Here is a 57,671-nt window from a genome sequence, read left to right as displayed (position 1 = left end):
AGTGATGCTTCCAGACCATCTGTCAGGGCACTGACAACGGCGTTGGTCAACTCATCAGGAATGGTCAGCCGTTCCATGACGGGGTGAGGAATGGAAAGGAGGCTGCTTTGTAGGCTGCGTTGCAGCCCTTCATGTTCTCCTTTGCAGCGCAGCAGAGCAGTTTCAGTCTGTTGCAGGTCCGCTTGTGTATCCTGCTCTTTTTTCAGAAGGGCGGTGTGCTGCTCTTCGATTTGAACAAGGCTTTCACTCCGTTTTTTTACCTGTTCTGTTAGATTTTCCAGATTGGTCTGGGCAGTCTGTAATTCCTCGTCTGTAAGGGCTTTGCTTCTGGCTTCTTCCAGGGCTGTTTGCGCTTTGGTGTGGCGGGCCTGCTGTTCTTTTATCTGATCTGCCAGCCGGACGAGTTCCTGTTGCAGAAAAAGACGACGTTGCTGCTGCTTTTCTTGTGCGGCTTTCTCTGTCAGCCATGTGTGTTCAGCATTTTCCCGTTTCTGGGTCAGCTGCTTCTCAGTTTGCGTTGCTTGCTCAGTCTGTTCCTGCATCTTTGTGCAAGTCTGCTGAAGCTGTTCCTTGGTTGCTTCATCAAGCAGCTCCTGACCGATCTGCTGAGCCTGTTCCTGAGCGGTTTTTAGGCGGGCCTGCTGTCTGATGATAGACTGGGATAGCTCTTTTTCACGTTGCTGAAGCTGCTGAAGCTGCTTTTGTGCGTCCTGTAGGTCACGCTGTGTCCGTTCACAGAGAAGACGCTGTTCCTGAAAGTGAGCAGTAGCCTCTTTGGCGTGGCGTTCGTAAGAAGCGGCCTGTTCCAGACTATCTGACACCTGCTGGTGCGTGCTGTCCGCTGGAGTGTTCTGTAGACAGTCTTGTTCAATAGTTTTTAATTCGGTCTGCAGGCGTTCAAGATTCTGTCGGTCATCAGATATCTGTCTGGACAGAGCTTGCTGATGGCTCTGTAACCGTTCATGCTGAAGTGTGCCATCCTGATATTTGGCAGAAAGAGTAGCATGTTCAGTCTGCTGGTCGGCTTCCTGCTTTTTCAGAGCTGTGAGTGTCTTGGCCAAGGTGGGGGCCTGCGCAGCAAGGACGTCCTGCTGGGCTGTGAGCTGTTCCAGGAATTGTTCTGTTGTGTGCTGCTGTTCGGTCAGTCGGGCCAGTTCTTCTTTCTGCCGAGCCAGATCATCTTCCAGCTGGGCACGCTGGCGGGCATTCTCTTCGGAGGCCTGTTTTCTGTGCTTGAGTGAGGCCTGTGCCACCTCAATGCGAATACGCCTCTGTTCCATTTGGGGGCGCAGGGCTGCCAGTTCTTCTTCCTGCTTCTGACGTTTCTTCATTTGCGCAGTGACGTGCTCTTGCGCTGTCTGAAGAGCCTGTTCGCTCTTGCTCAGGGCTTCTCTGGCTTTGCCCAGTGCGGCCTGACGGCTCTGAACCAGCTGTTCAGCTCTGGCGTGTTGAAGGACAAGAAGAGATTTTTCATGCTGGCGTATCTCTTCGGAGACCGTTCGATAACGCTGGGCCTGTTCAGACTGTGCGGAGAGTATATTGAGTTTCTGGTCCAGTAACTGGTGATGCTCTTCAGCCCGTTCCAGATTGCTTTCAGCCTGCCGGAGTTTCAGCTCGGCATCACGCCGTCGGACATAAAGGCCGGTGATCCCGGCAGCTTCTTCCAGGAGAAGGCGGCGTTCTTCCGGTTTGGAAGCAATCAGCTGGCTGACACGATTCTGGCTGATGATGGATGAACTGCGGGCACCTGATGAGAGGTCAGCAAAGATGGTCTGTACATCCCGTGCTCGCATGACACGATTGTTGATGCGGTAGGTGCTGCCAGAACCACGCTCTGCCTGACGGGATATCTCCAGTTCGTCTGCCTGCTGGAAGGGGACCGGGGCCAGTCCTGTGGCGGCCTTGAGGTGGAGTGTGACACGGGCCAGATTGCGGGCAGGCCGATTGCCTGTGCCCGCAAAAATTAGGTCATCACTTTCCCCACCACGAAGGGCACGGGCTGATGTTTCTCCCATCGTCCAGCGCAGGGCTTCCACAATATTTGACTTGCCGCAGCCATTGGGACCGACAATTCCTGTCAGGCCGGGAAGGATGTCCAGATGGACTTCATCAGCAAAGCTCTTGAAACCGACAATATCAAGGCGGGTCGTGGTCGCTTTGTGCTGTGTCATTGAATCCCGTGCAGGCTGTAACGATGAAGAGAAGAAGGGACAGGATCAGGCTTTGCTGACGAGTTCGGCAAATTTTTCCAGTGTTTCAGGGTCTTGTGCAAAGGGCGTCTTGTTGAAGCGGAAATAGGGCGTACCCTTGATGTCGTAGGTTTGCCCGTCCTGCTGGGTCAGTTGGTACAGTTCCTGCCCGAACGCCATGTCTTTGCTGATTTTATCGAATTCACTCGGGGCAATACCGGCCAGAGCGGCTTCCTGCTTGAGATGGGCGACGGGGTCACCGTTGGAGAAGGCCCACTGCATCTGACGGGAGAAGAGGGATTCAATAAAGGGCAGATAGCGGTCTTCCGGGAGAGAGCGGGCAACCATGGCGGCAATCAGGGCTACCTGATCCAGTGGGAAGTCATGGAACTGGTAGCGGATCTTGCCTGTGTCGATGAATTGTTCCTTCACCTTTGGGAATATCTCTGTCGCAAAATGGGCGCAATGGGTACAGGTGAGAGAGAACCATTCCTGAACAAGTACCGGGGCCTGCACATTTCCAACGATGCGTGAGGCCAGTCTTGGATCTTTTGGTGCGGGTGTCTGGGCATGGGCTGTTCCATGTGAGGCAAGGCTGCTTACGGTCAGTCCAGCGGCCAAGAGAGCGGGACCACCAGTTAGTAGGTGACGACGTGAGAGGAGGGGCTGAACTGTCATGATGATTCCTTGCTGGACTATGTAGTGGAACAGGTGTGGTTAACAGGTTTATTCAGCCATGAACGGCAAGAGAGACTTTACCGTCAAGAGGCTGTGTCAGATGAGGATGTCTGTTCTTCTGTAGAGGAAGGCTGGCGTCTGAGATGAGGAGGTACACGCATCCGCAGGGTCAGGATGTGGCGAGCATCGGAATCAATGACACGGAATTCAAGTCCACTAGGATGGACAAGAACTTCATCACGGGCTGGGACATGCTCGGCCAGGTGAAAGACGAGACCGCCGACAGTCTCGATCTCGGCCTCCCGTTCTTCCCGTGTCAGAACGGGGCCAAGCCGTTCTTCAAGCTCTTTCACAGGCAGACGGGCATCCAGATCAATCGTGCCATCCGGGCGATTGAACCAGGGGGTTGTAACAGGCTCGTCATGTTCATCTGAAATGTCCCCGACGATGGTTTCGATCAGATCTTCGATGGTCACGAGGCCATCAATGCTGCCATATTCATCGATGACGAGAGCCATGTGAGTGCGTCGTTGCCGCATCTGAAGCTGGAGGTCCAGCACGGGAATGCTGGGAGCGACCAGAATAGGTTGTCTCAGGAGTGAGCGGAGGGTGAAGGGCTCATCTGTTCCGATATGGGCAACCAGATCCTTGACATGGATCATCCCGATAATGTCGTCAAGCTCCTTGTGATAGACCGGCATGCGGGAATGGTTTTCCTCCCGCATCAGCCCCAAGGCTTCATCAAAGGAAAGATCATCCGGCATGGCAACGATGTCAGCTCGGGGAATCATGACATCATCAGCCGTAATGGTACGCAGGCGAAGGACATTCATGATGAGGGCACGCTCCTGCCTGTCTAATTCCTGAGAATCAGGATTTGTTTTCCCCTGACTGGCGGCTTCCCGGACGAAGTCAGCGATATGCTGCCTGATGGTCTTTGTGCGTGCCTTGCGGTGGAAAAGTTTCATTGGGAAAGAGAGGTTCCTGTTGATGGACAGTAGTAAGGGGGTGGCTGTTTCAGTTGGAGATGCAGGGGCGTGATTTCCATGGGTCAGCAAACCCCATCCTTCGTAGGATAAATGTTTCCAGTCCTTCCATTCGCTGGGCTTCTCCAGGATGGTGGTGATCGTGACCTGCAAGGTGTAGAAGGCCATGCACGATTAGATGAACCGTATGCGCCCGGAGGCTCTTGTGCACCTGTCTGGCTTCACGCTGCACGGTCTGATAGGCGAGGATGATGTCTCCCCCCAGCATGGGGGCTGGAGGTTCAAAAGTCAGAACATTGGTTGGCTTGTTCTTCCCTCTGAACTGGGAATTGAGCTTTTTGATGTGTCGGTTGTCGGTAAAAACGAAGGAAGGCCCCGGTGCATTATCTGAGAAAATATGCCCATGACGCTGGGTCATCCGGCATGCCTGTTGAACAAGTCGTTCCACATTTCCCAGCGTTGCCCGCCAGCGTGGATCGGAAATCAGAACCTCAGCGTGAGGGGTGGTAGGGCGTTTCATGATGGGTCCGGTAGGGGTGATGATGGTCAGGTGTTACGTCGACAGCCTGCTGATCGTAAGCCTCGACAATGCGGGCGACAAGGGGATGCCGGACAACATCAGCTGCGGTAAGGGAACAGACAGAAATTCCCTTGACGCCTTCCAGTGTGGCTACAGCGTCTTTCAGACCGGATGTTACTCCACGGGGAAGGTCAATCTGGCTTAAATCACCAGTGACGGCCATGCGTGTGCCCGCTCCCATGCGTGTGAGAAACATCTTCATCTGGGCAGGAGTGGTATTCTGAGCCTCGTCAAGAATGACGTAGGCATGTCCAAGCGTCCGGCCACGCATGAAGGCGAGAGGGGCGACTTCAATTTCTCCACTGGCCATACGACGGGATACCTGATCGCCGGGCATCATGTCATGAAGCGCATCATAAAGGGGGCGGAGATAGGGGTCGATTTTTTCCCTCATGTCTCCCGGCAGGAAGCCGAGGCGTTCCCCAGCCTCAACGGCGGGGCGGGACAGGATAATCCTGTCGACCTGTCCCGCCTGAAACATGGCAACGGCCTGCGCCACGGCCAGATAGGTCTTTCCTGTCCCCGCAGGGCCAATACCGAAGACAAGCTCCCTGTTAGCCAGGGACTTCATGTAGGTACTCTGTCCGGGAGAACGGGGCGCGATGGCTCCACGTTTTGTCTGGATGTGCGGAAGATTGTCCAGAGAGGAAGAATCCATGGGAGGAGCCATTTCTTCTGCGGAGAAAGATCGTGGAGTGCGGTGGTGAGATGGAAGGGCTGTCAGGCGAATGACACCGTCAACCTGGTCACCATCAACAGGCATCCCTTTACTGGCCTGCTGGTAAAGGGCCTGAAGTACGGCCTGTGCCCTGTTTACGGCCTCCGTTTCACCAGAGATGGCTACACGGTTCCCTCGACAGACCAGACGTGTTCCTGTTCCCTGCTCCAGGCGGATGAGATGACGGTCATGATCGCCGAGAACTTTCTGTAAACGGTGATTATCCTCAAAACGGAGGGTTGTTGTGCGATGTCCTTCCTGACCGGAAGAAAAGGGAGTTCGAGGAGAACGGCTCAAACGGCTGTGCCTTCCTGTTCATAGAGGTGACCACCGAGGGAATTGGTAAAGGGAGCCGTAATATGAACCCTGATGATCTGCCCGATCAGGGATGGATCTCCATCAAAGTGAACGGGCTGAAGATAAGGGGACCGTCCGTTCAGCTGTCCCGGCTTACGACCGATTCCTGTGACCAAAATATCCTGAACTGTTCCGACAAGAGAAGCATTGAATGCATCCTGCTGCTCCCGGAGGAGAGCCTGCAAGACGGCCAGTCGCTTCTCCTTGACATCCTCGGCTACCTGGAAAGGCTGCCCAGCGGCAGGCGTTCCCGGGCGTTGTGAATATTTGAAGCTGTAAGCACTGGCGAAACGGATGTCCCGCACCAGCTGCATGGTTGCTTCAAAATCTTCGTCAGTTTCACCAGGGTGCCCCACAATGAAGTCCGATGTCAGGGCAATATCGGAGCGAACTGCTCGCAGGCGGCGGATGATGTCCCGATATTCATCGGCCGTGTGCCCCCTGTTCATGGCTTTCAGAACTTTGTCTGATCCACTCTGGACCGGTAGGTGGAGATAAGGCATGAAAATGGGATTGTCTCTGTGGGCATCAATCAGGGCCTGTTCCATGTCCCGTGGGTGGGAGGTGATGTAGCGCAGTCTTTTTAGGTCTGGAATTGTCTCATGAAGGATGGCTGCAAGTTTTGGCAGGCTGGCTGTGCCGTCTTTCCAGTCGCCGTGATAGGCATTTACATTCTGTCCCAGTAGGGTGATTTCTTTGACACCGCTGGCAACAAGCCGCTCTGCTTCAGCAAGGATGGATTCTACCGGGCGGCTTGTTTCAGCTCCTCGTGTGTAAGGTACTACACAGAAGGAGCAGAATTTGTCACATCCCTCCTGAATGGTGAGAAAGGCTGTCAGGTTACCCTCATTCTGGGGAGCAGCTTCTTCCGGGAGGAGGTCGAACTTGGATTCAACAGGGAAATCCGTATCTATGACGTTGCCACCAGCCCGGGCAATGCGGGCAACCATTTCTGGCAGGCGGTGGTAAGTCTGAGGCCCCAGAACAAGATCTACATAAGGGGCACGGGCCAGCAGCTCTTTGCCTTCGGCCTGTGCGACACATCCAGCCACGGCAATGAGGGTTGCTTTTCCCTCCAGTTTACGGGCTTCACGGATCTGACGCAGTCGCCCGAGTTCAGAGAAAACCTTCTCGGCAGCACGTTCACGGATATGGCAGGTGTTGAGAATGATCATATCCGCATTGTCGGGCAGATCAACGGGGCTGTAACCAAGGGGGCGCAGAACATCCGCCATGCGTGCGCTGTCATAGACATTCATCTGGCATCCCCATGTGATGATGTGCAGGCCGCGTGACGGAGAGAAAGAAATCTGTTCTGGCATGGTGATTATGACAAGTTATCCGTTTATGGAGGGGGTGGTTCCGGAAGTGGGCATGATCAGGAGATGTTACAGGCGGTTCTGTCGCAGGGTGTCATGCCCCTGTTCAATGATGCTTCGTGCTGCATTGGAAAGTGCCTTGCGGGAGGGGTAGTCCTCTGGCACGATTGGTGGGTGATACATAACGGTTGCTCGCATGGAGTGCCATTTGCCTAACTGCATCAGGTGGGGGCCAAAATTCATATCACCAAACCATGAGAAGACGAAGGAGCGGTGATGCCGTCCGACAGGTAGCCCTTCCAGGCGGTCATAGGTAATGGTTATAGGCTGGACAATGCAGGCTGGATGCCCGTCTGGCGCAGGGTCGCCACGGCGACGGACAGGTTTGGCTATGGCGAAAAGCGACGACATGAAAGGAAGCATTCCATTCCCTTTAGATGTTGTCCCCTCAGGGAAGAAGACAATATCATATCCCTTGCGCAACTGCTCAATAATCTCCTGAACATCCTGGCTGGATTCTTGACGATTACGATTGATGTAAATAGTTCGTCCTAGAAAAGTCAGATAACCAATGACAGGCCAGTGGCGCACTTCTTGTTTGGCGATGAAAGATGCTGGGAGAATTTTACCTAGAACCAGCACGTCTAGCCATGAACAGTGATTGGCAACGTAAATGACACGCCGCCCATCCGGGCGTGGGGTCAATGATCCAGCAGGCTCACCAATCGTACGGACTTTTATGTGGAGGATACGGCAGGCTATACTCCAGAAAAAGAGAGGAAAGCGGCGGTACATTTTACCGGGCACGAGCAGGCAAGCTCCCTGTCCTACGATGCCAGCGACAGCCCAGCTCAACAGGGCACCGGCCCTCAGGCGCGCCCGTAGGCGGTCGAGGAATGTATCCTGAGAGGTACCTTCGTCTTCAGTAAAAAGACGATCTGGGTCAAAAATTGGCCGGTTATTGTTTTGTTTTCCGGTTGGATGAGGTTTTGCAGCGGACATAGCTGGGTAAATAAGCCTTTTAAGCAAGGGAGACAATCCTTATCAGCAGGATGGGGCGATCTTCCAATATGGACGGATGGGAATGGTTATAAATAACAGAACGGAAACTTTTTTAAGACGAAATGCTCTGCCATAAGGGATAGAGGTCGGGGGGCTGGATCATGAAGCAGAGGGCCTAGGAACGGACGTGGAATATAGCGGGTGTCGTTTGGTAGAGAGGTTGGGGAAACAGTCAGGCCGTCTGGCAAAGCTTCTGCTCTGTGTGGGCGTTTTAGGCTGGGATATTGTGCCGGTATGGGGTGAGGATGGCGACATGCCGGTCGTGCATGAGCTTGTGCGGCATGCCGTATCCTATGCCACGAATGTCGATCCGACAGATGATAAGGGTGTCAATGACAGTATGACGGCGGCATCGCAGCTTACTAGTCTTCAGACTACTCAGAAGGTAGGACCTTATGCTCTGGCAGGGCGTATCAGGTCAGATTATGACCGTCTACAGGGGGCGTTACAGTCGCAGGGCTATTATGGGGGGCACGCTATCATCAAGGTGGAGGCAGCAGGCAGGACCATTGATGGTCATGCTGCTGATCTTGCCAGCTTTCTTTCAGCGGTGAAGTCCGGGGAGACGGTACGTATTCATCTGGGGGCTGTTCTGGGAGAGCGGTTCACCATTGGACGGATCATTATAGCTCCTGAAGCCGGGGTCGTATCTACTACTGGGCAGACATCTGCCAGCTCAGTGGTCAGGAATGCACTGGTTCTTTCCGAGGAAGAGCGCAACAGTCTGGGACTGAAAGAAGGGGCACCTGCCATTGCGGCTGATGTGCTGGCTATGCAGGGGCGGCTGCTGACCTGTCTTCAGGAAGAAGGTTATGGCCTTTCAGACGTGCAGACGCCTCAGGCCATTCTCCATCCAGAAGACAGGAAGATTGATGTTCAGATAAGGGTCAAGCGGGGGGCCAAGCTGGTCATTGGCCCTGTGGTATTAAATGGGTTGAAGCGGGTAAAGGCCGATTATGTGCGGCAACGGATGCTGCTTAGAGAGGGGCAGCTTTATCAGCCATCCGTTATTGAGCAGGCCCGCCTTGATCTGGGTGGGACAGGTCTCTTTGCGACGGTTGTGCAGCATAATGGAGACAAGGTCTTACCTTTGCCAGGCTCCCAGAAAGGAACTTCCGGCAAAGGGAGGAAGGATCAGAAAGTGGTTACGCCGCCTGCTGGTACAGATGGGGCCTTGCCGATTGATTTTGATTTCACTGAAGGCAAGCGTCATCGTGTAACAGGAGATGTTGGTTATTCAACTGATCTTGGTGGCCGGGCTGGTGTGTCATGGATGCACAGGAATCTGCTGGGACGTGGTGAGCAGCTACGTGTTTCTGCCATGGCAACAGGGCTTGGAGGAACGGCACAGCAGGGGCTGGGTTATGACGGCTATGTGGATTTCATGAAACCAGATTTCATGAAGCGCAGTCAGACACTGGATCTTCGTATTGAGGCTGTCAGGCAGCTGCTTTACTCCTATCATCAGACGGCTTTTCTGGTTCAGGGACATATATCGCGTCCGTTGTGGAAAGATTTTTCCGGTAGTGTCGGTGCGACTTTGGAGCAGGAACATATTCGTCAGTTTGGACGTAAGGCTGAATATTTTATTGCTTCTGTTCCCATCCGACTGGATTACGACGGGACACATCGGGCTAGTCCGATCGAACCGGCCACACATGGTTTCCGCATGACGCTGGGCATAACGCCTTCCGTTTCACTGGAACATAAAACGTCATTTTTTATTCCTATGAATGGGCAGGCTTCCACCTATTTTGATCTGACCCATTTAGGATGGAGCAGGCCGGGGTATAGCGTCATTGCCCTGCGTGTCATGGTGGGGTCAATTCAGGGGGCATCTACGTGGAATCTTCCTCCGGATCAGCGGCTTTATGCGGGTGGTCCCGGGTCTGTACGTGGTTTTCGCTACCAGGGTGTTGGACCGCAATACGGGACGACAAAATACGCCATAGGTGGAACATCCATGGATGCCGGGACGGTCGAGTTCCGTCAGCGTCTGCCGAAAAATTTTGGTCTGGCTGCCTTTGCAGATGCTGGACAGGTCAGTTCAAATTCCATGCCCGGTCACGGGAAGTTGCGAGTAGGGTGTGGGGGAGGAGTGCGTTATTTTACACCTATTGGTCCTGTACGTCTGGATGTAGCCGTACCGCTCAACAGACCAAACCGTGGTGACAAGTGGGAACTCTATCTAGGCCTGGGGGAGACGTTCTGATGTGGAGAGTGAGGTACGGACTTTGTTGGTATGGTCTTATCTGTTTGGGAGGGCTGGGTATATTGATGGCTGGAGTGCTGGTAGGTATCAATCTACGGCCAGTGAAGCGATTCCTAGAGCAAAAACTTCCAGAATGGTCAGATGGCATGGTTCAGGTCGAAGGGATGAGAGGAACCCTCCCATGGCATGTGTCTTTTTCTCATTTGGTGCTAAAAGATTCGCAGGGTGTATGGTTAGAAGGGCGGGATGCGAGTCTTCGTCTTGGACTTTTGGCACTACTGCGTAAACAGATCTATATACGCAATCTTTCTGCTGATTACCTTGATTACATTCGTAATCCTTTTTTCTCTTCAGTCCCAACAACTCAAACGAAGTCTTCGATGGGGTTGCCAGATTGGAGTGTTCAGGTTGACAGGTTGAATCTTTCCTTTCTGACGGTAGGACCAACTGTTTTTGGGCAGGCTGCCCGTTTGAGGATAGGGGGAAGGGCATCACTTGAAAGTCTGAGTGCTCTGACCAGTATGCCGTCGTTTGCCAGTATGCCTGTTATGCAATTGTTACTGAGAGCTGAGAGGCTGGATCATCCAGCGCACTTCTTGCTTGATCTAAAAGGAGAAAGGCACGAGTTGGAGGGGCGGCTTCATTATGATGAGGATGCGCGGGGTTTTGCCAGTTCTCCGGGGCATCTGAACATATTGGATCCTCTGGTCGTTGATATGTCCCTGAAGGGACCTTATCGGGCTTTGTCTGTGAAGCTGGATGTAAAGGCTGCCACGCAGCAGGATAAGCCATTAACAGTGGCCCTGAATGGTAATCTGGATCTTGTTCATCTGAAAGATGATCTGTCCCTTGCGTTCCATGCTCCTCCTATGACCATTCTGTCGGGTATCACTTGGGAGACATTGGATCTTTCGGCTGTTTTACATGGTGATATGCTGGATCCGCATGGGAGCATTCAGCTGGATGGTGCGGACATGACTGCCTCCGATAGTGGAGTTGGGCATCTGCATGTCCGGTTCGATGGTCAGGAGGGCGGATTACAGGCCATTCTTGCTCGTGATGAAGCTTCTTTCCAGAAGGCTCGTATCGGGAAGGATGCTGAGAGCAGGATTGCTCTTTCAGCTCGTCTGGATGGTGTCAGAATACCGGGGAAGTCACCCACTATCCTAGCTTCTGCTCCTCTCATCCTTACAGCCAGCGTATTGCCCTATCATGCGGGTAGACCGTATCAGATTCAGTTGGAACATGATGCCATTCGGCTGGGCATATCTGGTACTCTTACTTCAGTTCTGATGGGGCATGTGAAACTGGATGTGGACAGATTCCCGGATGTGACGGCTATGATTGGCCAGAAATTGAAGGGAGACGCCCATGCCGGTGGGGGGTTCACTCTGCCTTTATGGACCTCCGGGGAAATGAATGCTGCTCTGAATGGACATTTTGCCCTTAAGGAAGGGCCAGTTCAGGCCGTGGCCCTGATCGGAGATCAGGGGACATTGAATGTCCAGGTGAAACGACAGAAAAATGGAACGATCCAGCTGAAGCAGGCCTCTCTGGGAGGGAAGGGTTTTCAGATGGATGCGAGGGCAGATCTGGACCCTAAGCAGGTTCTGTCTGCCTCTCTGAGACTGCTTCTGCCTGATCTGAAGGTTCTTTCTTCTGCCTTGCGAGGTCATGCTCTGCTGGAGAGTGGTCTGAATGGTCCGACGACAGATCTCACCATGCAGACGCATCTGGGTGGGCAGCTCGGTGTTGTGCATGCAGGTGTTCCGATCCCGGAAGCCCCATTAGATCTGCATATGGATCTGGCCCATCTTCCATCACAGCCGCAGGGTACTCTGAAGATATCGGGTATACTGGATCGTTCTCCGCTGAAGATGCATATGGACTTTGCACGCAGGGCCGATGGGGAAATGATGGCCAGTCTTGATGCACTGGAATGGAAGGACCTGCACGGCAAGGCCGATATAGACCTGCCAGCCGGACGGCGTATCCCACGCGGTGATGTGGAACTGCGGATTGCCCGGTTGGATGGATTCAGCCATCTCATGGGAAGACCGATATCTGGTCATCTCCAGCTGGAGGTACATACTTTGTTGGGTTCACAGAGAGGAGAGGTCACTTCTGCACCTCATGATCGTCTGAATATGGGGCTTGATGGTCAGCTGCATATGGGCGGTTATGCTGTGAACATGGTGCGCCTGAAAGGTGAGATACAGCATCTCCAGGAAGAGCCATCGGTTGATATGGCTCTCCAGGTTTCCGGTCTGAAGGCGAATGAGATTACGGGCAATCTGAAGACGGTTGTGAAGGGGACGCAGTCTGCTCTAGGAGTGCAGGCAGATGGGGCTTTTGATCATGTAATGAAATCACCAGCTCATTTCAGTCTTGCAGCACAGGTTGATATTCCTGGGCAGAAGGTAAAGCTGACGAAGCTTCTGGCTGATCTGAAAGGAGATGCCGTACGACTGCTTGTACCAACTGTCGTGAAATATGGTCAGACGCTGGGCATCGAACATCTGGAGACCGAGCTGCGACCGCCTCATGGTATGGCGGGTCGGGTAAGTTTTAATGGTGATATCAGACCTGATCTGAATGTGGACGCTCGCCTGGATCATATAACAGCAGCTCTGGCTGAGCCGTTCATGCCGTCTCTTCATGTCATGGGTGAAGTGGGAGCTACTGCCAGACTGAAAGGCACTATGGCATCTCCAGCAGGGCGGATTGTTCTTGATGGAACAGGGCTGCGTTTTGTCAGTGAACAGACGGAAGCTCTTCCTGCAGGGAAACTGCATGTGCAGGCCGAGATGGACGGAAAGCAGGTTCTACTGCGCACGGAGTTACGGGCTGGGGATCCTGTGGCTTTCCTTGTTGCGGGTAAGGTGCCTCTATCTTCTGCGGGAGTGATGGACCTGACAGCCAGAGGGCGAGCTGTTCTTTCTGTAGCCAATGCGTTTCTTGGTGCGAATGGCATGGGGATCGGAGGACAGGTAAGTCTTGATCTGGGGATTAAAGGCTCCGTGAAGAAACCCCAGCTTACCGGAAGCATACAGCTACATGATGGTCTGTTTGATCAGTATGCTGACGGGGTGCATCTTCGTGGTATGGAAGGTTCGCTTACGGCCCGAGGTGATGTTTTGAACATTGATCACTTTATCGCACATGCGGGCCAGGGGACGCTGGGCATGGAGGGTATGGTTGGTGTCCTGAAGCCCGGAATTCCGATTGATCTCCGTTTCAGTATGGATAAAGCACAGCCGATTCAGAGTGATATGCTGACTGAAATGATTGACAGTCGTCTGCATATTCATGGGCAGGCGACGACACGGATTGATGTTGAAGGGGGGATCACTGTGCCGGAAGCCTCCATCACACTACCCGATTCCATGCCTGCCTCGGTTCCACAGCTGGAAATCATAACATCGGAACAGGCGAAGACGGTGCCCAGGATGGAACCAAAGATGGTTGTAGGGCTGAATATTGATTTCATATCTCCGGGGCGGCTTTTTGTACGGGGACATGGTCTGTTTGCCGAGATGCAGGGTAAATTGCACATCGGAGGTGTCAGTACGGCTCCAATTCTGACGGGTGGCATTGACCTGAAAAGGGGTAATTTCAATCTGGCCGGCATCAATCTTAACTTCACCCGTGGTCAGGTTGGGTTCAGTGGGGCCAGTGCGGCGCACAAACTTGATCCGACAATAGATTTTCGGGCGGATCGTAATGCCAACGGTACGTTGGCCAGTCTGCTGGTAAAGGGATACGCCAGCAATCCGAAGATTGATTTTGTTTCTACACCTAGTCTCCCTCGGGATGAGGTACTTTCCATTCTGCTGTTTGGAACAGACCGGGGTTCTCTTTCATCGACCCAGCTTGCTTCTTTGGGATTGGCGATTGTTCAGATCGGTGGTGGTTCGGCTTTTGATCCGATGGGCAAGGTGCGGGGTGCTTTGGGGCTAGATCATCTTGCCATTGGGGGTGGAAACAGTGTGGGAAATGGCGCTGCCAGTGTGGAGGCAGGAAAATATGTCATGAAAGGCGTCTATGTTGGGGCCAAGGAGGGGCTTTCAGGCAAAGGGGCTCAGGCCCAGGTGAAAGTTGATCTTACAAAACGGCTTCAGCTGAACACGACGGTCGGCACGGGAGGACAGGTTACGGGTTTCACAACTCCGGAGAATGATCCCGGCTCCAGCATTGGACTATCTTATGGGATAGATTATTGATGACTGGACAGGTAAACAGGAAAAACCGTTGCGTCATGACATCATGACGCTCTTGGAGAGGAACGATCATCATGCTGTTTCGGCCACGTGCTGTTTTTGCCGCTATTGCCTTTTCCTGTTTGACGTCAATGGCTGCTTCAGCTCAGGTTGTGACGGATTCTTCCCAGATTCAGCCAGGGTATTATAAAGTTGAACCGCAGCATACGCAGGTGAGTTTTTCGGTACTGCATTTTGGGTTCACCGTTTACGAAGGTCTTTTTTCAGGAGCTTCGGGTACATTGCAGCTTAATCCTCAGCAACCTGAATCTTCCAGTCTGTCCGTATCTTTGCCGGTGGCGTCCGTGCTGACGACCAGTAAAAAGCTTATGGAAGAATTAAGGGGCAGTGAGTGGTTGTCTGCTGACCAGTTTCCTAAAGCGGAGTTTGTATCGGTCAGTGTCAAGATGATCGGGCATAATGATGCGCTTGTAATTGGAAACCTGACGATGCATGGGATGACTCATTCTGAGACATTGCACGTTCATTTTGTTGGGGCAGGGGTTAACATGCTCGACAAAAAATACACTGTCGGCTTTGATGCAACAGCAACTATCAAGCGCAGCGATTTTGGCATCAAGATGTTCATACCGTATGTTAGTGATGAGGTGGAGCTGCGTATCGCCGGGGCTTTTGAGAAACAAGATGTAGCTCCTCCAACGTCCTCTGAGAATATGTAAGATCGTGTTTATTAAGTTCTTTTGGTTGGAAGATGCAGGCTTGTTGGCATAAGAATATTTTTTTTCACATAAAAATCCAATATTAAAAGAAGCGGAAAGAGAAATATTCCTCTCCACTTCTTTTAATTAAAAAAGAGCCTAAGGAAAGGGGCGATCAAGAAGACCAATTGCTCTCGAAGTCACCATAAAGAGTCAAGCCACCATCAACATACAATGTCTGTCCTGTGATGTAACTACTCTCTTCAGATGCAAGAAAGCCCATTGCATCAGCAATTTCTTTGCTTTCACCAGGACGTTTCATAGGAATGTGGCTGGCAACGGCTTCATACTGTTTCGGGTCTTTTACCCATGAATCATTAATCGGTGTTACAATCGCACCTGGTGCAACTGTATTAAACCGAATCCCACGAGATGCGTATTCTAGTGCTAACGTACGAACAATATTGTCTACCGCACCTTTGGAAGCTGAATATCCCAGATAATGCGGCTTGGGAATCAGCTGATGAACAGAAGAATTAACTACAACCCGCCCCTTAATACCGTGTTCCAACCAATAACGTAGAGCAGCCCGGCAACAAAGCATAACTCCCGTCACATTAACGGCCATGACACCCTCAAAATCGGCCAACTTAATCTGCTCAGAAGGTGAAGGTATCTGATAACCTGCATTGCAAATCAGAATATCAAGTCCCCTCATGCTCTCAATACTCTTCTGAAAAATACTGTCGATGGATGTTTCCTGCGAAACATCACCGGCAACAATAACATGATTGCCAGACGAGATCTTAGGGAGACTCTCCAAAACAGGTTTCAATTTTTCTTCTTTACGACCATTGATGGCAACCTGTGCACCATGCTGCGCAAAATACTGCGCAGCAGCTTCACCAATCCCTTGAGATGCTCCGGTGATCAGGACCTTTTGCCCCTCAAAACGCTTTGATGACGGCGTGGACATAACCGCAAACCTTTCCCGTTAGGATTCTGAAGAAATCCCCTCCCGAAAAACATATCTGGGGGAGGGGAAGAAATGGGATCAGGCGTTCTTCATAGTCTGGGTCAGAGCTTCCAGAACTTTAGCCGGATCTTTGTTTTCTAATACAGCTAGCTCAGCGACAAAACGCTCCTGAGCAGCTTCAAAAAGTTTACGTTCAGAGAAACTACCATCAAGACTATCAACGTTTCGTCGAAGATCTCGAAGAACCTCAGCTATCTGAACCAGATCACCGGAGTTGATCTTTTCCTGATAGGCAACAGCACGACGTGCCCACATACCACGACTGACATGCGGCTTGCCCTTGATGACAGCCATTGCCTTATCAACGATCTCACGAGTAGCAATTTTACGCAGACCAGATTTACGGGCCTTGGCCAGTGGAATCCGTAATGTCATCTGATTTCCAGGAAAAGAAATCTGGATCATATCGATCTTTGTATCAGCGATTTCTTCTTCACCAATCCGGTCCACACGGCCCACACCATGGGCAGCATAAACAATGGCGTCACCCTCGCGGAAAGGATTCTTTTCCTGCTCTGGGTCTTTCTGACGGGCAGTGTGCTCGGCGGCCGCACGGGCCATCTCGTCAGTGACACCACCCTTCTGGGGCATTCTGAAGCTGTTGTTCATGTACGGGAGGATAACAGAAAAACACGAATATGTCTTGCATAACGTAACGGACTACCCTCCCGTAACCATTCAGGATCAAATGTTCAGGGCATCTGTCCAAAACGGGGCGTCGGTAAAGGATGATATTTCATTCCCAATGGCTGAAGCAGATCACGTTCAATCGTACGGCTGATAGTCAACATGGGTAGCGAGTGAGGACTGACTTTGAAAGGTTCCTGAAGATTGCGTCCACTACGATCAAGCATCTGAAAAAGTACGCCAATAATACTGGAGCCTAACGGAGTAATCCATCCAAGTGTCTGCACAGCCGAGAGAGGAAGAAGGATACAGAACAGATGCGTTACAGCATTCGGTAGAATGGAATACTGTATCGGTAACGGCGTATTGCGGATACGTTCAAGCCCGCCTTGGGCGTTGGCCAGATCAGAAAGAATACGATCTACCGTACCATGTACAGCTCCATCCACACTTCTTTCGTTCACCAGTTTCTGGACGGATTGTCCGATTCTGTAGAGAAGGGCATTTGCTGGATTGCCACAGGAGAAAACGAACTTATAGGTTTCCTCATCCAGAAGTGTACCAATGGCCTCATCTGGCTTGTTGCCACTTAATGAAGATTTCAGAATATAAGGATAAGCTGCCATTGCTCGGACAACATCAGGCTGTCCCCCGAGCAATGAATCGACCTCTCTTCCAAAAGACCGGCAATTATTTGTGATTGATCCCCAGAGCGTACGTCCTTCCCACCATCGGGCATAGGCAGCGTTGTTACGAATACCCAGAAAAATAGCCAGGGCTGATCCCATGAGGGAAAAAGGTAGGGCAGGTTGTTCCATCCATTCCTGATGGAAAATCTGGAAGAGAATGACTACAATGCAGTCCCACCCCGTCAGAATGACAAGCGGTGGAATAATCTCTCGGAACAGTATGGAAATGCCGTAGCGGCGTTTGATGATCAAGGTGGCAAATTCCTCACATACGGAGTGGTGAAGATGTCAGGGCTTGAAGCCCGCTCATTCTGTGGCACAATTCGGGCTGAAGAAACAGCGATAGATCAGGATAACTAAAAAATGGACGTTCGCGCCGCAATTGCTCTTGAAGCAGGAAAACCACTGGTCGTAGATACCGTCCAGCTGGAAGGCCCCCGTGACGGGGAAGTCTTGGTGGAAATTATGGCCACAGGACTGTGCCATACGGACAAATACACGCTTTCTGGAAAAGACCCTGAGGGCCTTTTCCCATCCATCCTGGGTCATGAAGGTGCTGGAATCGTCCGTGAAGTCGGGGCAGGCGTAAAACATCTTAAGCCCGGCGATCATGTCATTCCTCTTTACACACCGGAATGTCGTGAATGCCCATCCTGTCTTTCCCGCAAGACGAATCTCTGCACATCCATTCGTGGTACGCAGGGGAAGGGGCTGCTGCCTGATGGAACAACCCGTTTTTCTTACAAGGGGAAACCGGTTCACCATTATATGGGGTGTTCCACATTTGCCAACTTTACAGTCATGCCGGAAATCGCTCTTGCAAAGATTCGGCACGACGCCCCCTTCGACAAGGTATGCTATATCGGCTGTGGCGTGACCACTGGTATTGGTGCCGTGCTCTTCACGGCTAAAGTTGAAGCAGGATCTACCGTGGCTGTTTTTGGACTCGGTGGAATCGGTCTGAATGTCATTCAGGGAGCAAAGATGGTTGGGGCCAGCAGAATCATCGGCGTCGACATTAATCCTGAACGTGAAGCCATGGCACGAAAATTCGGCATGACAGAGTTCGTAAACCCCAAAGACCTGGGGGAAAATGGCGATTTGGTTGGTCACCTTATTGAACTGACCGGTGGTGGTGCCGACTATACGTTCGAATGTGTTGGTAATGTATCCCTGATGCGTCAGGCATTGGAAAGTGCCCATCGTGGCTGGGGTATATCCTGCGTGATCGGTGTTGCTGGTGCCGGCCAGGAGATCAGTACGCGTCCGTTCCAGTTGGTCACCGGGCGTCGCTGGATTGGTTCTGCCTTTGGTGGTGCTCGTGGCCGTACGGATGTTCCAAAGATTGTGGATTGGTACATGGAAGGACGAATCAATATTGATGACCTCATCACCCATGAAATGAAGCTGGATGATATCAATAAAGGGTTCGAGATGATGGAACGTGGCGAAGGCATCCGTAACGTTGTGAATTACACATTATGACGGACAGTTCTTTCACACTTATTGAACGTCATGCCTGCTGTGGGGGGGAAGTCCGCTTCCTCTCCCATCAGTCTCGTGAACTCGGGCTGCCTGCCCGGGTCAATATTTTCTTACCGAAGGAGGCTCTAGGAGGAGAGTCTGTTCCAGCCATCTATGTTCTGGCTGGATTGACCTGCAATCAGGATACGTTTCTCATCAAGAGCAACGCCATCCGTTATGCAGCAGAATATGGCCTTGCTCTTGTGGCACCAGATACCTCTCCACGAGGGGCTGATGTTGCCGGTGAGGATGATACGTATGATCTGGGGGCAGGGGCTGGTTATTACGTCGATGCCACATCTGACCCGTGGGCCGCTCATTACCGTATGGGGTCTTATATCCGTCATGAACTGCCTGCTCTGATAGAGCAGCATTGTCCCGTAAAGGCGGGATGTCGTGGTATTATGGGCCATTCCATGGGAGGCATGGGAGCATTGTCCATTGCTCTGGGAGATTCCGGGGCTTGGACAACCGTTTCTGCCTTTGCCCCTATCGCATCACCTTCACGGGTAGATTGGGGACAGAAAGCCACAGCTGCTTACTTCGGAGGGCATGAAGCAGAGTGGGGGCAGTACGATCCCTGCCTTCTGCTGAAAAGCGGGCGGACTCATCCGGGGACATTTCTGGTTGATCAGGGGCTTGATGATGAATTCTTGCCCCGTCTAATGCCTGACCTTCTCGAACAGGCTGCCAAGGATGCTGAACAGTCGTTACAGTTACGCCGTCATGAAGGTTATGATCACTCTTACTGGTTTGTTCAGAGTTTCATTCAGGACCATCTGAAGCATCATGCTGACGGTTTGCTCTGACCCGCGTTATTTCCGAATTGTAAAAGTCCCTCTTCAAGTCACGAAGAGGGACTTTTTTTGTCAGGAAGGAGTTTTTTCTCCATAGAGCGTCTCAGGCCTGATGTCTGGTTCAGTCAGGTTCTGGATGCCTGATGGGGTTAAAGATTGATAGAAACAGCTACGACGACCTGTGTGACAGGCAACTCCTTTCTGTCTGACGGTCAAAAGCAGACAGTCTGCATCACAGTCCAGAGAAGCAGAAATGAGATGCTGTTCCTGCCCGGAACTTTCTCCCTTACGCCAGAGTTTTTTTCGACTACGTGAGTAATAACAGACACGTCCTGTTGTCAGCGTCTCAGTCAGAGACTCACGATTCATCCATGCCAACATGAGAACTGTGGCGTTCTCATCCTGTGCGATAGCACAGATGAGGCCCTGCTCGTTGAACTGAACCTTATCTAGTAACGTATCCATAGTAGGCTGGGGAATAGCTTTCCATGCCATGTCAGGTCCCCTGTTCGTCATGAGAGTCTTCGTCTTTTGGTAACCAGTCAGGCCAGACCAGTTTAATTGGACGGTCAGTCAGCATCAGGTCGGATGCAGTCCATGCCTTTCGATGCAGTTGAGCTAGGCCATGCTGCCCAATATGGGACCGTAACTCACCGACATTCTGCCCTTTTGATGTAATAATGCCCTCATCGGGTAAAGGACGTTCATCAGCAGATATGATGGGCAGTATCCGTTTCCTAATAAGGCCTCGATAATGGGTTCGGGCTGTGACTTCCTGTCCCAGATAGCAGCCTTTCGTCCATGAAACGCCATGCAGATGGTCCATATTGGCCTCCAGAACCAGTGTCTGCCCGGGGGCGATATCTTCATCACTTGGCACGCCGATGTGAAGATGACGGGTCAACAGGGTGGTATCATGGTTGACGGCAGAAGAACCGGACACAATAGCCCGCCAGCCAAGAGAAGGATGTCGAGGATCCAGAGCCTGAATAATGGCATTCTCCGGTGGTGAAGTGTCTGGTGCCCCTGTCATGATGGCACCGTCCAGCAGCTCAATCTCTACATCGGCTCGCAGTCTGAAACGACGAAGCGATTTCATGAAAGATTCAGCCTTTTCTTCTGGAAGGTCTAGCAGGAGGGCCGTGTCTGTTTTCCAGAGAAAAAAAAGTGTCTGGATACGTCCCTGAGCATTGAGCATGGCAGCCCAGCAGGTCCTTCCGACCGGTAGAGACTGGGCATCATTGGTTATGAGACCATTCAGAAAGCTGACTCTGTCATTTCCTGTTAACGAAATGACAGCACGGCATAAAAGATGGTTGCGCTTCATCATTGTCCGCATGATAGTGATGGATATGGGAAAGGGTACTCCGCCCTATTCCGGCATGAGATGCAAGGTACCATTTCAGGCTACCGGATGATCAAAAGGGATTTTAAAACCTTGGCAACAGATGAGATCGTCAATCCTGCCATTGATACTACCGGTCGGCGGTGGCAGCTCTTCCAGTTCATCGGGCCAATCCTGGGAGTGATCCTGGTCATTGTGACTATTGCTCTGGTTACTCTGTATACATACCGGACCATGCGGGAAGGAGCGATCACCCTTTCACGCAATCTACTCAGAAGTCAGCAGCGTTATATCACGGAGGAAGTCAGCCACTATCTGTCACCGGCAACGGGAATTTCTTTCATGGCGAGTGGTCTGCTCGCCAGTAACGACATGAAAGTCAATGCTGACAATTTCATGGCTCTGGGGCGTTCGGTTCTGCGGGGTATGCCACATGTGGACAGTTTCTACATGGCGGACGATCAGGGGCATTTCTGGATGTCAGCCCGGCGGGAAGGGGAGTATGAGGAAACAACTCTTCAGCAGGAAGATGGTGCTCCCTACTATCGTCACAGAATAACTGACAAGGATGGGCGTTTCATTTCCACAGACAGGCTGTCGGCGGAAGGATATGACCCGCGTTTGCGTCCCTGGTACAAAGGGGCACTTCGTTTTGAAGACCGTACACCAGACCATCGTCTGTTCTGGACGGATCCCTATCCCTATCTCTCAACACATCAGTTTATTGTGACGGCGTCCATGGCCTTTCGTCTGTTGGATGGCCGTCACGTTGTTTTTGCCATCAGTATTTCGCTTAATCAGCTTACGAGCTTCGTTAATAGTCTCAAGGTGGGAAAAAGCGGGCAGGCCGTGATCGTGGATCTGAGCGGGCATGTCATTGCCGGTCATAATATGATGGATATTGGCAAGCCCGGCTTTGATGCCACTAATGTGCATCTGGACCCTAAGACCCAGCCCGTCTTCGTTAAAGCTCTCAATGTATTCCGTGTACTGGGAGACGGAACAGGGATGGTGAGAGCAAGGGGTGAGAATTACGTTACCATTGCTTCTGCCATGCCTCTGGCTAAACGATCATGGGTGCTGCTGCTGAATGCCCCTGAGAGTGACTTTGCAAGTTTCACGCATGCCGTACAGAAACAGGCAGTCTATTTCTCCATTATCATCGTTGGATTGGCACTAATACTTGCCATGGGGCTGATCTATCAGGGGCGGCGCGTTGTACGTCTTCAGAAAGACCTGACTGCGGTTGCAGAAAAAAAGAAGGAAGATAACGTCGTCCTTCTTAGGATTACCAATACTGAAGGACTTTTGAATTCTGAGCGGGAACAGCCTTACTTCAGTGAAGCATTGGCAGAGCGGGCATCCGCCCGTCGGGCCAGTATCTGGCGGCTGCTTTCCGATGGAAACCGTCTGCTCTGTGAAGACATGTTTGATCGAGGACGTGATGCGCATGGTTCCGGCATGGAACTGACCCGAACCGGACATCCTGGCCTGTTTGAATGTCTGGACGGTGGACATGTGATTGATCTTCCCAATGCAGAAGAAGATCAGCGTTTCCAGAGCGTGCAGCGCGTGTTCATGCGTATGATTGGCTCTCGTCATCTGTTTTTCCTTCCAGTGATGGAAGAACATCGTCCGGTGGGGGCCATCATGCTTGAAGACCCGTATCAGCTAGGTGAAGCTGATCGTGTTCTCATGCTGATTGCGTCCGTACTTGCCGTTCGGTTCGGGCATGTGCAGGAGGAAGAGAGAAAGCTGACTCCTCAACAGCCTGGGCAGATGCCTGTGCAGTCTTTAGCCCGTCAGTCAAAGCCGCAGATGCGTGTTGTTGAAGGGTTTCTTCTTCAGCCTGATGAGAAAGAAGGGGATAGTCGGCCTGCTGCGGGTCTTTATCCAACTGTTCCGATTATGGTGCTGGAGTTTTCCGAGTCTTACTCCTCCAACAAGGATACAGCGCAGGCCATGCTGGAACTGGTCGCTGAACTTGTGAGCAAGATTGAAGCGATTGCGAAGGAAAGGGGCTTATTCTCTGCTCAGATAGCCGGGAACCGCTTCATTTTTCTGGGAAGCTGCTCCCAGAATGTGGATGCCGAAGGAGCTGTCTGTCTGGCAGAGGCAGCTATTGGCATTCGTGAGGCCTGTCTGATGGTCATTTCCCGGATGAATACACAGCTCATGTTCCGTATCGGGATTGACGTTGGACCAGTTCTCATCGCCTATTTTGGTGAGAAGTGCGACATCTTCAACCTCTGGGGGGAAGGTCTGACAATGGCTGAAGCTCTGGCCCATAATGCGCCTGATGGTGGACAGATTCAGGTTTCCGAGCGTGCTTATCAGACATTGCAGGGTGCTTTCCTGTTCCGTCTGAGAGGTGAGTTCTTCCTGCCTAATAATGGTATTTCCAATAGCTATATTCTGGCGGGAAGGAGTGAGACCGCCGTGGCAGGAAATGCATGAATTTTTTTGAGCGTTTTGCCATTATCAATAGCGGTTTGGCTATACTGGGACGTTTTTCCCGGTCTCAGCCCCGCTTTTTCTTGATCATGGTCGGAGCTGCCTGGGGGGTGCTTTATGAAACATTGCACCCCAGTGCATGGCGGCGGACGGTCATCATTGAATTCCGTCGGAACCTGCGTCAGCTTGTCGGTAGTGGTTTTTTCAGCGTTGTCGTGGTGGCCGTCATTACGGGGCTGGGCTTGGTGTCGCAGGCTGTCTACTGGCTTGGTTTTGCGGGCATGTCCCAGATGACAGGAAGTCTGATTTCAAGCGTTTTGTTACGGGAAATAGCTCCCATTCTAGTGGGAGTTATTCTGCTGGGACGATCGGGTATGCTGATGCTGACGGAGATGGGAAATCTGACAACTGGTGGACGGCTCAAGATACTGACAGGGATGGGTATTGATCCTTTTCTGGTGTTCGTTGTGCCACGTACTATTGCCACCACCGTCAGTGGCTTCACGCTGGGAACCATTTTCAGTGTGATTGCCCTGGCCATGGGATATGTGGCCTGCTGGGCAAAAGGAATTGTAACTACCTCGATCTGGTCCTTCATTTTTGAAGTCGTCAACAGTATGGAACCAGGAGATTATCTGGGTATTCCTCTGAAATTTCTTCTGAGTGGGGCAAGTGTCGGTCTGTGTTGCTGTCTTTCCGGTATGGATGTGACAGCTGAGGACAACCTGACCACCTTCATGCCACGGGGGTTTTCGCGGGGGATAATGTCCATTCTAGTCATCAATGTATTGATTGACGTTATTCTGGGGAGCTTCTGATGGCTGAGGATACAGCTCTCTCAGAAAGTGATTATGGCTTTATTCTGAAACTGGATGATGCCGTTCCTGTATCAGATTCAACAGGATTACCTCCGGTAAAATATAACCTTGCCATGGAAGCTGGTGAATGTGTGTTCGTGGAATGTCGGGATAATTTCAGGACATCGCAGTTTGCGGATTTCTGTGCCGGTCTTCTGCCAGTTAAACAAGACGCAGCGACAGGGAGGGAGCAGGGAACAGTCAAATGTATGGGGCTGGACTGGGCGGAGCTTGATGAAAGACGGGCACAGGCCCTTCGTGGCAGGATCGGCCGTATAACAGAAGAAAGTGGCTGGATAGACCTCTATGAGATGCATCTGAATATTTTATGGCCAAGTCTGCATCATAGTCGTGCCCCCTATGACCAGTTGGTGGAAGAGGCCGTTCATCTTTCTCGGTCATTTGGTCTGCCTGGTCTTCCAACACAGCTGCCTGAGAAACTGTCTCCTCTGGATAGGAAGCGTTCAGAATATGTGAGGGCTTTCATGAACAGGCCTTCCTTGCTTTTACTTGAGAATCCCGTCAGTCTCAGTGCGCCTGTTGAACTGTATAATGCGTTTCTGACTGAATTGACGGCAGCAAGGGAGCGTGGCTGTGCGGTGTTATGGATCGGATCGGAGCGTTCGGCATGGGCTGGTTATGCAAGACCGGGTATGCAGCGTTTCCGGCTTGGTAATAATGGTCTCGTAAAGTGAGAGATATGTGATGCGTCCTTTACGCTTGCGTCGGAACTCTGGTCTGGCTGCTCCCTTGTTCAGAAGTTCCTTCATGGATGAATGGGTAGGACTGCTGGTTCTGCTATCTTTCGTCATCTTGACCGCTGCATTGATTGAGGCTGGTTTTCTCAAACAGTGGCTTACCCCAGCTGGTCGGCTTCATTTTGTTCTGCCAGAGAGTGGTGTGGCAGGACTGGCTGTTAATAATGATATTGAGGTCATGGGGGTTCGTGTAGGCGAGATTCGTAAACTGGACCTCAACGAGTCGGGGCGCATGTATGCAGAAGGTACAATCGAACCTCATTTTGAACGCTATATCCGTAGCGATAGTGTGGCGACCATCAAGCGTCGTCTCGTTGTGACAGGAGCCGGTTATATCGAGATCAGTCGTGGGCAGGGTGCTCCCCTGAACTGGGATTATGCTGTGCTGAATACCAGTGTCGAGCCAAATCCAGCCGACATGATTGTTCAGACCCTGGTAGACCTGCGTGCCCGCCTTATGCCTGCCATGGACAATGTGGAAGAAATTACCAAGCAGGCACGGGATATCATGGTGGATCTTCATGCAGGCAAGGGAACAGCTGGTGCGTTACTCACAAAGGAAGAGACAGCCCGGCGAGTCAATACGATCCTGAAATCTTTGAATCAGGCCATTCAGGATGTGCAGCCCCTTGAGAAAAAACTCCAAATTACTCTGAATGAAGCCAATGGCACCATGCGGAATGTTCATAGCATGACCGATGGTCTGAAGGGTGCCACTCCGGATATGAAACGGACCATTCATAATGTGGCTGATGCAACTGAACAGTTGCCAGCTGTTCTGGCTGAGGCTGAGGCCACGGCGGACAGTTTACGCAAGTTGAGCGACCAGTTGCGGAGTCTATGGATATTGGGTGGTCATGGCGGCAGCAACCGTCGGCCTACCCGTAGACTTCCGGCCCATGAGGTGCGGCCATGAAACTCCGTTCCTACATCATAGTCTTACCTTTATGTGCAGGATTTCTTTCCGGATGCTTTGGTGGCGGGCATGGTGAATGGGAGGACTCGCATTATGCGAGCATGATGGAAGCAGCCGACAGCGTATTCAAGCTTGGTTATATCAAGCAGGCTCAACAGCAATATGCAATAGCTCTGGACCGGGCTTTCCTGATTGATGATCCACGGGCGATTCATGATGCTGGATTTAATCTGGCGATCAGTGAACTGCGTCTGAAAGATTATAAAACCAGCCTGGCAACGCTTGACCGTGTTTCGGAAGCTTTGACTGCAAGAGGATGGACTGCAGCTCAGCGGGCGGACTTGCATCTGGTGCGTTCGTCCATTTTTTATGGTCAAAAATCATGGCGGGCTGCTGGTCACGAGGCCAATCTTGCTAAAAGCAGTATGGATAACAGTATATGTTTAAAGGCCTATGCCATGAGTGGGTTTGCCGCATCTGAATTATCTGATCGAACAACATTGGAAGATACTATCAATCATCTGACAGCCACCAAGAAGGCAACTGACCATGAGCAGGCTGATCTGAAAGAGCTGTTTGTTCGTCGTTTTATGATGGACCAGAACTGGTCACAGGCTGCTGATGGAGCTAGAGACCTGGTTAAAATTCGTGAGGAAGAGATGGATTATGAAGCAATGCGTCGGGCGTTGCTTCTGGAGGTAAGAGCTTTACGGGCTATGGGGCAGCAGAATATGGCCTCTGATGTCATGAAGCAGTTTTCTGATAGCGTGAAAGCACAGGGAGTGCAATAAAAACGCTCCAGAATCATTTCTGGAGCGTTTTCGTAAAAACTTAAAGCTTTCATCAAGCTGTGGCGGCTTTTTGTACTATCGGACTCATCCCTAGCATGGCAAGCAGTTCCGTATCCCTGTTCTGTGCGGGGTTTGGCGTCGTCAACAGTTTCTCTCCCCAAAAAATGGAGTTTGCACCGGCCAGAAAACAGAGAGCATGAGTAGATTCAGACATGTTTTCACGTCCGGCGGCTAGGCGGACGTGGCTGGCTGGCATCATAATGCGGGTTGTGGCGATGACACGAGCAAACGTGATGGGATCTACTGTTTCTTCATCAGCGAGTGGTGTGCCTTCAACTCGAACAAGGAGGTTGATAGGGACACTCTCTGGATGAGTTGGTAGATTGGCTAGAGTGGTCAGTAATCCTGCACGGTCCTGTACATCTTCACCCATACCGATGATTCCGCCACAGCAAACCTTGATGCCGGCTTCCCGCACATTGGAAAGCGTATCCAGTCTCTGCTGATAGGTCCGTGTCGTGATGATCTTTCCGTAAAAATCTTCGGATGTATCAAGATTATGATTGTAATAATCCAGTCCTGCTTCTTTCAGACGGGCAGACTGGCTGGGTGTCAGCATGCCGATGGTTAGACATGTTTCAAGGCCAAGAGATTTGACCTCCTTGACCATCTGGCAGACAGCATCAAGGTCACGGTCTTTTGGGGAGCGCCATGCTGCTCCCATGCAGAAACGGCCTGCTCCAGCTTCTTTTGAGCGTCTTGCGTCGGCGATGACACGCTCCAGTGGCATGAGCTTTTCTGCCGCCATGCGTTTGTCATGATGTGCACTCTGAGGGCAATAGGAACAGTCTTCCGGGCATCCTCCGCTCTTGATGGAAAGCAGGGTTGATATCTGTACCTTCGTAGGGTCAAAAAATTGCCGATGCGTCAGCTGGGCCTGAAAGATCAGTTCCGGAAAGGGTAGCGCAAGCAGGACTTCTGCTTCTTCGCGGGTCCAGTCGTGCCGGAGGATGGCCGTCTGCGGCGAGGGGCAGGTCTGTTCAGTCATTCTAGCTTTCGTCTCCAGGGTTGGCCGCCTACATCTACCCAAAAGCCGCTCAGTATGCCATCTGAAAAGTATGGCAAATGCATGAAGTGTTAATGCCGTTATGGAAAAAGAGGGTATCTCTATGAAACATTGGCAGATTGATCAGATGGATTGGGACGCTTTTGATGCAACAAAGGTGAACCCCGATATTCTTGCTGTGGTGAAAGCTGCATCCGTGGTGGAGCGCAACGCGCGAGACTATACCCTTTATCTTAAGAATGTATTTCATGATGACTCTGGATTTAGTGATGCTGCATTAAATTGGGCAGAAGAAGAGGTCCAGCATGGGGATGCACTTGGGAAATGGGCCATGTTGGCTGATCCCGGATGGAATTACGTCGAAGCCTTTGACAAGTATCGGGAGGCATACAAGATTGATACGGAAGTTTCAGCATCCATCAGGGGGTCTCGTACTGGTGAATTGATCGCTCGCTGCATGGTGGAAACGGGTACTTCTTCTTTCTACACGGCGTTGGCTGATGCAACAGAAGAACCTGTATTGAAGGCTGTCTGCAAACAGATTGCGGCAGACGAGTATCGTCATTTTAAACTATTCTATGACAATATGCATCGGTATCTGGAACGGGAGAAACTGGGCCGATGGTTTCGTCTTCGTATTGCCTTGAGCCGTCTTATGGAAGGTGAGGATGATGAGCTGGCAACGGCATTCTATATCACGAACGGTGAACGATTTAGCTCCTATGACCACAAGAGCTGTATTGCCGCTTATATGGCACGTGCCCTCTCATTCTATCGGCAGCGTCACCTTGATCGCGTCACAGCCATGATCCTGAAGACGTCGGGGCTGACTCCTCACTCCAGAATGCAGCAATGGCTGGCCAGGGGGCTGCATGCCCTGATTTCCTGGAAACAAAAGTCCTTTGCCCGCCAGCTTGTCAGTCAGGCCTGACACAGTCTGATACCGTAACGTCTTTTCAGTCGGGGTTGTTTCATGAAAATTCCATCATTCCGTTCTGCCCTGAAACAGGGCACCGTGCTCGTAGCCGTGGGGGTAGGTCTGGCCTTGGGTGGTATGACCATGAGCCACGCTACAGCACAGTCTGCCTCCGTTCAGCCTTACAGGAATGGTTGGGGATTTGATCAGGCGGGCATGGATACATCCGTGTCACCGGGACAGGATTTTTTCACCTATGCCAATGGCCGGTATATCAGACAGCTCTACATCCCCGATGATATGAGCAGTTACGGGCCTTTTCACGTTCTTTTTGAACTTTCCCAGGCAAGGCAGAAAGCCCTGCTGGTGGAATTGCTTCCGTACGCTGAAGTAGGAGACGAACGGAGCAAGCTGGCCACTTACTATAGCAGCTTTCTGGACCAGAAAGCCGTTGATGCCAAAGGCGGTAAGCCTTTGGAGCATGAGCTGGACCAGATACGGAACTCTGAAGACAGACCTTCTCTGGCCCGTCTATTTGGTCTGGCTTCCAGTTCGATGCTGTATAGCCCATTCGCTCTGGATATCGAACAGGACCAGCGGGACCCTGAGCATTACATGCTCATGCTGGATCAGGGTATGAGCATTGGAATCAGTGGTGGGCTGGGACTGCCGGATATCAGTTACTACACCAGTCCGAACCTGGCTGCCCAGAAGAATGCGTATCGGGCCTACGTTGCCAAAATGCTGTCTCTGCTTAAATGGCCAGATCCGGAAAACAATGCTTCGGCCATCGTAGCACTGGAAACCTCTCTGGCTAAAGTTGAGGTGCCACGGGACCAGACGCGGGACCCTGTCAAACTGTTCAACCCCATGACAGTGCAGCAGCTTGTTGCTCTGGCTCCTGATATTGACTGGGTTACTTACCTGCGCACCATGGGAGTTCCTGAAGCTGGGCTTATGAAGCGGGTAATTGATGTGCGGGAGCCGAAATCAATTGCTGACATGGCTCGAATCATTGCAGGCACAGATAAGGTGACCGTCAAGGCGTGGCTTGCTTTTCATCTTGCTGACAATGCGGCTCCTTATCTGTCACATGAATTTTCAGATGCATCTTTTAATTTTAATGGCCGAATTCTGACGGGAGTAACCAGGCAGCCCGTCCGCTGGAAGAGGGCGGTTCGTGTAACAAATACGGCCATGGGATGGGCCTTGGGGCGTCTTTATGTGCAGCGTTATTTTCCACCTGATGCCAAGGAGCGGATTACTGCTCTTGTGAACGAGCTGAAAACGGCCTTCCGTTGGAGGCTGGAGCATAATGACTGGATGGATGCCTCTACAAGACAGGCTGCACTGGTCAAGCTGGATCATTTTGCCATGCAGGTCGGTTATCCCAAGAAATGGTGGGACTATTCAGCACTGATCATCAAGAAAGGTGATGTGTACGGCAATGCGTCACGCAGTACCGCTTTCAACTGGCGTCATCGCCTTGAGCAGCTTGATCGTCCTGTGGATCGGGATGAATGGGATATGACACCTCAGACGGTCAATGCTTATAATGATCCAGTAAAGAATGAGATTGTTTTTCCTGCTGCTATCCTGCAACCACCATTTTTTGATCCCAAGGGTGATATGGCGGTCAATTATGGCGGTATAGGTGGTGTCATCGGGCATGAAATGAGCCATGGTTTTGATGATCAGGGGCGGCATTATGATGAGCACGGCCGTCTTCATGACTGGTGGAGTCATGAAGCATCACTCGCTTTTGAGGCCAGAGCCAAAAAGCTCGGTGCGCAATATGATGCAGAGGAGGTCCTCCCCGGCCTGCATGTAAATGGCAACATGACCATGGGGGAAAACATTGCCGATCTGGGGGGACTGAATCTGGCTCTACAGGCCTATCATGATAGTTTGCACGGAAAAGCGGATGGAACTGTGCACGGATGGACAGGCGATCAGCGTGTTTTTCTTGGTTGGGCGCAGGTATGGCGTGAGAAGGACAGACTTGATGCTCTGAAACGTCAGGTATTATCCAACGAGCATGCTCCTGCCAGAAGCCGGGTCAATATGCCCGCTCATAATATTGACCTCTGGTATCAGGTTTTTGGTGTGAAAGCAGGGAACAGACTGTACCTCGCGCCAGAGCAGAGGGTCAAAATCTGGTAATGGGGGAGGAAAAGCCCATCATGAAAGTTCTCCGGTTCTGAGAGGAAAAGCGGAAGCGGGGCTTCACAAACTATCGGACGGTAGCTATCCCCGGATTTGCTTTTTCATCATGCGAGGCTTTCATGTCATATCTCACTATCGGTCATCTCTACACAGCGTTGCATGCTGCTTGTGCCAGTGGCGTGGCACGTGTCATCGAAGCGAATGGTGAAAATGTTGCCTACGCCGATCTGGGATATGACGAGCGTCTTCAGGCTCTGGATGATGGTGAGATCGATCTCCTCGTATCCGCGTGGTTCCCACGAGATGAGGCTGTTTTGTCTCATGGGCATGAGGTCATTGGCAGCCTGTATCATCCCGAACTGAATTTTTCGGCACTGAAAAAAGCCGGAAAGGGAAACAGGCGTTGGGATGCTGGGGAATTTTCATCTCTCGTGATGACAGCTGATGCCCGTCCCTTTGTTGAGAACGCCTTTATACGACAGCCCGATCTTAAGGTACTTCCTCTTGATATCGTAGCAACAGAGGAGATATTGCCCCGCCTGCAACAGGATGAGGCAAATGGGAAATGTCCGCTTGTGGCGGTGTGGCAGCCTCATGCCGTGTTCCATACAGATATGCTGGAGAATCTGTCTGATGGAGATCTGCTTGACGGGCAGACACAGACAGCAAGGCTGGTTCTACGGAAAGGGCTTCGTGATGAGGTGGATGAGGATATGATTGATGAACTTTCCATCATGATGCTGAGCAATAAGGTCATGAGTGCCCTCGATCATGCTGTCAGTATTGAAGGCATGGGACCAGAGGAAGCTGCTGAATCGTGGCAGCGTGGGCGTCTTATTCCTCGCTGATATTCCATAACATCGCTTAATTTGAGGATGGAGGTGTCTGCATGACACGTCATGCGTTTGTATTCCCCGGTCAGGGAAGTCAGTCCGTTGGCATGGGGCTTGAGCTGTACAAAGCTTTTCCCGTAGCGCGTACTGTTTTTGAAGAAGTGGATGAAGCTCTCAGGATGAGCTTGTCCCATCTGATTTTTGAAGGTGATCCGTCTGAACTGACAGCAACGGAAAATACCCAGCCTGCCCTGTTTGCAGTTTCCATGGCCGTTGTGCGGACTCTGGAGCATGAAGGTGGTTTTTCTCTGAAGGAGAAGGCTGCCGTTCTGGCAGGGCACTCCCTTGGGGAATATGCTGCTCTGACCGCTGCAGGTGTCATGGACATTGCCGAAGGTGCCCGTCTTCTGCGTCTGCGTGGCCAGGCCATGCAGCGGGCTGTCCCGGCTGGACAGGGGGGGATGGCTGCTATCCTTGGTGTAGAGCCGGAGCTGGCTCAGGAAATCTGCAATGAATGTGCCCAAGGTGAAGTTCTGGAAATCGCCAATGATAATGGTGGTGGTCAGATTGTCATTTCCGGGCATCTTGGTGCCGTAGAGCGTGCCATGGTTGCAGCTAAAGATAAGGGAATCCGTCGTGTCGTGCAGCTGCCTGTCTCGGCACCTTTTCATTCATCCCTGATGGCTCCGGCGGTAGAAGAGATGAAGGAAGCACTGGCTGCAGCAGCGTTCAGGTCTGCTGAGATTCCGGTGATTGCAAATGTGACAGCAGAAGAAGTGTCTCAGCCTGATGAGATTCGTGACCTGTTGGGCAGGCAGATCACTGGTCAGGTTCGCTGGCGTGAAACAGTTCTTGCCATGCCGGGCAAGGGTATTAGCTGCCAGCATGAGCTGGGTGCGGGGAAGGTTCTGACGGGTCTGGCCCGTCGTATCGTACCGGATATGAGTGCTGATCATGCTGGTACCCCGGCAGATATCGAAACAATGCTGAAAAGCCTGTAAGGGGGTAAATCTGATGTTTTCTCTTTCTGGTAAACTGGCCCTTGTAACGGGGGCTTCCGGCGGGATTGGTGCAGCAATTGCCCGTCAGCTTCATGAACGTGGTGCAATCGTTGTTCTGAGCGGAACACGGGAAGGTGCTCTTCAGGAAGTGGCCTCCACTCTTGGTGGCGAGCGTGTGCATGTCGTACCGGCCAATCTGTCTGATGATGCCCAGGCCGATGGTTTGATCGCCCGTGCTGAAGAAGTGTCCGGGCAGCCGCTGGATATTCTTGTCAATAACGCTGGACTGACGCGGGATACGCTGGTCATACGGATGAAGGATGAGGACTGGTCACAGGTCCTCAAGGTTGATCTGGAAAGCCCCTTCCGGTTGGCCCGTGCGGCCCTGAAGGGTATGCAGCGTCGCCGGAGTGGTCGTATTATTTCCATCGCTTCCATTGTGGGAACAACGGGAAATCCGGGACAGGCCAATTATTCTGCTGCAAAGGCAGGTCTGGTGGGGATGAGCAAGTCCCTTGCGCAGGAGGTTGGACGTCGTGGTGTAACAGTGAATGTTGTGGCACCAGGCTTTGTGGAAACAGCAATGACGGATGTTCTGCCAGAAGCCGTACGGGAAAAGTTGCTGGGCAATATTCCGCTTGGCCGTATGGGACGTCCGGAAGATGTGGCCTCAGCCGTGGTTTATCTAGCTTCCGACGAGGCTGCATGGGTGACGGGGACGACACTCCATGTTAACGGTGGAATGACTATGGTCTGAAAAATTTGGCGTTTGCAGGAAAACATGCTAAGCGCGGCCTGCTTGGCCTGACCAAGGATCAGAGTATGGCTTCATTGCCGGGCATTTCCATGTCCTGAAGCTGACAAGCAGGCAGGTTTTTTCTTAGGTACACCCGGTAGGGTAACAAGGATTTAAGGCAGATGAGTAACGAAATCGCTGACAAGGTGAAGAAAATCGTTGTCGAGCACTTGGGCGTTGAAGAAGATCAGGTGAAGCCGGATGCTTCCTTCATTGACGATCTTGGTGCTGACAGCCTGGATACCGTTGAGCTGGTCATGGCTTTCGAGGAAGCATTCTCCGTTGAGATTCCGGAAGATGCTGCTGAGAAAATTGCTACCGTGAATGATGCCATCGAGTACATCACCAAGCAGAAAGCTGCCTGATTCCTGTTACTGGAATCGGACGGTCAGGGAACAGGCTGGTCAAACAGTTCTGTTCCCGCCATAAGAGAGAGCGAAGCGGGAACTCCGTTTCGCTCTATGCATATTCAGGAAATGATGAGGTAAGGCGTCGATGAGCGGCTCTGGAACGAACAGAAAACGTGTGGTCGTTACGGGAATAGGCGTAGTAAGCCCGTTGGCTGTTGGTGCAGAACTGACATGGAAACGCCTTATTGATTCTCAGTCTGGTATCGGTCCGATCACGCATTTTGATGCGTCTGGTCTTCCGGCGCAGATTGCGGGTGAAGTGCCTGAGGGTCCGACTGCAGATGGTGGGTTGACTCTTTCTGATTGGATTCCTGTCAAGGAACAGAAGAAGATGGATCGCTTCATCCATCTTGGTCTGGCTGCAGGTATTCAGGCTGTGGAAGATTCAGGCTGGAAGCCTGAAACGGAGGAAGACTGCTGTGCCACGGGCGTGATGATGGGGTCCGGTATTGGTGGCCTGAAGACAATTTACGATAACTCCGTTGCAGTATCTTCCGGGAAGGCTCGTCGTCTTTCACCGTTCTTCATTCCGTCATCGTTGATCAATCTTACCGCCGGTCATCTTTCCATTCGGTATGGGTTCAAAGGGCCGAACCATGCGGTTGTAACGGCCTGTGCCTCTGGTACCCATGCCATTGGGGATGCATCCCGTTTGATTCAACATGGTGATGCCAAAGTGATGGTTGCCGGTGGCGCAGAAGCAGCAGTCTGTGAACTGGGTATTGCTGGTTTCTGCTCCGCTCGTGCCCTTTCCACAGGGTTCAATGAGAATCCGATAGGGGCTTCCCGTCCATGGGACAAAGAGCGTGATGGTTTTGTCATGGGGGAAGGGGCTGGTGTGCTGGTTCTGGAAGAATACGAACACGCCAAGCGTCGAGGTGCCAAGATTTATGGTGAAATTGGTGGTTATGGCCTGTCGGGCGATGCCTACCATATTACGGCTCCCGCCGAGAATCATGAGGGGGCCTATCGTGCCATGCAGGCAGCTTTGGAAGACGCACGGGTAACGCCGTCTGACATTGGCTATGTAAATGCCCATGGTACTTCCACCATGGCGGATGATCTCGAGTTGGGAGCTGTTGAGCGTCTCTTTGGTGATGCCGCTTCTAAAACCAGTATGTCGTCCACCAAATCTGCTATTGGGCATCTTCTGGGTGCTGCTGGTGCTGTGGAAGCTATTTTCTGTCTTCAGGCCATGCGTGATGGTATTCTGCCGCCAACACTTAATCTCGACAATCCTGCCAGTGAAAGTGCGATTGATCGTATCCCGCACAAGGCAAAAGAGAAGCAGGTGGACGTAGCTCTTTCCAATAGTTTCGGTTTTGGTGGAACAAATGCCAGCCTGATCCTGAAGCGGTTCAAGGACTAATATTAGTGTCTGATGCAGTTTTTCGTTAGTTGGAGACATTCCCATGACACAGAAACCTGCATCAGAGATCAGCCAGAATGGTGGCCTTTCTCAGGGGAAGGAAGAGGGGAGAGCTAGGAAGCGTTTTCGCCTTATAACGAAGGGAAGGGTTTTTGCTCTTCTCACTGTTACTGTTGGTGGAATGTTTTTTGCAGGCTACGGGCATTACACGGACCCAGGTCCTTTGCAGGCGGAACGTGTGATTGTCATTCCCCGAGGAGGGATGGATCGTGTTATTGCTGTTCTGCAGGATAATGGGGTTTTAGCTCGTGGCAGCGTTTCTTCATTGTTTTTCAAGGCGGCGATCTTCGCTACCCGTTCACAGGGTAGCATTCATGCGGCTGAGCTGAAATTTCCAGAACGGGTGTCTATGGCTCATAGTCTGGATATTCTGCGTCACGGACATTCCGTTACTCATAGTCTGACTATAGCAGAGGGTCTGACGGCTCATCGTATCAAAACATTATTGATGCAGGCTCCTGCTTTGCAGGGAGAAGTTCCTGCCATCTTGGAAGGGACGGTGGCCCCTCAGACATTTTTTTATGTCTGGGGAATGGAACGTCAGACACTTCTGCAGCATATGACAGAGCTGATGTCGAATATCTTGCAGGATGTCTGGTCCCGGCGCGATAAGGCGGCATTGGAAGGTGTAGTAACGACGCCAGAGCAGCTTCTCATTCTTGCGTCTCTTATTGAACGTGAAACGTCTCTTCCTAAGGAGCGTCCTCAGGTTGCACGTGTGTTTCTGAACCGTCTGAAACTGGGTATGAAACTCCAGACAGACCCAACGGTCATTTATGCATTGAGCGGCGGAGAGGGTACCCTGCCGCGCCCTTTAACTCATGGAGATCTACAGTTTGATAACCCCTATAATAGCTATCTTCATTCAGGTCTGCCGCCTGGGCCTATTTGTTCCCCCGGCCGTGACTCTCTAGAGGCAGCAGCTCATCCTGCTGCGGGAGATGCTCTGTATTTTGTGGCGACAGGACATGGCGGGCACAATTTTGCTCGGACACTTGCCGAACAGACCAATCATGTCCGCGCCTATCGCCGTGTGAAAAAGTCCACTGCCCCGTAATTCCGGTTTGGTTAGGAGCGATAAGTCATAGAGAAGGGGGCATCATTTCATTCTGAATGATGCCCTTTCGGTGTTACTGATTGAAAGCTTTCATCACGATACGACGCAGCGGATCAGCGGCCTTGTTGTTGACCTGCATGCGGACGACAATATCCTCCGGCCCGACAACCTGGTGATAGTAAGTGCGGTTTGCTTCACTATCCGGCTTTAGTTTGCTGCTGCCAAGGGATACCCCAGCGGAAACCCCTTTTGTCTTCTGCATAGCATAGATTTCTTTCGGAGTATTCTGCGTGCTGCTGCTATCATTGCCGAAGGCAGCATCGGCACTGGCATCAAAGCTGAACTCATGGTCCATCAGGTTCAGAAGGGCCTTTTGAGATGTAACGAAGAAGAACAGCTGGCTATGCTGATAGCCGGCCTGAATACCGAAGGAGCCGGCACTCAGATGATAGAAAGCCGGGTCAGACCAAGAGTTGTTAGCACCACGGGCTAGCAGAACGCACCGACCGCCGCTTCCTCCAAAAACGAGGGACATCTTCGTAACATCAGGACAGATTACAACAGCCTTTGTTTCACGAAGGATACGGGCCGTATTTTCCTTAATTTTTGAATCAAGGAGGGCAGACTGTACAGCGAACGTAGCCTTATTTACCAGAGCTTGCTGCTTGGAAACCTTGGTCGCTGCTGCATCATTTGCACAGGCACTCAGAGCGAGCAGGCCAGCACCTGCAGCAACGGAAATTGTCCGTGATATATGGGAGAGTGATTTGGACATTGGAGGATCTCCTGTAGACTGAAAAACATGCGCACACAAGGACTATAAACTTAATCGAGCTTAATGCCTAGTACATCTGACAAGGTGTTGGTGATCATCGGTGCGCCAGCAAGTATGGTGGTACGCTGTGTTAATCCACCCATTTTCAAGAATGGTGATACACAAGCCCCAGCTTCTTCCAAAAGAACGAGAGCAGCTGCGACATCCCATAGAAAGATGACAAATTCGTGATACCCATCAGAACGACCACAGGCCACATCGGCTAGAGCTAAAGCACCAGAACCTAGAGAACGAGGCATGATCCCTTCATTCAGGAGAGCCTGCATTTTTTCTGGATACCATCCCTCTGGTACATAGGGGGACCAGCCGATTTCCACCATGGCTTCTTTCATGGTTGAGGTTGTGGAGGCTCTGATAGGCCTGTCATTTAAAAAGGCCCCTCTACCCTTGATGGCTGTGAAAATTTCCCCTAGGGCAGGGGCCATAATGATGCCTGCAACCGGTGTGTCCTGATACATAATTCCAAGAGAAAGGCACCAGCGGTTACGCCCTCTGGCATAATTTGAGGTCCCATCAATGGGATCAATGACCCAGCGGAACAGCCCAGCTGATATGCTACCGTGCTCTTCCCCTAGAAAGGCGTCTTCTGGAAACAAGGCTGCCAAGTGGGTAGTAATGAATTTTTCAACAGTTCTGTCAGCTTCTGTCACATAGTCTTGATGACCTTTGAGTTCAGCAATGGGTTTGCCTGGGGATGGTTGCATCTTTTGGGCAAGAGAGGCTGCTTTTCTGATGATGCTGTGCGCTGAATGGAAACGGAGATCAACAGCTTTGTCAAAGGTGGTTGTTACGGGCATCTAAAAATTCCTGCCTGATGAATCCAAGCGTAGATATTGAAGCCCAAGCTATAGGAGGATGATCAGTTTGTCAGTAGTTGGTTGAAGCCTCTTTTACCGGGGGAGGGAGCACTGTATGATGCAGGAAGATTTTATGAATATGTATCTACAGGAAGGTGGCTCATGAAACTGTTTAAAATGGACTATTGGCGGTCAGCCATTCTTCATGCGCCTTTTGAGCAGATCATCAGGCAGAATGGTTTGGATGATATTGACATCACATTCCTTCCTTCTTGTGGAAAAGAAGGATTCTTGGCTGATCCATTCGGAATATGGGACAATGACAAGCTGTATATTTTTGCCGAATTTTATGATTACAGGAGGGGGAAAGGTGCCATTGATGTACTCATTTACAACAGGAATTTCATACTGCAAGAGCGTCGGCGTGTTCTGAGCGAGAACTGGCACCTCTCATATCCTCAGATTTTTCGGTATGAGGGAGCGGTTTATATGCTCCCTGAAGCGTATAAGTCGGGACGTCTGACGCTTTATAAGGCCACGTCATTTCCCTACGAGTGGGAAAGGGTTTCTTTGTTTGATTTCCCGATAGGGGCCATCGATGCTACGCCGCTTTATCATGCTGGACGGTGGTGGCTTTTCTGGACACCACCGGCACCAAAACCGGCCAGGCAGAGTACATTGCATATTGCTCTGGCAGAAGAATTGACAGGACCATGGTGCGATATGGGGCGTTTCCTTATTGATCGCAGTGGTGCACGCCCAGGTGGAACACCTTTTGTTGAAGGTGAAGAAGTGTTCCTGCCCGTGCAGGACTGTTCCGAGACATATGGAGGAGGGCTACGTCTGCTTCGTCTGAGTGGTTTTAGTAAAGGCAGACCGTTCATTAATGGAGGAGATTCCATTCCACTGCATGTGCCAGAGATGAGGGATTATCCTGACGGCATACATACACTGTCAGCAGCAGGAGACGTAACATTGGCTGACTTCAAGAAAATCAGGTGTGGACTCGGCCCTGCGCTAATTAATATCAGGGAAAAGTTTCTGAAATAGGGAAACCTTATTTTCCTGCCCGATCAGACGAAATTGACCGGGCAGGAAAAGCCATTCTATGACCGACTGAGTATTTGCCCAACCAAAGCTGCATCTGCAGGTTTGTCAACGTCAACAGCGGCAAGTCCGTCAGAAAGGGGAATGAGTCGTATCTGTGCGCCTGTCAGGGTTCTGATACGTTCTTCCAAGCGGCTGGAACTGAGTGTTCGGGTAAGTGTTCGCAGGATGGTGGATAGTCCCAGAATCATGGCCATGCGCAAAGGCTGTTTCCGGTAACCTTGGAGATGCTGCCAGAGTTTAACAACTGACTGTGATTGGGGGGTTGCCATCCAGAAAAGATTACACCCCGAGAAATGAACATCTGACAGGCGAATATAGGTTCTCTGTGTCTGAGGAACATCTCGCTGGATAATTTCTTTTGAGGCTATGCCAGCTGTCAGATCGACATGAGCATCCTGGCTTTTCTGAATGAATTCCATAACCCATTCGGGTTGGAGCAGGGCGTGATCTGCTGTTGTGACAAGACAGGGAGTGCCAATGATTTCAAGGGCCTGGTAAACGCTTTCACTGGGAGAAGGCGCTGCTTGCAGAAGCGTGATGCGATTTTCCAGATATGCCAGCAGGTCTGGCTGCTCAATGCTGACCCATATTTCCCCAATGTCAGGAATCTGTTCCAGTGTCTGCAGAACACGTTCAATCATGGGAATGCCCTGGATAGGTAGAAGGGCTTTATGTGAGACATTGCCCAGACGTGCCAGCGGGTCACGCTCTCCATCACGTGACCCTGCCAGTATCAGTACGGCAATGCTCATGCGCTCTTCGAAAGCTCTTCACTTTTCGGGGCACGAGCAGGGTCGGGCCGGTCGCGAGGAGGAGCACCTGTCCGGCGCATGACCCACGGATAACGTTCAGCTTCTTCAACTGTATAGCCGAGGTTAAAAACATAAGGGCTGCGGGGACGTTCCTTGGCAGCACGATAGAAAGTGCCCATCAGCCGATCCGGCAAGTAGTTGGTAATTCCATAATTGCCATCTTCATCATGAAAATGGTGAAGAACGTGAAGCTGCTTTATATAAACAACCCATTGCCAGCGAGGCTTATAGGCCAGATGCTGAATGCAATGAAAGAATTCATAGATGCAGGTCATAACCAGAGCTGTGGAAAGAGCTGAAAAAGCCCCGCCCCAGCCACCAATCAACCAGCCGATAGGCATGGTAATGACCATCATGGTTGGGACCGTATTTAGAGGAGATCCAAACAGGACTTCCAGAAGATGGGGGTCCTGATGATGGTCAAAATGGATACGTTTCCACATAGAGGCTGTGACAGGATTACGGTAGAACCAGCGTCCATGCAGGATATAACGATGAATGATGTACCAGGCTGTTGGGTACACGGCGATGATGACTGGAATAGGAATGATCAGTCCCCACCAGCTATGATGCAGATACAGGCTGAGTGCAGCCGTCGCAATGATCAGGGCAAAGTAGAGCAGAATGGTTGGATAAGTCAGATAAGCCGCCCATAACTGTGAGAGATCCATTTTTCCCAGATCATAACTTCTGCCCTTTCGCATGAGAGTTGTTCCCTGGAAGAACTGTTTTAATGTACTCATTTTTCCTCCATTCGCAGTATCCAAGCCAGACCAAACAGGGTTGCTACGATCTGACCTGAACTTATAGCGATTAATATGGGAAGGGAACCTGAATTTCCCAATGCGGAGATCATACCCTGAAGAATGACCACTCCCAGCCCTGCTGCCATGACATATACCGGCAATGGATTCCGCAGACCTGCACGAGGTGGGATATAGGTGATGGGAAGAGTGATGAGCAGCATGACGGCCATCTGCATCGGCAGGAGCAGAGTAGCATATAAGGCCATCAGATAATTTGACCTGGGCAAATTTGAAGGAGTCTCTCGTGAGAAGATGCTCCTGAACTGCTGAGGAGTATAAAACACACCCTGCATTGTCATATTGATGATCTGTTGTGGTGTGGCTTTCAGGTCTGGTGGAATAGGGAGTTCACTTACTGTGGCCTGTGTCTGTGATTTGGAAAGGGTCAGCTGTTTGGAAGTACCATGTGCTGCCCAGTGACCATCTTCATAGGTGAGATTTTCATAATATTGACATCCGGTCAGGAGACCATTCTGTGTCTGCCGGTTATAGAAAACGACCTTTGATAAACTGTTTCCTCCATGGCTGACAGTTTCGACTCGGAGAATGCCTGCTCCGAGATGAAACCAGAGGCTGTGCAGATCATCTGTGGCATTAACTTGCGTGGCACTTTCATTCCACCAACGGTTAAGTTCCTGTTCGCAGGGAGGAATCACCCAGAACTGCATGGCCATGCAGATAAATCCTAAAAAGATCGGCCCAGGCAGAAGATAACGGAACATGTTGATGGTCGAGAGACCTGCAGCTTTCAGTACAGCGATTTCACTGGAGAGTGCCATCTGAAGCAGGGTGAACAGGCCGCCAATCATGACAGAAAGAGGCATGATCTCCACGATCAGTGTAGGGAGATGAAGCCCGATATATTTGAAGAGGCCACTCATCCCCAGGTGACGATCCAGAATCGTGGAAGCATCATCCAGAAGAGCCAGAATCTCAAGAAGGGCTGTCAGAACGCCACAGCAGATGAAAATTTTGGTGAGAAGTGGTTTGAGAAAAACCTTGAGCAAGGTTGGATGGAAAAAAGGCAGTTTCATCGATCAGCCTTCCGCCTGATGCGTTTGTTTTCTATGACGCCAGGAAACCTGAGAACGGGCAAGAAGAGCAACAGTACATCCGACACAGAAGATGACCTCAGGAACCCAGAGTGTCAGCCAGACAGAGGCCTTGCCATTAGTGGCCATACTGTGACCGAAAAGGAGTATTTCGTTAAAACCGACCAGAATCATGGCTAACATGATCTGTCCGATTACAGATTTCCGTCTTTTATGGCCTACAGCAAAGGCAATTGTGAGCAATGGAATAAACATAATACTGATGGCTCTTGTCAGACGAAAATCCAGTTCTGATCGGAGTACGATATAAGAAATGTGAGGGGACCCATGATGCAATGCGTGCAGCAGTTCTGGGGTGGTCATTTCTCGTTCATCATCCCCACGAGAGCGAAAAGTTTGACGGTTTTTGGTGCGTTCGATGATACGAGCAATATGTTCAAAGTGCGTGATAGTCACATGCTTGTCGTCAAGTGTATCAGGTGTATTAGCGTGAATGATTATGCCGTTCCAGAGATCAAGTTGAGTGGCTTGGTCTCGTTCTGATAAAGTCAGTAGTCCTCGTGGGGCTGTAATCAGTTCAACCTTACCGTTATCTTTCAGATTACGAATGAAAATATTTTTTAGACGGGAGCCTCCTTGATCTACATGATCGGCTGTTAGCATTGTGGTGGATGAAGTTGATGCGAACATATCGGATTGCAGGTGAGGCGCCCAACCTGTATGCCGGGCATAATAGAAGCCTTCCCGATAATCGTAGCGGGCAATCGGTTGGATATACCCGTAAAGAAATATACTGAGAAAGGCTAATATCGTCCCGACTTTGATATAAGGTTGGCTGATTCGAAGTAGAGATATATGGCCTGCACATAAAACGTCAATCTCGTTGTGATCGCTCATACGGTTAACTGTCATAAATATGGCGATACAGAGTGCTGCAGGTAGAGCCAGTCCCATATAGTGGGGAAGAAGGTCGCTGAGAAGCGAGAGTAATGTTGCAATGGAACTGCCACTGCTGGCTAAATGATTGAAAAGGGTTAGCAGCCTTTCAAGAAGTAGGGCAACCAACATGGTTCCCAGTGCAACTGCAAAGGGAGGAATCAGTTGACGGAGCAGATAGCGGTCTAGTGTTGGCAGATTACTTCGTATCAGCATATAGCCTGTTTCGTTGGAATGTGTGAGAGCCACTGCATGCGGGATAATGTCCGTCCTGTATAATCTTTGCGTAGCAATCTGATTTGCCAGCCCGCATCATGGGCAATGAAAGTGAGGTGGTTCCAGGAGGCCCTGCGCTGGGGATAATCACTGGCCATGGATGCTGCACTGACTCCAAGAAGGGGGATATTGGTTCCTTCTACAGTTGTCAGTGTTGCATCATGAGAGTGTCCATGAAGCACGAGCTCTGCCCCATGAGTGTTCAGCACTTTTGAGAAAGCTGACGTGTTGATAAGGGATTTCCTGTAGGGTAACAGCCCTTTGTGGGGGGGGTGATGGAGCATGACAATCCGGCAGTATCCCTCTTCATCTAATTCTGCAAGCAGGCTTGCCAGTTTTTGAAGCTGTTTTCTGTCAATACGACCATATGCTGTAAAAGGTGGGGTAGGAAGGGCGGAGTTAAGCCCTATGACAGCCACCTTTTCAAAAAAACGGATGAAAGGAAAATGTCTGTCTGACCATTTTTCCCATAAAGCAAGACCGTTTTTATGAGAGATGGGAGCCATGAGGTCGTGATTGCCAGGAATGACAACAGGTAAAAGTGGCAAGGCCTTCAGCCAATTGGCAGCCTGCTGATATTCTTCGTGAGTTCCAAAGTTCGTTATGTCACCGCTGATCAGAAGGGCAGACAGTTCTTTATGTTTGGCAATATCTTCTAGTAACTGTTTAGTAATGAATGGCTGTAGAAGGTGACGACGTTTGCTGATCCATAGGATGCGACTAAGCAGGCGTTTATTCAGAAAAGATGACCACGCAATGTAGGGTGGAGGCAGATGCGGGTCTGACATGTGGGCTAGGCAGATGGCGGGCGCGCGCCTGTTGGAAGATATGGCGGACGGGTTTGAAAACATTATGGCAGCACCGTGTTCATGACGGGATGATCTTTTAGGGGTAACTCCCTGCTGGTCCCCTCAACATAGCCATGTTAAAGGAGTTCGACCAGCGTATGGAATGACTTGGTTTTTATGTCTCTGGGCGGATTTGTGGTGGATAGATGCAAAAATTAGTGAAAGCCGTACAACCAGCCCTGATACATAATCCGAACAGTCGTAAGAATGCGCAGGATAGCGGCCGTTTTTTGCGGATGGCCCGTCGTAAGATGGGCGATTTCTGTGTTTCCGCATTGAATGACAGCCATCTTCCAGCCCATCTGAGAGAATTGAAAAGTATGGGGGTTGATCTTATTGCCATTAGCGGTGGGGATGGCACTGTCAGTGCATGTCTTACGACGATTGCCAACGTTTATTATGGTACGTCGTTACCTGCTGTGGCCATTTTACCATCAGGCAACACAAATCTCATAGCGGGAGACGTTGGATTTGGCCTGCACGGCGAAAAAGCCGTTGATCGTCTTCTACGTCCGGAAGGTCTACAGAGTCGTGTCAGGGCTCCCATAAGATTGTCGTGGCCAGATGAGGGACGGTTGCCAGTATTGGGAATGTTTGGAGGATGTACTGGCTATGCTCGGGCCGTGCGAATTGCTCACTCTCCTAACGTCCTGAAATTTGCCCCTCATGACTTGGCTGTATTTTTTACACTTTTCACCAGTATGGCCAGTCTTCTGTTTCGACGTAGCCGTCATTCATGGATGGGGGGTGATGAACTGTCCTGGGCGGTGAACAGTGACACGTCTTCCAGAATAGAGATCAACAGGCGCAGCTTTCTTTTCATGGCTACAGCTTTGGAGAAGCTGTCACATGGTATCTGGCCATTCTGGAATACTGATCCTGCTGAAAAAGGTTTCCGCTTCTTTGATGTCCGTTCCTTTCCGAAGGATTTGCCGAACGCCTGTTTCAATCTGCTAAGAGGGCAGGCACCGGAGTGGTTGCGATCTCATGGAGATTACGTCAGTGCGGTTGCTAGAGATATGTTGCTTGAGACGGACAGTGAGTTTGTTTTAGACGGAGAAGTGTTTCAAGCACCGGCGAGTGGTCGTATCAGGTTAGAGCAGGGTCCTGCTTTCCGGTTTGTTTATGTTTGATACGATACGAGGCATTCTCATTGAGGAACTGACGTCGCTTGTTCCTAATGAGGTTGGGCAATTTGCAGAGGCCATTGCTGATCGGCTGAAGCATCGCCCGCTGGGGATTCTATTTTACGGTTCAATATTACGTGAAGTCGATCCTGATGGGATATTAGACTTTTATGTTATTACGGATCGCCCCTCCAGCCTGAATGAAAATCCTTTGGCTTCTTTGGCCAATCATATTCTCCCACCAAATGTTTATTATATGGAACATGTAATAGGGGGACAGTTGCTCCGTGCCAAGGTAGCTTTCTTATCACAAAGGCAATTTCAGAAACGCAGTACTATTTTCACCTTAGACACAACTATCTGGGCACGATTTTGCCAGCCTGTAAGAATGGTTTGGGTCCGTGATAATAAAAGTGCTGATCATGTTCTACAGGCCATAAGACAGTGTGCGATTACAGCATCCTGCTGGGCTGCACTTCTTGGTCCAGAGGAGGGCATGGCTATTGATTATTGGCATAATCTTTTTGCGCATACATATGCTGTAGAATTTCGTGTAGAGAAAAAAGGACGGAGTCATCATCTTTTACAAGGAAGAGAAGAGCGTTACATAGCTGTACTGGAATCAGCATGGCAGCATGTTTCTCTGGGCTATGAAATAGAAAAAGGTGGTCTAAGACCTTTGTTGACGACCTCTGTCAGAATGAAAGCTGAAAAAAACTGGCAGAAAATCCAGGCTGTTGGGAGGCCTCTGAACCTTGCTCGTTTAGTTAAAGCAGCTTTTACGTTCAAGGACGGCGTGTCATATCTTTTATGGAAAATCCAGCGTCACACTGGAGAGAAAATTCATGTTTCGTCATTCGAAAAGAAACATCCTATTCTGACGCTTCCTCTTTTTTTATGGCGTGCCCGCTATGTTCGTCTTAATAGAAAGAGTCATTGAATAAAAAAATCTCCATTAGGTACGGAATTTATACCCAATGGAGATTATATTATACTATGCTACGGTTTTGATCAGACCAGATTTAATTTCTTGGCGATCACACCGAATGTCTCCACTGCCTGATCAATTTCTTCAGTAGAGTGCGCCGCCATTACTGAGCATCGTAGCAGGGGACGATTATCTGGTGTGGCGGGCGGCAAAGAAAGATTAACATAAACGCCAGCATCGAGAAGAGCATTCCAGAATGTGATAGCTTGGGGAATATTTTCCAAAGTTACAGCAATGACTGGCGATATGAAGTTGCTCGTATTGAGTCCAACAGACTTGAAGCCATGGTGCAGGCGTGCTGCATTATCCTGCAATTTCTGACGCAACTCTGGCCTATTCTTAATCTCTTCCAGAGCTGCGAGTGTGGCAGCAATAATTTCAGGGGGAAGAGATGCCGTAAACATATACGGACGTGAGCAGAGGCGCATCAGATCAATTTCATCATGATCCGTTACACAATACCCACCAACTGTTCCAAGAGACTTTGAGAAGGTACCAACAATAAAGTCAATATCCTTCTCACAGCCCTGCATTTCTGCGACGCCCCGACCATGATCACCCAAAACCCCAAAGGAATGAGCTTCATCAACCATCAGAGGAACGTTATGCCGTTTCTTAACCTCCACAAATTTATCAAGGGGAGCAATATTCCCCGTCATGGAGTAAATGCCTTCGGCAATGATAAGACGTGCACCGGGGGTTTTATCCGTTCGGGCAATCCGCTTCTCAAGATCGACTGGATCATTATGACGAAAGCGGATTACCTGTGCGCCGGAGAGACGGGCCCCATCATAGATAGAAGCGTGACTGTCAGCATCAAGGAAAAGGGTATCATCTTTGTTGACAAGGGCAGAAATTGTACCGAGATTGGCTTGGTACCCGGTAGAGAAAACCATGGCGTGCTTCTTATGGAAAACACCCGCCAGAGCTTGCTCCAGTTTCTGATGCAATCCGAATGTTCCATTGGCAATGCGGGACCCGGTCGTTCCAACGCCCATGGTTTCAGCCGTATGTATGGCTGCATCTCGAGCCATTTTAGATTGGCTGAGACCTAGGTAATTATTTGTCCCAAAGAGAAGAGTTTCCCGTCCCTCAATAATACCTACTGTGGCAGAGAGGGGGCATTCTATCACAACGCCAAAAGGATTCCTTGGGCTTGCAGCCATGAGGGAATCATAGTTCCTTTTCAGGCTAGAGTATTTATCAAAAAGTCCGGCACTCATGCCTGTTCTGCCTTAATCCCGTGCAGGCATACAGCTAGATCGTTAATAGTGCGTATATCCGCAAGTTTGTCGAGAGGGACGGAAACATCAAGCGTATCTTCAATTTCCATCACAAAATTCATGACGGCCAAACTGTCAAAGGCCAGATCCTCAACAATCCGGCTATCTCCAGAAATGTCGCGTGGCACTTTGGGGTTCTCCAGAAGCTTCTGGAGAATGAGATGGGAGATGTCGGCAACACTGTCTGTCATGTTTTGTCCCTTTGTGACCAAGCGAAAGAAGAAGAATTATATAATCTTCCCACGTCGAGAGATAGCCTTTTGCGTTCAGGCAAACTCGTTGTTGAGGTACATGGTCTTGGCCCGGGCCCTGGTCAGTTTTCCAGAAGATGTCTGAGGAAGAGAGCGCGGCGGAACCAGAACAACATCAACATCAATGCCATGAAGACGGCGGAAGAGGGCTACCAGCTCATCCCGTAGTTTGACACGGGGTTCCTCATCCGTATAGCGGCACTGGACCAAGGCGACAACACGCTCACCCTGCCTGTCATCTACAGAAAATACAGCAACATCGCGGGAGCGAAGAGAGGTCACTTCATGTTCAGCAGCCCACTCCAGGTCTTGAGGCCATATGTTACGGGCATTGATGATAATAAGGTCTTTGGCTCGCCCCGTAATGACAATCTGACCATCAAGCATATAGCCAATATCCCCGGTATTCAGCCATCCATCAGGAGACAATACCTGATCTGTTTCGTCCGGTCTGTTGAAATAACCAGCCATGAGGCTGGGTCCACGAACATGGACGGTCCCGATCTCACGTTCTTTCAGAACGCTTCCGGCACTGTTACGCACTTCAATCTGATGCCCGGAGAGACAGGCGCCACATAACACGAAGTCACGGGTAGATTCGCCTTCCTTTTCAGCGGGCTGGGCATAATCTTTCTGTTCCATGATAGACAGATCAACCCTATCGGTACGCAAGCCGGTATTAAGGGGAGCAAAGCTTATGGCGAGAGTTGTTTCTGCCATGCCATAGCTGGCGACAAAAGCTTTGGCGTCAAATCCGCGTTTGGCAAAGGTTTCTGCAAAATTATGAATGATATGGGGCCTGATCATATCTCCACCAATCCCGGCAATCCGCCATGAGGAGAGGTCGATATCTTCTCGTGCCCCACGGCGGGCACACAGCTCATAACCAAAAGAAGGGCTGTAAGACATGGTGCCTTTATTCCGGGCAATCAGTTCCAGCCAGATATGGGGGCGACGAGCAAACTCCCGTGTAGGCAAAAGATCAACAGAAAGCTGACATGTCATTGGGGTCAGGAAAAAGCCGACAAGACCCATATCGTGATAGAGCGGCAGCCAGGATACGCAACGGTCATCACGCTCATCAGAGCTTGGATAAACCTGCAGGCCATAACGGGCAATGGCGTGAGCATTTGCCATGCCGGCTTTTTGCGTGACACTGATTCCCATGGGAAAACGGGTACTACCGGAGGAGAATTGAAGATAGGATAGTCCGTCTTCCTGAATCTTCGGGAGAGGAAGATTGCTTTCTTCCAGTGACATCAGATCAGCAGGAGAGCCACCAAAAACAAGAGAAAAACCAGCTATAATATCGGAGGTCCACCCACCAATGACGTCTGGCACTACGACAGCACGGGCATCAGCAGTCGTAATCATGCCGCGTAGAGTGTCGATGTATCCTTCTTTTCCACCAAAAGCGACGGGAAGGGGAAGGGGAGCAGGGACGAGGCTTGCATACTGACAGCCAAAGAAAATACGGGCGAAATCGCCATCACTTTCAGCAACAATGGCCACCCGGTCGCCCGGTTCCAGTCCCAGTCCAAGCAGACGACGAGCCGTAGCCTGCGCCTGCTGGCGCAGCAGACTATAAGGAAGAACTTCCAGCAGGGTCCCACGTCCGGAATATATATTGAAGCCGCTCTTCCCCTGTGCTGCATAATCAAGGGCAGCAGGAAAACTGGAAAAATCCCCATAGCGGCGTTCAATACCTGAACGGCTTGGCGTGATGGAGAGGACGGGATTGGGTTTCTGATTGGCCTCGGTCAAACCTGGACTAGCTCCGTTTGGACCATCAGACTGGAAATCTTAAGGCCCCTGCGAAATCAAAAAAACTTAACCCCTGTGCATAGGGTAAAGGCCGCTCCACACATAGCAGAGCAGCATGGTGTGACCTGTCTCTAATACAAAAACCCCCTCTGCCTCAAGCATATGTCATCAAATTTGTATGCGAAATTGATGACATTATGCCATTATGGCCGTGCTCAGCGTTGAAAATTGTTAGAAAAAATCTAGGAAGCTGGTGATTTTAGAGGATGTTTCTGTCATTAAATAATAATCTTCTTGGAAGAATGTTCTCGTAAAACCAGGCTTTCAGGGTCGTAGGGACATAGAGGAAAAAGAGGTCTGGGATGGAACATTCCAGTAAACAGACAAGTGCACGTTTAGCAGTGGATCTTTCTGCCATTAGAGAAAACTACGCTTGCCTATCGAGAATTGCATCTCGTGCGGAGTGTGCTGCTGTCGTAAAAGCCGATGCGTACGGGTTGGGCATGGAAAAAGTGGCTGCTACCCTTGCGGATGCTGTACAGACTTTTTTTGTGGCCCATCCCGAAGAAGGAAAAATGTTAAGAGCATTCTTGCCTAAAAAAAGGATTTTCATTCTCCATGGTTTTTTACCAGGCTATCCAGAGTTCATGACAATGTATAATTTGATTCCAGTAATCAATAGTTTAGAACAGCTTAAAGGGTGGCGTTCTTTCTGTCAGAGGGAAGGTAAAGAACATCCGGCAGCTTTGCAGTTTGATACGGGGATGTCTCGCTTTGGTCTTTCATGTAAAGACCTTTGTGATGAAGCGGTGATAGATTTTCGGCCCGTATTGCTGTTGAGTCATCTCGCGTGCGCTGACTGTCCTGAAGATATAGCTAATACTGAGCAGCTTAGACGGTTTCTTAATATGACTGCTGCCTTTCCAGGAGTTCCACGTTCTCTTTCGGCGTCATCAGGTATTTTTTTAGGAGAAAAATATCATTTTGACATGGTTCGGCCTGGGATTGCATTATATGGGCTGACCCCGGGATATGAGAGTAATGAATTTCGGTTAGCGATTGAGCTTGAAGCTCAAATTTTACAGATTCGACAGTTGTGTTCTGGGGATCGTATTGGTTATGGCCTGACTTATCGTGCAGAGCGTTCCATGCGTGTAGCTACGGTAGGTATTGGTTATGCGGATGGGATATTCCGATCTTTTTCTGAAATTGGAGCGTTGTGGAAAGATGGAATACGTCTGCCAATACGAGGTCGAATTTCTATGGATAGTCTTTCTGTAGATGTAACAGCTTTGAGATCAGCTTTATTGAGGGAAGGTGCTTGGTTGAGTGTTATCAGATCAAAACAGGATCTAATGCGGTTGGCCGATAGTGTTGGTACGATTAGTTACGAAGTTTTGACGTCGCTGGGATATCGGTTTGATCGTTTTTATCGTGGGTAGTTCTATATAAATGGGATAGAGTTTGTTCTGGGGATATTAGGTCTTGCTAGTTGGCATAATATATATTATACGACTTTTGTACCTGCCAATCTAATGATATAAATTTCATATGACCAACCATCTGACAAAAACATTCTGTCCAACCACCACCACCGAAATCTGGGGACATCCCAAAGGGTTATGGATTCTTTTTTGGACCGAAGGTTGGCTCTCATTTGCCCAGTACGGAATGCTTTCAGTGTTGGTAGTTTATCTGAAAGATATATTCCAGCATCCGGTGCGTGCCGAAAAGATTCTCGGCCTTCCTCTCTTACTCGCCGTTAATAAAAAACTCTATGAACCTAAGGGGCTGGATGCGACAGCAGGAAGTCTTTCAGGATTGATCATGGCTGTTATTTTTGCAGCTCCTTTTCTGGGAAGTTTCATATCTGATCGAGGATTGGGAAAAACGCGCTCCGGTATTATCGGTATCATTTTGCTGACAATTAGCTTTTTCTGCATGATGCTGGAACAGTTATTCGTTCTGGCCCTATTAGGGTTTCTCGTTGGAGTGGCTTTTTCAGGAAGTCTGAAAGCACAGGTCGGTGCTCTGTATGAACTGAATGATCGACGGCGATCAGATGCGTACCAGATATATAGTCAAAGCATCCAGATCATGGCGATTATCTCTCCCCTACTCTGCTCTTTTCTCGGAACAGTTGCATGGTATTTGGCTTTTTGTACAACAGGCTGCGCCATGTTGATCGGTCTGATCTGTTACGCAGCATGGGGTTGTTATTTACCTGCAGAAGAAACGCATATGTACGCTTCTGTAGTAGAGAACACGAATTGTGGCATCGTAGAAAAAAAACGCATTCTATTTCTGCTTTGGTTGGTTGTCCTTTTTGCTCTAGGGGTTTTGCCAAATCAAGAAATTATGGATGGTTACCTGCTTTGGGGGAGCGAGCATTATCAACTCGCAATAATGGGGATGACATATCCTGCTAGTACGCTTGTCTCATTAGACAGTGTAATTAGTATGGTGACAGGTCTACTCATTCTGTGGTTTTGGCGTTGGTATGATGCACGATACGGTGCTGTTCATGACATGACAAAAATCATCATCGGAAGCGGAATTTCTACATCAGGACCTATTTTTCTAGTCTGCGCGGAATGGTTATATCCTGGACCTCACCAGATAAATTTATGGTGGGGAGTAATATTTCATACAGTGAATGACATTGGTTGTAGTATGACTTTTGCCACGGGGATGGCTCTATTCTCCCGTTATGCTCCAATTCGATATAATACTACTCTTGTCTCCTGTTTTACATTACATATTTTTTTAGGAAATATGATGATTGGTAAACTAGCTTCTTTACTGCACCAGATTTCAGATTCACTTTTCTGGCTCCTCCATTCAGGAGGTGCCTTGCTATCTACTCTTGGGCTACTAGCTTCTAGCAGGATGGCAGGAAGATTATTTTCCCCTACGCTGGATAAGCCGACCTGACACTCAGCTTTTTTCCATGATTGGGGAAATAATGAAACCTGCTTCATGAACTGGAGAAATACTATTCCCTTCCTTGGTAATCACCACACTGGTCTCTAAAGCCCCATTCAGCCGCATGTCATGCCTTTTCATGATCTGACGTTTAACAATGGGATAATTTTGTAAAAGCTTGTCAAAATCAGCTCTAGGAATAGCAAGCATATGAGAAAACTGTAAGGAACGGACGGTATTCTGAGCACGTTTTCCTAGAATATGACTATTTGCCCCAATAAGGTCCCCTGCCCCCAACATGACTTCTTGAGTCTCAGCACTGGTCGATGTTTCGACAAGACCAGCAACCTGCGCATAAATAGTGCGGATACGTTCTCCCTTACGAATCAGAATTTCACCAGGAGAGAGAAAAGAGATGAATACGCGGCCGGCAAGATCATGGAGTGCTCCATCAGGAACACCATTAAAAGCTGGGAAAGATCTTAAACGTTGTTCAATTCCACTACGGAGATTGAAGCGTAGTGGCGTGTCAAGTCTGTTTCTTTGCCGTTCAATAGATTTATGAAGTTCTCTATGTAATTCCTGTGAAATAAGATTGTCCTTGGCCAGCGTGGCATACTCTTCATCTTCAAGACGAAGTGCAATCTGACGAAGAAGTCGGCTTTCCAGAGCCTCTGAATATCCAGAATAATGTAATCTGAGAGTTGCTAATGCATCATCAAGTAATTTCCGTTGACGACCAAGGACCTCTGAAACAATTTCTGTAATACGAAGGCCAAGGGTTGGTTCCATTCTTTCTCGAACAAATCGGATAAGAGATGTAGAGACCAGATGAGAAATAATCAATGTCTCAAAACGCTCCATCATACAGATTGTTAAAGGACGATCTATGTGGAAGCGTCTATGTAACATTTGTGCAATACGAAGACGCAATGATGGTTGAAGGCTTTTACGGCGTGTTTTTACATAGCCATAACGCCCTTCAAGTTGGGTAGCATCAACAATAGCTTCTGTTGCGCGTAATAATGTTTCAATTACTCTGCGACTGGACATTCCCTGTACTCGAAAGAGATCCAGAAGCAGAGAACGTTCCTGGTTAGCGATAGTCAGAAGGGCCATGTTAACACGGTCCTTATCATTCAGAGCTGTTTCAAAATTGTTGCTGGCTTTTTCTTTCTCAGCGCGTTGTTCAAGCCTACTGATGACACCGCCTCTGGTACGGACACCAAAGCTGAGTTCGTCAGAAACATGAGTCACACGTTGCGCTACATGGCTGAGACCAATACCAATAATCTGGTTTCTCAGAGCCTCATCAATGGGAGACAATCTATCCAGTTTTAAGAATAGGACTAGAGAGCGAAGTGTCGTTCCATTAATAAGAAGTGTACTCAGTACAAAGCCTGTTGCAACAATTCCTACGAAATGAGTAATGGAATCATTGATGTGTGGATTTTCATTCACAGCAAGGGCCAGAGCCAATGTAATGGCCCCTCTTAATCCACCCCATGCCATGGTTGTTTTAAAGCGTATTGGTACAGGTGGGGAAAGACGTGTAATGATGAGTAATGGTAGCAGACCAAAAATGACGGCAGCTCTGGCAATCAGTCCGGCTAAACTGGCTATGAGGATAAGAAAAAAATCCCATTTGGTAATGCCGATCATCATGCGGGGAACCAGCATGGCTGCCAGCATGAAGACCAGAGTACTGGCCCAGAATTCTATCTGTTCCCATAATTCTCGAAGAAAACGCCATGTTTGTGGGCGGAACGTGGATGGTCCAAAAGCAGAAATTGTCAATCCAGCTGAAGCAGTTGCAACAACACCGGAGAATCCGAGAATGTCATCACAAAGAATGTAGACGCTATAGGGTAGAATAAGAGAAAGTGTAATCTCAGCAGCGGGAAAGCCACTGATTGACGTGATCATGAATAAAGCCAGGCGAGCCACAGCTATGCCGATGATCACTGCGCCAGCAAAACTGGTTAGAAAGTCGATACAGGCTTCGCTGAAACTGATCTGATGATGTGCTGTGATGGCTGAGATGAGAATAGTAAAAATGGCGATAGCAGCTGCATCATTCAGAAGAGCCTCCCCTTCTACCAGGCGACTTAACCGCGCAGCAGCACCGATTTCGCGGAAAATCCCAGCCACGGCGGAGGGGTCTGTGGTTGCAACAATAGCTCCCAGTAACAGGCAGGCAACAAGACTCTGCTGGGCAAAAGGGTACAGGGCAAACCCTATTGTGGCTGTGGAGACAATGACAGCAACAATGGCCAGAAGCAGAACTGTCGCAATCTCATGTGTTAGACTGCGTACATTAATTCCCATGGCTCCCTGAAAAACCAGAAGCGGCAGGAAGATGAGAAGAAATCCCTCACTGTTAATGGGAAACGACAGGAGTGCACCGGCCGGTCCTTCCAGAAGGTCCAGTCCCATAGAATTGTTGATAAGAGATGAAACCGACCCCAAGCCAATGCCCAATACGGCGATGATGACCGTCTCAGGTAGGTTAATTTTCTTGGCCAAGGGAGGAATAAAACTGATGAGAAAGAGAAGAAAGGCAAGGGTCAGGAGAACAGCGGCAAGCCCTATTTCCATCTGATATCCCCTTCTCTACTCATCCGCATATAGCCTCTAAAATTTACGGTTAAAAACATTTTCTAGCAAGTCTTATACAAAAGACTACCTGTCACCCGTTCGGGAAAACAGATGAAGAAGTCCTCATTCTACAGTGACGGATTTGGCCAGGTTACGAGGCTGATCAACGTCAGTACCTTTCAGCAGAGCAACTTCATAGGCGAGAATTTGTACAGGGATTGTATAAAGGATAGGAGCGGTGAAGGCATTTACATCTGGTAGAACGACAATATGATCAGCAACAGTTTTCAGCTGTTCCGCTCCTTTCGTATCTGTGAAAACGAGAATACGTCCCCCGCGAGCACGGGCCTCCTGAAGATTAGACAGAGTCTTGTCAAACAGAATGGTCGATGGTGCAATGGCGACGACTGGAACACTGGGATCAATCAGACTGATTGGGCCATGCTTCAATTCTCCCGCAGCATAAGCTTCTGCATGAATGTAACTGATTTCTTTAAGTTTTAATGCACCTTCCTGAGCAATAGGCATACAGATGCCACGCCCCAAGTAGAGAACATCACGAGCTTGGGCTATAACACGGGCCATGGTACGGATTTGATCAAACAGCCCGAGAACTTCCATTGCATGAGATGGAAGATCGAGGAGACTATCTGTCAGTTCCCTCTCCCGCATTTCATCAATTAACTGTCGTTGACGAGAAAAATAAATGGTCAAAGCCGCCAGAACAGACAATTGAGCTGTAAATGCTTTTGTGGAAGCTACTGAAATCTCAGGGCCTGCAACCATGCCAAGAACAAGGTCACTCTCCCGTCCCATAGTGGAATGTTCTACATTCAGGACAGACACAATATGCTGGCCGGCTCTCTTAAGTTCTCTCAACACTCCGAGTGTATCCGCGGTTTCACCAGATTGAGAAATGAGCAGAGCCAGTCCTTGATCCGGTTGTGGTGGACGGCGATAACGAAGTTCCGATGCTACATCAATATCGACAGGGAGACGGGCAAGTTCTTCCAGCCAGTACCGACCAACCATACCAGCATAGAAAGCTGAACCACAGGCCGTAATCGTGACACGGGCCAGACTGGCAACATCAAACGGCATTTCTGGCAAAGAAATACGTCGTGTCACGGGATCTACGATGCGCTGGAGTGTCTGGCCAATGGCGACAGGATGTTCATGAAGTTCTTTCTCCATGAAATGTCGGTATCCGTCTTTACCGATCTGCCCCGTTGTCAGGGCTGTTGTCTGAACGGGACGTTCAACGACGTTACCTTGTCCGTCCATGATCTCGACGTGATCGTTGGTCAGAACACACCAGTCTCCATCTTCCAGATAAGTGATCCGGTTGGAAAGTGGAGCTAGAGCGAGACTGTCTGATCCGAGGAACATCTCGCCATTACCATAACCGATGGCGAGTGGTGCGCCATGTCGTGCCCCGATTAAAAGGTCATCATGTCCTTCAAAAATCATGGCAATGGCATAAGCACCCTGTAAGTGACGGATTGTCGCGAAGGCAGCTTCTTTAGGAGCCATCCCCTGCTGGACATGCTCATCCAGCAAATGAGCAACAGCTTCTGAATCGGTTTCCGTTTCAAAGTGACGCCCTTTGGATTCAAGAGTTTTCTTGAGGTCTAAAAAATTCTCAATAATACCGTTATGAACGATGGCGACTTTACCAACTTTGTGTGGATGAGCATTCGTTGCCGTTGGCGCACCATGTGTTGCCCAACGAGTATGACCAATGGCTGTTGTGCCAGATAGAGGGGCTTCTTTTAAGGCTTTTCCCAGATTATCTAGTTTCCCGGCCGCACGACGGCGTGAAATCCGGCCATGCTCAACGGTAGCAATACCAGAAGAATCGTAGCCTCTATATTCCAGACGGCGCAGGCCTTCAAAAACGATCGGAGTAGCGGGACGATGTCCAACAACACCACAAATACCACACATCAGCCCTGCTCCTTCTTCTTCCGTAAGGCCTGCTGGAGAGCAAGTCCCTTGTTCTTTTTATTCTCCTGCCGCGCTCTTCCAAAAGCAAGAGCCGCAGATGGAACGGTATCTGTAATGACGCTACCAGCTGCAGTCACGGCTTCATCCCCGATTTCTATCGGAGCAACCATGACGCTGTTCGAACCAATGAAACATCGCTTCCCGATGATAGTCTGATGTTTGAAAACACCGTCATAATTGCAGGTTATACTTCCTGCCCCGATGTTGCTTTCGCTTCCTATTCGGGCGTCTCCCAAGTAGGTTAAATGGTTAGCTTTGCCCCCTGCTCCAAGGTCAGTATTTTTCAGCTCTACGAAATTGCCGACATGACTGTTCTCACGACAGATCGTTCCAGGGCGAAGGCGGGCATACGGGCCGATCACGGCACCAGATTTTACAGTACAGCCTTCCAGATGGGAGAAAGCGCGAATTGTACAGCCTTCTTCTAATGTGACGCCCGGACCAATGAAGACATTGGGTTCAACAACAACATCGGTAGAAAACTTTGTATCAGAATCAAGGAAAGTACTGGCCGGATCGATCAGTGTAACACCCCGTTTCAGAGCGTCCTGACGCAAACGGGCCTGTAAACGTATCTCAGCCTGTGCCAGTTCTTGCCTGGAGTTAATACCAGACAGTTCTTCTTCTGTTCCTTCGACACAGCTGACCTTTCCCTGTTTGGAAGCTAGAGCCACTATATCTGTCAGATAGTACTCTTTCTGTGCATTGTTGGGCGCAATAGTGTTTAACCACGATTTTAAATCAGCGACAGATGCGCACATCATGCCAG

At 50.2% G+C, this 57,671-nt stretch carries 49 protein-coding genes (2 of these 49 running past the window's edge); 23 read left to right on the top strand and 26 right to left on the bottom strand.

Annotated features, from left to right (window positions below):
- The 7 genes from NQF87_RS02335 to NQF87_RS02305 all read right to left on the bottom strand — a co-directional run.
- Window positions 1–2,171 carry the beginning of a coiled-coil domain-containing protein gene (locus tag NQF87_RS02335; protein ID WP_266126807.1) on the bottom strand. Its footprint begins 2,377 nt before the window's first position, so the window shows 2,171 of its 4,548 coding nt (coding positions 1–2,171); it begins with the start codon at window positions 2,169–2,171; the stop codon falls past the left edge of the window.
- 45 nt (window positions 2,172–2,216) lie between these two features.
- Entirely contained in the window at window positions 2,217–2,867 is a 651-nt protein-coding gene (locus NQF87_RS02330; protein WP_266126806.1) for a thioredoxin domain-containing protein, read from the bottom strand.
- A gap of 83 nt (window positions 2,868–2,950) precedes the next feature.
- Window positions 2,951–3,835, bottom strand: a complete 885-nt coding sequence (locus NQF87_RS02325) for a hemolysin family protein (RefSeq protein WP_266126805.1) — start codon at window positions 3,833–3,835, stop codon at window positions 2,951–2,953.
- A gap of 49 nt (window positions 3,836–3,884) precedes the next feature.
- Window positions 3,885–4,373: an rRNA maturation RNase YbeY gene (gene ybeY / locus NQF87_RS02320; RefSeq protein ID WP_266126804.1), complete on the bottom strand. Its 489-nt coding sequence runs from the start codon at window positions 4,371–4,373 to the stop codon at window positions 3,885–3,887.
- On the bottom strand, window positions 4,345–5,448 hold the full coding sequence (locus NQF87_RS02315; RefSeq protein WP_266126803.1) for a PhoH family protein: 1,104 nt from the start codon (window positions 5,446–5,448) through the stop codon (window positions 4,345–4,347). The genes ybeY and NQF87_RS02315 overlap by 29 nt, the downstream gene beginning before the upstream one ends.
- Window positions 5,445–6,830, bottom strand: coding sequence for a tRNA (N6-isopentenyl adenosine(37)-C2)-methylthiotransferase MiaB (gene miaB / locus NQF87_RS02310; protein ID WP_266126802.1), 1,386 nt, complete (start codon window positions 6,828–6,830; stop codon window positions 5,445–5,447). The genes NQF87_RS02315 and miaB overlap by 4 nt, the downstream gene beginning before the upstream one ends.
- A gap of 66 nt (window positions 6,831–6,896) precedes the next feature.
- Window positions 6,897–7,856 carry a lysophospholipid acyltransferase family protein gene (locus NQF87_RS02305; RefSeq protein ID WP_266126801.1) on the bottom strand — a complete coding sequence of 320 codons (960 nt, stop codon included), beginning with the start codon at window positions 7,854–7,856 and terminating at the stop codon, window positions 6,897–6,899.
- 193 nt (window positions 7,857–8,049) lie between these two features.
- On the opposite strand from NQF87_RS02305, the gene NQF87_RS02300 reads away from it, so the two are divergent.
- The 3 genes from NQF87_RS02300 (at window position 8,050) to NQF87_RS02290 (ending at window position 15,040) form a co-directional block, all read left to right on the top strand.
- Complete coding sequence (locus NQF87_RS02300; protein ID WP_266126800.1) at window positions 8,050–10,101, top strand: autotransporter assembly complex protein TamA; 2,052 nt, start codon at window positions 8,050–8,052, stop codon at window positions 10,099–10,101.
- A gap of 8 nt (window positions 10,102–10,109) precedes the next feature.
- The gene (locus tag NQF87_RS02295; RefSeq protein WP_266126799.1) at window positions 10,110–14,324 is read left to right on the top strand and encodes a translocation/assembly module TamB domain-containing protein; all 4,215 of its coding nucleotides are present in this window, start codon (window positions 10,110–10,112) and stop codon (window positions 14,322–14,324) included.
- 71 nt (window positions 14,325–14,395) lie between these two features.
- Window positions 14,396–15,040: a YceI family protein gene (locus tag NQF87_RS02290; RefSeq protein WP_266126798.1), complete on the top strand. Its 645-nt coding sequence runs from the start codon at window positions 14,396–14,398 to the stop codon at window positions 15,038–15,040.
- A 154-nt stretch (window positions 15,041–15,194) separates the two neighbouring features.
- Here the strand turns inward: NQF87_RS02290 and NQF87_RS02285 are convergent, their stop codons facing one another.
- From NQF87_RS02285 to NQF87_RS02275, 3 genes are all read right to left on the bottom strand, one after another.
- The gene (locus NQF87_RS02285; RefSeq protein ID WP_266126797.1) at window positions 15,195–15,995 is read right to left on the bottom strand and encodes an SDR family NAD(P)-dependent oxidoreductase; all 801 of its coding nucleotides are present in this window, start codon (window positions 15,993–15,995) and stop codon (window positions 15,195–15,197) included.
- Window positions 15,996–16,073: 78 nt separating this feature from the next.
- Window positions 16,074–16,664, bottom strand: a complete 591-nt coding sequence (locus tag NQF87_RS02280; protein WP_266126796.1) for a CarD family transcriptional regulator — start codon at window positions 16,662–16,664, stop codon at window positions 16,074–16,076.
- 83 nt (window positions 16,665–16,747) lie between these two features.
- On the bottom strand, window positions 16,748–17,623 hold the full coding sequence (locus tag NQF87_RS02275) for a bestrophin family protein (protein WP_266126795.1): 876 nt from the start codon (window positions 17,621–17,623) through the stop codon (window positions 16,748–16,750).
- A gap of 111 nt (window positions 17,624–17,734) precedes the next feature.
- On the opposite strand from NQF87_RS02275, the gene NQF87_RS02270 reads away from it, so the two are divergent.
- Entirely contained in the window at window positions 17,735–18,856 is a 1,122-nt protein-coding gene (locus tag NQF87_RS02270; RefSeq protein ID WP_266126794.1) for an S-(hydroxymethyl)glutathione dehydrogenase/class III alcohol dehydrogenase, read from the top strand.
- On the top strand, window positions 18,853–19,704 hold the full coding sequence (gene fghA / locus NQF87_RS02265) for an S-formylglutathione hydrolase (RefSeq protein WP_266126793.1): 852 nt from the start codon (window positions 18,853–18,855) through the stop codon (window positions 19,702–19,704). The genes NQF87_RS02270 and fghA overlap by 4 nt, the downstream gene beginning before the upstream one ends.
- Before the next feature lie 60 nt (window positions 19,705–19,764).
- Here fghA and hisI read toward each other — a convergent pair whose 3' ends face one another.
- Together hisI and ygfZ are read right to left on the bottom strand one after the other, a co-directional pair.
- Complete coding sequence (hisI, locus tag NQF87_RS02260; RefSeq protein WP_266126792.1) at window positions 19,765–20,187, bottom strand: phosphoribosyl-AMP cyclohydrolase; 423 nt, start codon at window positions 20,185–20,187, stop codon at window positions 19,765–19,767.
- A gap of 1 nt (window position 20,188) precedes the next feature.
- Entirely contained in the window at window positions 20,189–20,791 is a 603-nt protein-coding gene (gene ygfZ, locus NQF87_RS02255) for a CAF17-like 4Fe-4S cluster assembly/insertion protein YgfZ (RefSeq protein ID WP_266126791.1), read from the bottom strand.
- Between the two features lie 339 nt (window positions 20,792–21,130).
- On the opposite strand from ygfZ, the gene NQF87_RS02250 reads away from it, so the two are divergent.
- The 5 genes from NQF87_RS02250 to NQF87_RS02230 all read left to right on the top strand — a co-directional run bounded on the left by NQF87_RS02250 (window position 21,131) and on the right by NQF87_RS02230 (window position 26,813).
- Window positions 21,131–23,494, top strand: a complete 2,364-nt coding sequence (locus NQF87_RS02250; protein WP_266126790.1) for a cache domain-containing protein — start codon at window positions 21,131–21,133, stop codon at window positions 23,492–23,494.
- Window positions 23,491–24,309: an MlaE family ABC transporter permease gene (locus NQF87_RS02245; RefSeq protein WP_266126789.1), complete on the top strand. Its 819-nt coding sequence runs from the start codon at window positions 23,491–23,493 to the stop codon at window positions 24,307–24,309. Before NQF87_RS02250 ends, NQF87_RS02245 begins: the two co-directional genes overlap by 4 nt.
- On the top strand, window positions 24,309–25,043 hold the full coding sequence (locus tag NQF87_RS02240; RefSeq protein ID WP_266126788.1) for a P-loop NTPase family protein: 735 nt from the start codon (window positions 24,309–24,311) through the stop codon (window positions 25,041–25,043). Before NQF87_RS02245 ends, NQF87_RS02240 begins: the two co-directional genes overlap by 1 nt.
- 73 nt (window positions 25,044–25,116) lie before the next feature.
- Window positions 25,117–26,022, top strand: coding sequence for an MlaD family protein (locus tag NQF87_RS02235; protein ID WP_266126787.1), 906 nt, complete (start codon window positions 25,117–25,119; stop codon window positions 26,020–26,022).
- On the top strand, window positions 26,019–26,813 hold the full coding sequence (locus NQF87_RS02230; RefSeq protein ID WP_266126786.1) for a hypothetical protein: 795 nt from the start codon (window positions 26,019–26,021) through the stop codon (window positions 26,811–26,813). The genes NQF87_RS02235 and NQF87_RS02230 overlap by 4 nt, the downstream gene beginning before the upstream one ends.
- A gap of 52 nt (window positions 26,814–26,865) precedes the next feature.
- Here NQF87_RS02230 and bioB read toward each other — a convergent pair whose 3' ends face one another.
- On the bottom strand, window positions 26,866–27,861 hold the full coding sequence (gene bioB, locus NQF87_RS02225; RefSeq protein ID WP_266126785.1) for a biotin synthase BioB: 996 nt from the start codon (window positions 27,859–27,861) through the stop codon (window positions 26,866–26,868).
- Between the two features lie 121 nt (window positions 27,862–27,982).
- Here bioB and NQF87_RS02220 point away from each other — a divergent pair, with 121 nt between their 5' ends.
- The 8 genes from NQF87_RS02220 to mltG all read left to right on the top strand — a co-directional run bounded on the left by NQF87_RS02220 (window position 27,983) and on the right by mltG (window position 36,487).
- Window positions 27,983–28,810 (top strand): ferritin-like domain-containing protein, encoded by an 828-nt coding sequence (locus NQF87_RS02220; protein ID WP_266126784.1) that lies wholly within the window; start codon window positions 27,983–27,985, stop codon window positions 28,808–28,810.
- A 42-nt stretch (window positions 28,811–28,852) separates the two neighbouring features.
- Entirely contained in the window at window positions 28,853–30,958 is a 2,106-nt protein-coding gene (locus NQF87_RS02215) for a M13 family metallopeptidase (protein WP_266126783.1), read from the top strand.
- 122 nt (window positions 30,959–31,080) lie between these two features.
- On the top strand, window positions 31,081–31,809 hold the full coding sequence (locus tag NQF87_RS02210) for a glycine betaine ABC transporter substrate-binding protein (protein WP_266126782.1): 729 nt from the start codon (window positions 31,081–31,083) through the stop codon (window positions 31,807–31,809).
- 41 nt (window positions 31,810–31,850) lie between these two features.
- The gene (gene fabD / locus NQF87_RS02205; protein ID WP_266126781.1) at window positions 31,851–32,795 is read left to right on the top strand and encodes an ACP S-malonyltransferase; all 945 of its coding nucleotides are present in this window, start codon (window positions 31,851–31,853) and stop codon (window positions 32,793–32,795) included.
- Window positions 32,796–32,808: 13 nt separating this feature from the next.
- Window positions 32,809–33,552, top strand: a complete 744-nt coding sequence (gene fabG / locus NQF87_RS02200; RefSeq protein WP_266126780.1) for a 3-oxoacyl-[acyl-carrier-protein] reductase — start codon at window positions 32,809–32,811, stop codon at window positions 33,550–33,552.
- Window positions 33,553–33,713: 161 nt separating this feature from the next.
- Window positions 33,714–33,956, top strand: coding sequence for an acyl carrier protein (locus NQF87_RS02195; protein WP_182040683.1), 243 nt, complete (start codon window positions 33,714–33,716; stop codon window positions 33,954–33,956).
- 130 nt (window positions 33,957–34,086) lie between these two features.
- The gene (gene fabF / locus NQF87_RS02190) at window positions 34,087–35,370 is read left to right on the top strand and encodes a beta-ketoacyl-ACP synthase II (protein ID WP_266126779.1); all 1,284 of its coding nucleotides are present in this window, start codon (window positions 34,087–34,089) and stop codon (window positions 35,368–35,370) included.
- Window positions 35,371–35,413: 43 nt separating this feature from the next.
- Window positions 35,414–36,487 (top strand): endolytic transglycosylase MltG, encoded by a 1,074-nt coding sequence (gene mltG / locus NQF87_RS02185; protein WP_266126778.1) that lies wholly within the window; start codon window positions 35,414–35,416, stop codon window positions 36,485–36,487.
- A gap of 73 nt (window positions 36,488–36,560) precedes the next feature.
- Here mltG and NQF87_RS02180 read toward each other — a convergent pair whose 3' ends face one another.
- Together NQF87_RS02180 and NQF87_RS02175 are read right to left on the bottom strand one after the other, a co-directional pair.
- On the bottom strand, window positions 36,561–37,262 hold the full coding sequence (locus tag NQF87_RS02180; protein WP_266126777.1) for a lipid-binding SYLF domain-containing protein: 702 nt from the start codon (window positions 37,260–37,262) through the stop codon (window positions 36,561–36,563).
- A gap of 50 nt (window positions 37,263–37,312) precedes the next feature.
- A complete protein-coding gene (locus NQF87_RS02175; protein WP_266126776.1) occupies window positions 37,313–38,119 on the bottom strand; it encodes an inositol monophosphatase family protein in 807 nt (268 codons plus the stop codon).
- 162 nt (window positions 38,120–38,281) lie between these two features.
- On the opposite strand from NQF87_RS02175, the gene NQF87_RS02170 reads away from it, so the two are divergent.
- Window positions 38,282–39,169, top strand: coding sequence for a glucosamine inositolphosphorylceramide transferase family protein (locus tag NQF87_RS02170; protein ID WP_266126775.1), 888 nt, complete (start codon window positions 38,282–38,284; stop codon window positions 39,167–39,169).
- A 56-nt stretch (window positions 39,170–39,225) separates the two neighbouring features.
- On the opposite strand, the gene NQF87_RS02165 is transcribed toward NQF87_RS02170, so the two are convergent.
- Genes NQF87_RS02165 through NQF87_RS02145 form a run of 5 tightly spaced genes read right to left on the bottom strand, consistent with a single transcriptional unit; the run spans window position 39,226 to window position 43,899 of the window.
- Entirely contained in the window at window positions 39,226–39,981 is a 756-nt protein-coding gene (locus tag NQF87_RS02165) for a nucleotidyltransferase family protein (protein WP_266126774.1), read from the bottom strand.
- Entirely contained in the window at window positions 39,978–40,784 is an 807-nt protein-coding gene (locus NQF87_RS02160; RefSeq protein WP_266126773.1) for a sterol desaturase family protein, read from the bottom strand. The genes NQF87_RS02165 and NQF87_RS02160 overlap by 4 nt, the downstream gene beginning before the upstream one ends.
- Window positions 40,781–41,881, bottom strand: a complete 1,101-nt coding sequence (locus NQF87_RS02155) for an LptF/LptG family permease (RefSeq protein WP_266126772.1) — start codon at window positions 41,879–41,881, stop codon at window positions 40,781–40,783. The genes NQF87_RS02160 and NQF87_RS02155 overlap by 4 nt, the downstream gene beginning before the upstream one ends.
- Window positions 41,882–41,884: 3 nt before the next feature.
- On the bottom strand, window positions 41,885–43,051 hold the full coding sequence (locus NQF87_RS02150) for an LptF/LptG family permease (RefSeq protein WP_266126771.1): 1,167 nt from the start codon (window positions 43,049–43,051) through the stop codon (window positions 41,885–41,887).
- On the bottom strand, window positions 43,045–43,899 hold the full coding sequence (locus NQF87_RS02145) for a metallophosphoesterase family protein (protein ID WP_266126770.1): 855 nt from the start codon (window positions 43,897–43,899) through the stop codon (window positions 43,045–43,047). Before NQF87_RS02145 ends, NQF87_RS02150 begins: the two co-directional genes overlap by 7 nt.
- Window positions 43,900–44,105: 206 nt before the next feature.
- Here NQF87_RS02145 and NQF87_RS02140 point away from each other — a divergent pair, with 206 nt between their 5' ends.
- The gene (locus tag NQF87_RS02140; protein ID WP_266126769.1) at window positions 44,106–45,092 is read left to right on the top strand and encodes a diacylglycerol/lipid kinase family protein; all 987 of its coding nucleotides are present in this window, start codon (window positions 44,106–44,108) and stop codon (window positions 45,090–45,092) included.
- The gene (locus tag NQF87_RS02135; protein WP_266126768.1) at window positions 45,085–46,026 is read left to right on the top strand and encodes a hypothetical protein; all 942 of its coding nucleotides are present in this window, start codon (window positions 45,085–45,087) and stop codon (window positions 46,024–46,026) included. Before NQF87_RS02140 ends, NQF87_RS02135 begins: the two co-directional genes overlap by 8 nt.
- A gap of 71 nt (window positions 46,027–46,097) precedes the next feature.
- On the opposite strand, the gene spt is transcribed toward NQF87_RS02135, so the two are convergent.
- The 3 genes from spt to NQF87_RS02120 form a co-directional block, all read right to left on the bottom strand.
- The gene (gene spt, locus NQF87_RS02130) at window positions 46,098–47,297 is read right to left on the bottom strand and encodes a serine palmitoyltransferase (RefSeq protein WP_266126767.1); all 1,200 of its coding nucleotides are present in this window, start codon (window positions 47,295–47,297) and stop codon (window positions 46,098–46,100) included.
- On the bottom strand, window positions 47,294–47,548 hold the full coding sequence (locus NQF87_RS02125; protein WP_266126766.1) for an acyl carrier protein: 255 nt from the start codon (window positions 47,546–47,548) through the stop codon (window positions 47,294–47,296). Before NQF87_RS02125 ends, spt begins: the two co-directional genes overlap by 4 nt.
- A 75-nt stretch (window positions 47,549–47,623) precedes the next feature.
- A complete protein-coding gene (locus NQF87_RS02120) occupies window positions 47,624–49,372 on the bottom strand; it encodes a fatty acyl-AMP ligase (protein ID WP_266126765.1) in 1,749 nt (582 codons plus the stop codon).
- A 362-nt stretch (window positions 49,373–49,734) separates the two neighbouring features.
- On the opposite strand from NQF87_RS02120, the gene alr reads away from it, so the two are divergent.
- A complete protein-coding gene (gene alr, locus NQF87_RS02115) occupies window positions 49,735–50,814 on the top strand; it encodes an alanine racemase (protein WP_266126764.1) in 1,080 nt (359 codons plus the stop codon).
- A 109-nt stretch (window positions 50,815–50,923) separates the two neighbouring features.
- Window positions 50,924–52,306 carry an MFS transporter gene (locus NQF87_RS02110; protein ID WP_266126763.1) on the top strand — a complete coding sequence of 461 codons (1,383 nt, stop codon included), beginning with the start codon at window positions 50,924–50,926 and terminating at the stop codon, window positions 52,304–52,306.
- A 3-nt stretch (window positions 52,307–52,309) separates the two neighbouring features.
- Here NQF87_RS02110 and NQF87_RS02105 read toward each other — a convergent pair whose 3' ends face one another.
- From NQF87_RS02105 to glmU, 3 genes are all read right to left on the bottom strand, one after another.
- Window positions 52,310–54,895 carry a cation:proton antiporter gene (locus tag NQF87_RS02105; RefSeq protein ID WP_266126762.1) on the bottom strand — a complete coding sequence of 862 codons (2,586 nt, stop codon included), beginning with the start codon at window positions 54,893–54,895 and terminating at the stop codon, window positions 52,310–52,312.
- A gap of 123 nt (window positions 54,896–55,018) precedes the next feature.
- Entirely contained in the window at window positions 55,019–56,842 is a 1,824-nt protein-coding gene (gene glmS / locus NQF87_RS02100) for a glutamine--fructose-6-phosphate transaminase (isomerizing) (RefSeq protein WP_266126761.1), read from the bottom strand.
- Window positions 56,842–57,671: the 3' portion of a bifunctional UDP-N-acetylglucosamine diphosphorylase/glucosamine-1-phosphate N-acetyltransferase GlmU gene (gene glmU, locus NQF87_RS02095; RefSeq protein WP_266126760.1), read on the bottom strand. Its footprint extends 499 nt past the window's final position; the window shows 830 of its 1,329 coding nt (coding positions 500–1,329); the start codon falls outside the window, past its right edge — the gene reads right to left on this strand; its stop codon occupies window positions 56,842–56,844. Before glmU ends, glmS begins: the two co-directional genes overlap by 1 nt.

This window comes from Bombella dulcis (assembly GCF_026385505.1).
In the GTDB taxonomy this organism is placed as follows: Bacteria; Pseudomonadota; Alphaproteobacteria; order Acetobacterales; family Acetobacteraceae; genus Bombella; species Bombella dulcis.
This window is presented reverse-complemented; position numbering and strand designations above follow the sequence as displayed.

Bases quoted from the DNA above. Each gene is read 5' to 3' on its own strand.
- NQF87_RS02230 (WP_266126786.1), top strand. From the start codon at position 26,019: ATGAAACTCCGTTCCTACATCATAGTCTTACCTTTATGTGCAGGATTT.
- NQF87_RS02280 (WP_266126796.1), bottom strand. From the start codon at position 16,664: ATGAACAACAGCTTCAGAATGCCCCAGAAGGGTGGTGTCACTGACGAG.
- NQF87_RS02140 (WP_266126769.1), top strand. From the start codon at position 44,106: ATGCAAAAATTAGTGAAAGCCGTACAACCAGCCCTGATACATAATCCG.
- NQF87_RS02240 (WP_266126788.1), top strand. From the start codon at position 24,309: ATGGCTGAGGATACAGCTCTCTCAGAAAGTGATTATGGCTTTATTCTG.
- NQF87_RS02235 (WP_266126787.1), top strand. From the start codon at position 25,117: ATGGATGAATGGGTAGGACTGCTGGTTCTGCTATCTTTCGTCATCTTG.
- NQF87_RS02155 (WP_266126772.1), bottom strand. From the start codon at position 41,881: ATGAAACTGCCTTTTTTCCATCCAACCTTGCTCAAGGTTTTTCTCAAA.
- NQF87_RS02220 (WP_266126784.1), top strand. From the start codon at position 27,983: ATGAAACATTGGCAGATTGATCAGATGGATTGGGACGCTTTTGATGCA.
- NQF87_RS02175 (WP_266126776.1), bottom strand. From the start codon at position 38,119: ATGCCCGTAACAACCACCTTTGACAAAGCTGTTGATCTCCGTTTCCAT.
- fabF (WP_266126779.1), top strand. From the start codon at position 34,087: ATGAGCGGCTCTGGAACGAACAGAAAACGTGTGGTCGTTACGGGAATA.
- spt (WP_266126767.1), bottom strand. From the start codon at position 47,297: ATGAGTGCCGGACTTTTTGATAAATACTCTAGCCTGAAAAGGAACTAT.
- NQF87_RS02270 (WP_266126794.1), top strand. From the start codon at position 17,735: ATGGACGTTCGCGCCGCAATTGCTCTTGAAGCAGGAAAACCACTGGTC.
- NQF87_RS02330 (WP_266126806.1), bottom strand. From the start codon at position 2,867: ATGACAGTTCAGCCCCTCCTCTCACGTCGTCACCTACTAACTGGTGGT.
- mltG (WP_266126778.1), top strand. From the start codon at position 35,414: ATGACACAGAAACCTGCATCAGAGATCAGCCAGAATGGTGGCCTTTCT.
- NQF87_RS02170 (WP_266126775.1), top strand. From the start codon at position 38,282: ATGAAACTGTTTAAAATGGACTATTGGCGGTCAGCCATTCTTCATGCG.
- NQF87_RS02285 (WP_266126797.1), bottom strand. From the start codon at position 15,995: ATGTCCACGCCGTCATCAAAGCGTTTTGAGGGGCAAAAGGTCCTGATC.
- hisI (WP_266126792.1), bottom strand. From the start codon at position 20,187: ATGGCATGGAAAGCTATTCCCCAGCCTACTATGGATACGTTACTAGAT.
- NQF87_RS02150 (WP_266126771.1), bottom strand. From the start codon at position 43,051: ATGCTGATACGAAGTAATCTGCCAACACTAGACCGCTATCTGCTCCGT.
- NQF87_RS02215 (WP_266126783.1), top strand. From the start codon at position 28,853: ATGAAAATTCCATCATTCCGTTCTGCCCTGAAACAGGGCACCGTGCTC.
- NQF87_RS02135 (WP_266126768.1), top strand. From the start codon at position 45,085: ATGTTTGATACGATACGAGGCATTCTCATTGAGGAACTGACGTCGCTT.
- alr (WP_266126764.1), top strand. From the start codon at position 49,735: ATGGAACATTCCAGTAAACAGACAAGTGCACGTTTAGCAGTGGATCTT.
- NQF87_RS02105 (WP_266126762.1), bottom strand. From the start codon at position 54,895: ATGGAAATAGGGCTTGCCGCTGTTCTCCTGACCCTTGCCTTTCTTCTC.
- NQF87_RS02210 (WP_266126782.1), top strand. From the start codon at position 31,081: ATGTCATATCTCACTATCGGTCATCTCTACACAGCGTTGCATGCTGCT.
- NQF87_RS02125 (WP_266126766.1), bottom strand. From the start codon at position 47,548: ATGACAGACAGTGTTGCCGACATCTCCCATCTCATTCTCCAGAAGCTT.
- NQF87_RS02110 (WP_266126763.1), top strand. From the start codon at position 50,924: ATGACCAACCATCTGACAAAAACATTCTGTCCAACCACCACCACCGAA.
- NQF87_RS02195 (WP_182040683.1), top strand. From the start codon at position 33,714: ATGAGTAACGAAATCGCTGACAAGGTGAAGAAAATCGTTGTCGAGCAC.
- NQF87_RS02160 (WP_266126773.1), bottom strand. From the start codon at position 40,784: ATGAGTACATTAAAACAGTTCTTCCAGGGAACAACTCTCATGCGAAAG.
- ybeY (WP_266126804.1), bottom strand. From the start codon at position 4,373: ATGAAACGCCCTACCACCCCTCACGCTGAGGTTCTGATTTCCGATCCA.
- NQF87_RS02290 (WP_266126798.1), top strand. From the start codon at position 14,396: ATGCTGTTTCGGCCACGTGCTGTTTTTGCCGCTATTGCCTTTTCCTGT.
- NQF87_RS02180 (WP_266126777.1), bottom strand. From the start codon at position 37,262: ATGTCCAAATCACTCTCCCATATATCACGGACAATTTCCGTTGCTGCA.
- NQF87_RS02325 (WP_266126805.1), bottom strand. From the start codon at position 3,835: ATGAAACTTTTCCACCGCAAGGCACGCACAAAGACCATCAGGCAGCAT.
- fghA (WP_266126793.1), top strand. From the start codon at position 18,853: ATGACGGACAGTTCTTTCACACTTATTGAACGTCATGCCTGCTGTGGG.
- glmS (WP_266126761.1), bottom strand. From the start codon at position 56,842: ATGTGTGGTATTTGTGGTGTTGTTGGACATCGTCCCGCTACTCCGATC.
- NQF87_RS02245 (WP_266126789.1), top strand. From the start codon at position 23,491: ATGAATTTTTTTGAGCGTTTTGCCATTATCAATAGCGGTTTGGCTATA.
- fabD (WP_266126781.1), top strand. From the start codon at position 31,851: ATGACACGTCATGCGTTTGTATTCCCCGGTCAGGGAAGTCAGTCCGTT.
- NQF87_RS02165 (WP_266126774.1), bottom strand. From the start codon at position 39,981: ATGAGCATTGCCGTACTGATACTGGCAGGGTCACGTGATGGAGAGCGT.
- fabG (WP_266126780.1), top strand. From the start codon at position 32,809: ATGTTTTCTCTTTCTGGTAAACTGGCCCTTGTAACGGGGGCTTCCGGC.
- NQF87_RS02145 (WP_266126770.1), bottom strand. From the start codon at position 43,899: ATGTCAGACCCGCATCTGCCTCCACCCTACATTGCGTGGTCATCTTTT.
- bioB (WP_266126785.1), bottom strand. From the start codon at position 27,861: ATGACTGAACAGACCTGCCCCTCGCCGCAGACGGCCATCCTCCGGCAC.
- miaB (WP_266126802.1), bottom strand. From the start codon at position 6,830: ATGCCAGAACAGATTTCTTTCTCTCCGTCACGCGGCCTGCACATCATC.
- ygfZ (WP_266126791.1), bottom strand. From the start codon at position 20,791: ATGAAATCGCTTCGTCGTTTCAGACTGCGAGCCGATGTAGAGATTGAG.